This window comes from Pseudomonas sp. SC11, assembly GCF_047039205.1.
GTDB lineage: Bacteria > Pseudomonadota > Gammaproteobacteria > Pseudomonadales > Pseudomonadaceae > Aquipseudomonas > Aquipseudomonas boreofloridensis.
On the sequence record NZ_CP178183.1, the window covers coordinates 3643263 to 3699990 of the forward strand.

Below are 56728 nucleotides of genomic sequence, written 5' to 3' on the forward strand. Positions count from 1 at the left end.
GGTTGCAGCAGCGTATCCAAAGAAACCGAAGCTCGTCTGACTGCGACCGAAGACGCAGCTGCTCGCGCTCAAGCCCGTGCTGACGAAGCCTATCGTAAGGCTGACGACGCTCTGGCCGCCGCTCAGAAGGCTCAGCAGACCGCTGACGAAGCCAACGAGCGCGCTCTGCGTATGCTGGACAAAGCCAGCCGCAAGTAATAGTCCTCACGGATTATTGAGAAGCCGACCCATTCGTGGGTCGGCTTTTTTATGCGCGTCCATCCGCCGACACAGAAGCTCAGGATGAAGAAAGCCCGCCATGAGGCGGGCCTGGCTAGACATCGCTACGGCTACTGAATCTCGGGCGGAATTTCGGACACCATCGAGGTACCACCCTGGCCAGTGCCGGGTACAGCGATCTCGACAGGGATACCATCTTCGGCGGCGACCACGTCGCGCACCATGTCCCAGTTCATGCGCAGATTGTTGGCGAGATCTTCGCGCTTGAGCAATGCATTGATGACAGCCGTGTGCTTGTCCACGACCGAAGGATTGCCCTGCTCGTCCAAGGGCGTATGCGCCTCCAGGTACACCTTACCGCCGCTCACGCCGAACTTGTAGGGTTCGTTGATGATGCGCACCGGCGTGCCCACAGGGACCATCTCCGAGAGCGAGACCACATTGTTGTTGAGCATGCGGAAGCAGCCATGACTGGTGCGCATACCGATGCCGAACTTCTTGTTCGACCCATGAATCAGATAGCCCGGCAGGCCCAGGGTGAATTTGAAGGGCCCCAGTGGGTTGTCGGGGCCGGCCGGCACTACGGCGGGCAAGATATCCCCGTCAGCGGCGTGCTCGGCACGGATGGAGGCTGGCGGGGTCCAGGTAGGGTTGGGCGTCTTGGCGGTAATCTTGGTATTGGCCACTGGCGAGCCCCAGCCCTCACGACCGATACCCAGCGGGAAGGTGTACACCACATTCTGCCCTTTAGGGTAGTAATAAAGGCGGTACTCGGCCAGATTGATGACGATCCCCTCGCGCGGCCCCGGTGGCAAGATATAGCGCGTCGGCAGGATGATCTCTGTACCGGCACCCGGCAGCCAGGGATCGACACCGGGGTTGGCCGCGATCATTTCCAGGTAGCCCAGGTCGTTGGCGGTGCCGATGTCGGCGAAGGTATCCTCGTACTTGGCCTTGATCGTGCGCACCTGGCCGACGACATCTTCTCCGGGCGGTGGCAGTGGCAGCTCCAGCGCGACGGCGGGACCGGCCATCAGCAGGGCAGCCAGGGACAGGCAACGGGTGACGGCGGTAAAGCGCGGCAGCATCCGGTAAATCCTTCGACAGAGGGTTCAAGAGGTTCGATTGTACACTCGGCTGTTGCCGAGGGGGAGGCATCGGCCGGGTACGCAAGAATGACAAATGATGAAAGGCGTGCTCAGAGCTCGGGCCACACCGGCCGGGTGCCCCGCCGCTGGGCATCGAGGATTGCGCGGCACAAAGGGCAAAGGCGCTCATCGCGATAGACCGTACGCTGCACCGAAGACCAGCGCGGCTGCGCTGGCAGCAATCCGCCACACAAGGTGCGGTCGGCTGGAGCACCCAGTTCGAGTTGACGCGCGGCGAGATGAACACGCACCTCCTGACACGCGAACAGATCCAATTGCTCGTCGGGCTCGATCAGTTGATAGGCGTACAGGGACCAGGCGGGGCGGGGCATCGGGGGCACTCGAAACGGGGGGCGCAACATTAGCCGAAAGCGTTCCGCGTTGAAAGCGTCAGAGCATGGGTTTTATCGTCGGCCATGCATTGTCCAGCAGGCGCTGCTGGGCGCCTTCGGCCGGATGGATACCGTCGGCCTGCATCAACGTCGGGACGCCACCGACGCCCTCGAGGAAAAACGGCACCAAGGGCACCTTCTTGTCGCTAGCCAACTGCTCATAGACCTGAGCGAATGCAGAGGTATAGCGAACACCATAATTGGGTGGCAGACGCATGCCCAGCAATACCACCTTGGCACCCGCGGCCCGCGAGCGATCGATCATTGATGCAAGATTTTGTTGCAATTGCTGCGGCGGCTGTCCCCGCAGCCCATCGTTACCGCCCAACTCGAGCACCACCAGATCCGGCTTGTGCGCCGCAAGCAGCGCCGGTAGCCGCGCCTGCCCCCCGGCACTGGTGTCACCACTGATCGACGCGTTGACCACTTGATCAGCGAATCCCTCGTCATGCAGGCGCTGCTGCAGCAGCGTGACCCAGCCCTGGCGGGTATCCAGGCCAAAACCTGCGCTGATACTATCGCCGACAATCAGCACCGTCCCCGCCGTCGCGCCTTGAGCCAGACCGCACAGGGCCAGACCGGCGCTCAACCACCACATTCGCATTGGATTCTCCATGAGCCCCAGCATTCTCGTTGCGCAGAACCTTAGCAAAGTGGTCTCGAGCGCGGAAGGCGACCTTACCATCCTCCACCCCCTGTCACTGGATCTCAGCCAAGGGGACAGCCTGGCGATCGTTGGCGCGTCCGGCTCCGGCAAGTCGACCCTGCTCGGACTGCTCGCCGGTCTTGATCGGCCCAGCGGGGGCAATGTACTGCTGGCCGGCCACGACCTCGGCGCACTGGACGAGGACCAGTGCGCCCAGGTGCGCGCTGAGCATGTCGGCTTCGTGTTCCAGTCATTTCAGCTTCTGGACAGCCTCAACGCCCTGGAAAACGTGATGCTACCCCTGGAGCTCGACGGTCGCCGCGACGCACGGGAACAAGCGCGCGCCCTGCTCGATCGGGTCGGCCTGGGCCATCGAATGAGTCACACACCTCGGCAACTGTCCGGCGGCGAACAACAACGGGTGGCGATTGCACGGGCTTTTGCTGCACATCCGGCGGTACTGTTCGCTGACGAGCCCACCGGAAACCTCGATAGCCAGACCGGCGAGCGCATCAGTGATCTGCTGTTCGAGCTGAACCGCGAGCGTGGTACCACCCTGGTCCTGGTGACCCATGACGAGCGCCTGGCCAAGCGGTGCCGCCGCCTGATCCACCTCGAGGCCGGTCGCCTCGTCGTGCCGCAGGCGCCTCAATGACCCGCCTGTCGGTCAAGCACTTGTGCACGCTGGCCCTGCGCCAACTGCTGCGCGATGCGCGCGCGAGCGAAGTGCGAGTGCTGTTCTTGGCGGTGCTGGTGGCAGTAGCAGCCAGCACCGCCATCGCTTACTTCGGCGCTCGCCTCAACAGCGCCATGCAACTGCGGGCCAGCGAATTCCTCGCAGCCGACCTGGTGCTGCAAGGCTCCTCCCCCATCCGAATCGAGCAACTCGACGCGGGTACATCACGCGGTCTTCAGCACGCCCGCGTGGTTGAGTTCAGCAGTGTGGTGGCCGCCGACGCAGGCATCCAGCTCTCCAGCATCAAGGCTGTCGACTCGGCCTACCCCTTGCGCGGCGAGCTGCGCAGCGCAGCCACGCCCTACGGCAGCGAAAGCCCAGGAGGTAGCCCTGCGCCGGGTGAGGCGTGGGTAGAAGCGCGCCTGTTGACGGCGCTCGGGCTGTCACTCGGCGATAGCATCGACGTGGGCATGAAACCCCTGCGCATGACCCGTGTGCTCACGTACGAGCCGGATCGTGCCGGCAATTTCTACAGCCTTACCCCGCGCGTGCTGATGAACATGGCCGATCTGGAGGCCACTGGAGTGATCCAACCGGGCAGCCGGGTTACCTATCGCGACCTGTGGCGCGGCGAGCCCCAAGTGCTGGAAAGCTATCGCCAGGCAATCGAGCAGCAGTTAGCCGCCAACCAGCGATTGCTCGATACCCGTGATGGCAATCGTCAGATCGGTGGCGCTCTTGGTCGCGCCGAGCGTTACTTGAACATGGCCAGCCTGGTGGCGGTGTTGTTGGCCGGCGTGGCAGTGGCGCTGTCAGCCAGCCGCTACGCCGCTCGCCGTCTCGATGCCAGCGCCCTGCTTCGCTGCCTGGGCTTGTCACGCCACCAGGCACTGGGCCTTTTTTCACTGCAGTTGACCGTGTTGGGCCTGGTCGCATCGCTGAGCGGTGCATGGGTAGGCTGGCTGGCACAACTTGGGCTGTTCGCGTTGCTGCAAGGGCTACTGCCCAGTGCGGTCCCTTCCGGCAATCTTGCGCCGGCGCTGGCCGGCATCGGCACCGGACTGGTCGCGCTGGCCGGCTTCGCTCTGCCACCTTTGGCCGCGCTGGGACGGGTCCCGCCTCTGCGCGTCCTTCGCCGCGACCTGCTACCCACCCCGCCCAGCAGTTGGCTGGTGTACGGCGCCGCACTGTTTGCTCTGGGGCTGATCATGTGGCGGCTGAGCCTCGACCTGATCCTGACATTCGCCCTGCTCGGCGGCGGGATCGTGGCCGCAGCCCTGCTCGCCGGCCTTTTGCTGCTGGCCCTGCGCAGCCTGAGGCGAATGCTGTCCGCCGCCCCGCTTGCCTGGCGACTGGGCCTGGGTCAACTGCTGCGTCACCCGCTGGCCGCCGCCGGACAGGCACTCGCCTTCGGCCTGATACTGCTGGCCATGGCGCTGATCGCACTGCTGCGCGCGGAGCTCCTCGACAACTGGCAGGCCCAGTTGCCCGAAGACGCGCCCAATCACTTCGCCCTCAACATTCTGCCGGACGACCGCGAGCCGTTTACTCAGCGGTTACGCGAACTCAACGCCACATCCGCCCCGTTGTATCCCGTCATGCCAGGCCGGCTCACGCAGATCAACGGGCAATCGGTCCAGCAACGGGTGAGCAAGGACTCTGCTGGGGAGCGGGCCGTACAGCGTGATCTGAGCTTGACTTGGGCCGCCAATCTGCCCCAGGGCAATGCCATAGTCGACGGCACTTGGTGGCAATCATCACCCCCCGATAACAGGCCTCCCGGCGTGTCGGTCGAAGCCGATCTGGCTGCCAGCCTGGGCCTGGAACTTAACGACCTGTTGACCTTCGATATCGGGGGCGAGCAGCGTCAGGCACAGGTCACCAGCCTGCGGACCGTACATTGGGACAGCTTCCAGCCCAATTTCTACATGATCTTCCAGCCGGGTACGCTGCAAGGACTGCCAGCCACCTACCTGACCAGCTTCTACCTCGCGCCAGGCCACGATGCTGAAGTGGTCGCACTGTCACGCGCCTTCCCGGCCGTGACCCTGCTGCAGGTCGATGCACTGCTGGGGCAACTGCGCAGCATCCTGGCCCAGGTCACCCTGGCTGTAGAGTACGTTCTGCTGTTCGTATTGGCGGCGGGTGTGACGGTACTGCTCGCTGGATTACAGGCCACTCTGGACGAGCGCATTCGCCAAGGCGCCCTGCTGCGCGCACTCGGCGCCGGACGCGCCCTGCTGGTCAGGGCCCGGCGCATCGAGTTCGGCCTGCTCGGCGCGGCCAGCGGTGTATTGGCAGCACTGGGCTGCGAGTTGATCAGTTGGGGGCTGTACCGCTACGCCTTCAATCTGCAATGGGCACCGCATCCGTGGCTGCTGGCGCTGCCACTGATCGGCGCACTGCTGGTGGGCGCCGCCGGCGTCTTCGGCACCCGGCGTGCGCTCAATGCATCACCCTTGAGCGTGTTGCGAGACACCTGACCACCATCCGCCATGGCGTGCTCAGGTCGCGCCATAGTGGATGCGATTGATGTACCAGGTCGCATCACCGGTTGGGGTATGCACTCGGACCTCGTCGCCCTCCTCCTTTTTAAGCAAAGCACGGGCCATGGGCGAATCAATGGAAATATAGTCGTTGCGGCCATGGATCTCGTCGTAGCCGACGATACGAAACGCCAGGGTCTGCCCCTCGTCATTCTCGATCTCGACCCAGGCGCCAAAGAACACGCGCCCCTCCTGTTGTGGCGAATAACTCACCACCTTGACGTCCTCGAGACGTTTGCGCAGATAGCGGACCCGACGATCGATCTCGCGCAGCAGCTTCTTGTTGTACTGATAATCAGCGTTCTCGCTGCGATCGCCCAAAGACGCCGCCCACGTCACCTTCTGCGTGATCTCCGGACGGTAGACGCGCCACAAATGATCCAGCTCCTTCTTGAGCGCCTCATGGCCTTCGATGGTGATGATATTGGTGCTCAAACCGCTCGCTCTCCTCACGACTACCTGCGCAGGCGACATCGGCCTGGCGGGGCTGGGAGCTTAACGAAAAAACACAGCGCACGACATCTGCCAGAGAATCAGCCGCGCGTAATCAATCCCTGGCGAGCAATGCGGGTAAGGTGACCGATGATTTCGCCAGCGTGTTCGCCCGTCGGTGCCTGGATGACTGCCAGATCGAAGCGGTCACTGGCGTACCGGGCAAGGTCGCAAGCGTTTTCGGCGAACTGGATGAGGAAGGCGCGGGCTTGACCCTTGCGGCGGGAAAATCCATCGAGATTGCGCAGCAGTGTGGGTTGGTGCTGACCACCTAAAAGGATGCGAGGCGTGCGTGCGGCCTGATCGGCTGGCAGTGGAGTCAAGCAGACGCTGGTACGTGGGCAACTCATGGAGTATCTCTCCGCCTCGCAGATCCCGCTGGGCAGCGGTGGGAGGCGTCACCGAACCAGCGCTTTAGCGGTATTTCGGATGGCCTTGCAGACCTTTCCTGCGCCCCGCAAGTAGCTGTTTAAATCGGCGCAAGCGTTATCCTAGAGCGTCTGATGGCAAGCTGCAAGTGGCTGCTCACTTGCAGTTTGCCGTCAACGGGTTGCAGGCTTATGTCAGCGGGCTATCAGGCGATCCAACGACACCCGACCGGCGCCTTCTAAGAGAATGGCGAGGGTGCCGGCCATCAACGCAAGCGCGAACTCATAGCCATTGTTGGCCATAAACAAGCCGTTGCTAATGTGCACAGTGAAAATTGCCACCACCAACGTTGCACTCAGCACCAGCGCCGCGGGACGCGCCAGCAGCCCGAGCAGTACAGCCAGTCCGCCAAAGAACTCGGCACTGCCGGAAAGCACGGCCATCAGATAGCCAGGTGCCAGTCCAATGCTCTCCATCCACTGGCCGGTCCCCTCGAGGCCGTAGCCGCCGAACCAACCGAAGAGCTTTTGTGCGCCGTGCGCCATGAATATGAAACCAATCAGAACACGCAACAAGCTGACGCCAAAACCGGCGCGGGTGGAAAGGAGGGCTTTGATGGTAGGGCTCATCTTGCAGTTTCCTTGAACGGATGTGGGGAATGAGCGCCATATTAATCGATTTTAAAGATACGAAAACCGCAAATAACCGAACCAACCTATCGATTAATTAGAACTTGTTGCCGCCCTATCCCCTGTTCAAGCCCTGATCGCTCACGGTTGAATGCCAGGAAGTACTTGTTGACGCTGTTGACGAAGTTGACTGTTCCCATCCCCACTTGCTCCATCGCGATTCGCTCAGTCTGAAAGAACCACTGATTGGCGTTCAGCCCGCGCCGACGCGCCTGCGCCCGCATGGCCTGAACCCGCTCGGGACCAAGGTTATAAGCCGCGAGTACAAAGGCCATGCGCTCACGCTCATTGAGTTGGGGGCTGGAAAAGAACTTGCGACGAATCATGGCCAGATAGCGCGCGCTAGCCTGAACATTGCCATCGACCGTCGAGGTATCGCTCACGCCCACTCGCTGAGCCGCAGAGGGAGTGATTTGCATCAGGCCGTGAGCCCCACCCACGCCACGCGCCTTGGGGTCAAGGCTCGACTCCTTGAAGGCCAGGGCGGCCAGATTGAGCCAATCGATCTGTTGCTCGGCCGCATGCTTCTGCAATACCGCACGCACTGATGCCAAGCGCCGGCGATCTTGCCGAGCCAGTGGATCATGGACGCGGTACTGACGTCGATAAATTCGCTCAAACGCGGCATCCTGGTTATCTGGGGCACGATAGCTCGCCAGAAAGCGGTCGATGCTGCTGAGCAACTGCGTGGCATCCTTGCGCACATACCAACGCATGGCCTGTGGCTGGCCAAGGTGCAAGCGCGTGTCCAGCCGCAGTTTGGACATCACACGCGCCCAACGTTGGGCAATGGGACGCTCTACCACGGTCAGGTGATAGATGCCGGCCTGAACCATTTCCAGCACATCCTCCACCGCCAGGGTCGGGTCTACCCACTCGATCCTCACCGGCGCACGCTTGCGCAGCGCCAGTTGCTGATTGATCTGCTCGATCACCGGTCCCGCCGCACTGGCCGTGGTCAACGCAATCGTACGTCCAGACAACTGTTCGATCCGACTGAAAGACCGATCACCTTTGCGCCCGACCAGCACGAGTGCTACCTGATCGACCACGGGTGCACTCACGCCCACTTCATGCACCAGCGCCGCATCGAGCAACTCACCAGGCGCTGCCAAATCGCCTTCGCCGCGACGCAATGCGCCAATGAGCTGCTCCTTGGCTCTGGGAACGACCTTGAAGGTTATTCGCTGACCTTCATCCATCCGTGCGTTGAGTGCATGCTCCAGTGCTCGCAAGCGGTAGTACTCGACGCCGACCGGCTCACCCTTGACCTCACCTGAGCTGTTACGGCTCTGATTGACCAGCACCCTCAGCACCTTGCTGGCGCGGATCTGCGGTAGATCACGGACCTGAGAAGCTGGCGCGTGCTGCACCGGGCCGGTTTCACGCGCGAAGGCAGGCACCACGTTGATCAGGCCGAGCAACAGCAGAGTCGTCAGCAACAATCGCAGCATGGGAAGTGCATCCGGGAACCGTCAAGAGATGATGGCAAAAGACCACCAATCTTGTGCGAAGTTCTTGGTTTTCCCGCGAAATGGCGGACTTTGCTATCGTGGCCGTCCCGCAGCATGAGACAGCACCATGCAACTGATCGATATCGGCGTCAATCTGACCAACAGCAGCTTCCATCAGCATGAAGCGGCAATCATCGAACGCGCCCGTGAGGCCGGCGTGGCGCAGATGGTGGTTACCGGCACCAACCTGGACGTGAGCGAGCAAGCACTTGAGCTGTGTCAGCAACTCGATGCGCAGGGTCAGTGCCTATTCGCCACGGCCGGCGTCCACCCCCATGAGGCCAGCACCTGGAGTGGAGAAAGCGAGCGCCGTCTGCGCGAACTGCTGAAAGCGCCACGCGTGCGAGCGGTGGGTGAATGCGGCTTGGATTTCAACCGCGACTTCTCTCCTCGTCCCCTGCAGGAAAGTGCCCTGCACGCGCAGTTAGCGCTGGCAGTTGAACTGCAGTTGCCGGTGTTTCTGCACGAACGTGACGCCAGTCAACGTCTGCTGGCCATTCTCAAGGACTACCGCGACCATCTCAGCGCTGCAGTGGTGCACTGCTTTACCGGAGAACGCGACGCCTTGTTCGCCTATCTGGACATGGACCTGCACATCGGCATCACAGGTTGGATCTGCGACGAACGCCGTGGTACGCATTTGCATCCGCTGGTCGGCGACATTGCCCAGGGCCGACTGATGCTGGAAACCGACGCGCCCTATCTTCTCCCACGCAGCCTGCGCCCCAAGCCCAAAAGTGGACGCAACGAACCCGCCTACCTACCCTACGTACTGCGCGAGGTCGCCATGCACCGTGACGAGAGCGTCGAGCAGTGCGCTGAACACACGACGGCGACGGCGAAGGCTTTCTTCAAACTCCCTTGATGCACATCATGACAGTCGACTCATCGAGCGCGCACAATGATGGCACCTTGCCAATAATGTTTCCGCTCAACTCAGAGAAGACCTTCCATGGGTGCCTGGCTTAGCAATATTTCCCTGAAGTACAAGTTTTGGGCCGTCAATGCGGTGGCCTTTGTCACGACCTTGCTGCTGGTACTTTACGCCGTCAATCTCGAGCAACAGGCTCGTGCCGAGGCGGCACACGCGCAGGCCCTGGCTCAAGCTGAGGTGCTGGCCAGATGGCCCGCCAACCAGCCCCTTCCTCCCCTGGCTCAGATCATCACTTGGCAAACCGGCCAAACCCCTACGTTCGCAGGGCAGTCCCTTGAGTCACTGCGCGAGGCGCAAGGCTGGGTCGATCTACCGGCAGCCTGGTTGCTCGGCACCGATCCCCTGCGCGGCGCCCAGGTACTACGCCTGGGCGACCAGCACATTGCCGTGCTGGCGCAGTCACCCAGCCTGCGCCAGGTATTTTTTGACCGCTTCACCCAATATGCGCTGTGCGTGCTGATCCTCATGCTGGCGATGCTCTGCGCCTCGCAATTGCTCATCCGCTTTCTGCTGAGCCAACTCAACATGCTCAAGGACGTGATGCTGCATGTCGAACGTACCGGCGACCTGTCGGCCCGGGTGCCGCTGGCCTGCGGCGACGAGGTGGGCCAGATGGCTGGTGCCTTCAATGCCATGCAGACCACTTACCACCGCGTGGTGAGCACCGTGGCGCGAACGGCCGCACAGCTCGACGCAGGTGCCGCACGCTTGGCGACCAGCATGAACGAAGTGCGCCACGGCATGATCGGCCAACAGAGCGAGACCGACCAGGCTGCCACCGCCATCAACGAGATGTCCGCCACGGTCCACCACATTGCCCAGCATGCAGGCGCTACTCGCGATCTATCGCAGAGCGCCGATACCCTTGCCGGCAGTGGACAGGCAGTGGTGACCCGCGTCCAGGACTCCATCTCTGGCCTGTCCAGCGGCGTACAGCAGACTGCCGAGATGATTCGCCAACTGGCCGACGACAGCCAGAAGATCAACAGTGTGGTCAGCGTGATCCACAGCATTGCCGAACAGACCAACCTGCTGGCACTCAACGCGGCTATCGAAGCAGCGCGGGCGGGCGACTTGGGTCGGGGCTTCGCGGTGGTCGCCGATGAGGTGCGCAACCTGGCCAAGCGGGTACAAAGTTCCACAGACGAGATCACCGCCATGGTCTCGGCACTGCAGGATGGGACCCGCGATGCAGTGGACTTCATGCAGGAAAGTTCCTTCAAAGCCGACGATTGCGTGCAGCAGGCACGTGAAGCGGGTGACGCCCTCGCCGAGATCACCCAGGCAGTGGCTCAAATGCGCGAAAGCAACACCCAAATCGCGGTGGCCGCAGAGCAGCAGAGTCAAGTGGCCGAAGAGATGAACCGGGCGGTGGTCAGCATCCGCGACGTCACCGAGCAAACCGTACAGCAGACCGTGGGTTCGGCTACCACCAGCAACGAGCTGGCAACGCTGGCCGGCGAGCTGAACAAAGCCATCGGCCAGCTCAAGCTATAGCCCCCATAAAGGGCATCGATTGGCCCCGATCCAGGGGCCGCACTAAGCTTTGGACATGACCGAGAGGAGATGTCCATGAGCAAGCGTCTACCCAACCTGCCCGCCTGGCAATGGCGCGGCTATCATCATCACCACCGCCATCCGGCCAATCTGGTGCTGCACCTGATCGCCGTCCCTTTGTTCATCCTGGCGTTTCTACTGCTGCTTTCGGGCCTGTTCGCGATGGACCTCACTCAATTGGCGGTGGGCGCTCTTGCGCTGATCGCAGCGCTTGGCATGCAACGTCAGGGTCATCGACTGGAGGCTGAGCAGCCCGAACCGTTCAGCGATCGAAGCGATGCTTTCAGACGTCTGCTGACCGAACAGTTCGTGACCTTTCCGCGCTTTGTGCTTTCCGGTGGATGGTTGCGCGCCTGGCGTGAGCGCCACAGACACCGGCGCTGACGTGGCCCGTTCAGGCGAAGACGGTCACCGTTTGACGACTCAGTGCAAGTAACCTGCCGTCAGCCGAGGATAACCTGGCGGCAGCGTGGCCATAGCCGTCTTTGGCATGCTCAGTCTCGACTCGGTACTGGCACCAATCCGTAGTGCTGACCTCGGGTATGGGCTGAACGAATTCAATCGTCCATGACAACGTGCTACCGGCAGCCGGCTTGCTCAGTATCGGCAGCACGCTGGGCGGCCAGGCGTCTACCAGCGCCAACAGGTGTCCGACGCTCAGAGGCGCCTTTGCCACCTCGCGCAAGCGCACCCAGCCGCCCATTTCTCGTGAGTCATTGCCGCTGAATGGCAGACCACCCAGTGCCCAACGCAACGAAACGTGGCGCATGAACGCCGGAGTGACGCCAGCGATGTAGGGTAACTCTGGCGTCGCTTCTGCGAGAGGCTTGATAGGCGCCGCCGGGCCGGCCCCCACCTGCACCTCAGACGCCCGGCTTTCACCGAAACTGCCTTGCACTAACGTCACCACCTGACCCGCCTGAACGGCCCTGCCCAGGACGGTGGTCACGGCCTTGCCCTCTCGCAGCACCTCGGCGTCGAAGCGAATCGGCATCTCGGCCACCGCAGGGCCCACGAACGTGATGGCCAGCGATCGCACCGGTCTGTCACCGCCGACTTTCAAACACATCGTTTCATGCACCAGAGCCGCCATCAGACCACCAAAACACGCGCGGCCTTGGCCCCAACTGGCTGGAATGCTCAGGTTCTCGGGGTGGTTACGCACGGCAACCAGCAGTTCATCTAGATTCATGGCGCTCACACCCCTGTTCGTTCGTAGTGCAACCAGGCTGCAGAGTATCCAGCGCACAGATCGGTGACAGCCTACATATCGGTCATTTACAGGGACTATCGGTGTGACAGCGCCTTGCGCAGCGACTTGAGCGTGACATCGCAATGACGCTCGGCTTGCTGCAACTGCAGCTCCCACATTTCGGCGCAGGGCGCCAGATCGGCATGCTCACGTACCTGCAGCAGCCACTGGAGACGATCATGCCAGTCGCCAAGATCCGCCTGTGCCTGCTTGAGCAGGCGCTGCAGCGGCTTCTTCGCATGGCGCAACTGCGGATAAGCCTCATCGCCGTAGCGCACCCGCTTGATCAACAGACGCAGGCGATGACGGTCGTGCGCCGGGTCGTCAATGCCGGCCTGGAGTTTGCGCCATTGCTTGCCTAGCCGCTTATCGACCCGGGTACGCAGTTCGTGCGCCAAACCTTCGCGATCGGCGGCGCGCAGGAACAGCGGGAATGTATCGAGAATGGCCAGGACACGCCTTAATTGTGCGCTGGCAGCAACGCTGGCAAAGGTGGCCGCCCTGCCCTGCAGTCGTCGCTGGCCAGCCTCGGGGTGTCCACTGGCGATCAACTGCGCAGCAAGCACTTCGCGGTCTCGCAAGGGCGTGGTCAACGTGCCCAGGGACCGTGCCGCTTCTTCGAGCTGCTCGATCCCAGGCAGGCCACGCAGGGGCCGCAGCAGGCTGCGCAGGCGTCGCAGACTGGTGCGCAGGTCATGCAGTGCCTCGCTGTCGGTATCAGCAGCCAGGCGCTCACGACAAGCGAGCAGACGGACGTGCAGGGCCAGCACCTGGGCAACCACATGATCCATCATCGCGGACATTTCCACTCTCCTCGGTCATCGACCGGCACGGGACTCACGGATGTAGAAGCGCGCACGCTCGGCTTTGGTGCTGCACCCTTCGAACGCTTCGAACTGCTGCTGGGTTTTGGCTCCAGTCAGAAGGGACAGCGCCTTGGAGTAGCTGACGGTTCCGGCGAACCCCTCGGCCTTGGCTAGATCGAGCTCTTTCCAGGCGGCATCGAGTTGCGTCGCGCAACTGTCGCGGTAAGCCGTTTTGCCTACACAACCGGCTACCGCCAGCGCCATCAAGGGAACGAAGATCCACGCTTTCATCGGGTGATACCTCAAGAAGGGACAACAGTCGCTGTTTCGACGGTCGGCACGGTGAAAAGTGCCCGTCGACCCTGACACAGCGCACAGCGCCATTGAAGCCTGACCGCCAAAGCGTGCATTGTGGCGATCATCGCCGACTCTCGTGGGGAAAACTATGAGCAAACGTGTCGCACTGGTACTTGGCTCGGGCGGCGCCCGAGGGTACGCGCACATTGGTGTGATCGAGGAAATCGAACGCCGCGGCTATGAGATCGCCTGTATCGCCGGCTGCTCGATGGGCGCAGTGGTGGGCGGTATCTACGCTGCTGGCAAACTCGATGAGTATCGGCGCTGGATCGAGAGCCTCGACTATCTGGATGTGCTGCGCCTGGTCGACGTGAGCTTTCGCCTGGGGGCCATCCGCGGTGACAAGGTATTCGGACAAATCCGCAAGATCGTGGGGGAAATGAATATTGAGCAACTTCGTATCCCCTACACTGCTGTGGCAGCCGATCTGACAAACCAGCAGGAAATCTGGTTTCAGGAGGGATGCCTGCATCAGGCCATGCGTGCGTCCGCAGCGATCCCCAGCCTATTCACCCCAGTGATGCAGGGCAATCGCATGCTGGTCGATGGCGGCATCTTGAACCCACTGCCGATCGTGCCTGTGGTTTCCAGTCACTGCGACCTGATCATCGCGGTCAACCTCAACGCTACCAATCAGAAACAGTATCAGTTGCCGGTCGTCGAACGCCCGGCGGCTTTTCGGATGCGTTTCGAATCAGTGATCAGTTCCCTGGGTTCGCGCATGCCATTCAGGCGCAAGCCTGCGGAGCAGTTGATGCGCATCGAGCAGGAAATCGTCGCCGAGCGCATGAGCCAGAGCAACCCATGGTTGAGCGACCCGATCGACCAACAGGGGCAGCCGGCCGCAGCGCCAGAGCGTGAAGGGGCGCCCAAATCGGCGACCGGGTCGTTCATCATCGACAACGTCGGACCTGCTTCCCTACTCGATCTGATCAACCAAAGCTTCGAGGTCATGCAAACCTCATTAGCCCAGTACAAGATTGCAGGTTATCCACCAGACGTGCTGATCAACGTGCCCAAGCGGGTATGCCGTTTTTTCGAGTTCTACAAGGCGCCCGAACTCATCGCGCTGGGGCGGGAAATCGCGCGCGATACGCTCGATGGGCACGAAGCACAGAAACGCTGAACGAGCGTTGCTCAACGGCCCGCACAATGGCTGATCTGCCGGTAGGGCGCTGCGAACACGTGTGCGTATTGAAATGAAACAGGCCGCTAAAGCGGCCTGTTTCAATAGCAAGGCGTCCCTCAGTAGCGAGTGATGTCTGCCGTGTCTTCCAGGTGTTTCAGATAAGCCGCGAAGTCTGCCTGCCCCGTGCGCGAGGCCAGGTATTGACGAATTTGCTGCTTCTCCAGTTCGGACGCTGCTGCACCCTCGTTGACGCCCTTGAGTTGCAACACCGCAAGGCTGCCATCCTTGAGCACCACGCTGGCGTAGACGGACTTGTCCTTGGACTCAGGCTTGGCCATGCGGAAGGCCGCCTGCAACTCGGTAGGATCTACGCCTTCCTGGTCGCGAGTCACCGCCTCGAGCACCTTCCATTGCTGACCCTCCTGCGCGGTGCCCGGCACGATGGAGCCGTCGCGCAGCCCGGCGATCAGCTTGTCGGCCTTGACCTTGAGCTCTGCAGTGGCTTTCTCCTTGGCCAGATGCTCACGGATGGTGGACGACACCGCTTCCAAGGCCAGTTGTTCAGGTTTGCGGTGCTCTTTGACCCGTACGACCACCACGGTTTCCGGATCGAGCTCCAAGCCATTGCTATTGGCGCCTTCATTCAGCACTTCTTCGCTGAAGGCTGCCTGGATGACCGCGCGATTGGCAGTGATACCTTCCCCACCCTCACGACCGAACGGCGCCGAGGTATGCACTTTCAGGCCCAGTTCCTGCGCAGGCTGGGCGAGGTCCGAGGCTTCGAAGGCAGAGTCCTCCAACTGCTTGGTGACTTCGACGAACTTCTGCTCCACCTGCTGAGTTTTCAGCTCGTGGGTCAGCTTGTCCTTGAGGCTGGCAAAGGTCGGAACCTGAGGCGCCTCAATGCCGAGCAGCTTGATCAGGTGATAGCCGTATTCGGTACGAACCGGAGCGGATACCTGATCTTTGTTCAGCTTGTACAGCGCCGCTTCGAATGCTGGGTCATACACACCGGGGCCGGCCAGCCCCAGATCGCCACCATTGGCAGCAGACCCTGGATCCTGAGAGAACTCCTTGGCTAGCTTGGCGAAATCTTCACCTTTAGCCAGGCGTTGTTGGATCTCTTCGATTCGAGCCTTGGCCTGAGCGTCGTCAGTCTTATCGTTGACTTCGATCAGAATATGCGCAGCATCGCGCTGCTCGGCAAGATTAGCGATTTCCTTCTGGTATTCAGCCTGGAGTTGATCGTCGCTGACCGATACCTGGTCGAAGAAGGCCGCCTTCTTCAGCTCGATGTAATCGATGACCACCTGATCGGGCGTCATGAATTCCTTTGCGTGCTGATCATAGTGAGCCTTGATCTCTGCATCGCTCACCTGCACCGCTGCCGGGTTGGCCTTGAAGGTCATGGTGGCGATGTCGCGGGTCTGATTTTCCAGACGAGCGAAGGCATCGACCTGCTGATCTGTCACGAAGCTGCTACCGCCGATGCCGTTACGCAGTTGATTGATCAGCATGTCCTGGCTGAGCGCCTCGCGGAACTGCATCCGGTTATAGCCCAACTGACGAATTTCGCCGTCGAAACGCTCGGCACTGAAGGCGCCAGCCACCTGGAACTGTGGCATCTGCAGGATAAGCTGATCCAGCGCGGTTTCCGGGAAGGCGAACTTGGCATCCTCGGCACCCTGCAGCAACAGCTTGCGGTCTATCAGCTGCTTCAGTGCAGCCTCGCGCAGCACTTTTTCGTCCAGCCTTGCCGGGTCGAAGTCCTTGCCCATCCGTTGCATGATTTGACGGCGGCCCATGTCCACTGCCTGGCTCAGTTCGGCCTGACTGATGGTTTGACCGTTGATCTTGGCAGCGTCCTGGCTATGACTGGCAGCCTGGAAGATGGCCTCAAAACCGGTAAGTGCCATAAGCACAACGATGAGACCGATGATGGTCTTGGCAATCCAACCCTGTGAATTGTCCCTGATATTCTGCAGCATGCGTCCCCCAAAAACGGTCGTACCACTGCATCGACAACCGCGGAGAGTGGGTAGAATCCTGATAAAAGAAAGGCGCATCCGAGGATGCGCCTTTTCTTAGCAAACGTGGCGGCGGGAACGTTTGCGGCCCCCGCCGCGACGTGCTCGGAACCGACTTGGCCGGATCCGGCTGAAGAGACGACTTAGTTGACGGCGTCTTTCAGGCCTTTGCCAGCTTTGAAGCCTGGCGTCTTGGCAGCTGCGATCTTGATCGGCTTACCGGTTTGCGGGTTGCGGCCAGTGCGCTCGGCGCGCTCTTTGACAGCGAAGGTGCCGAAGCCAACCAGGACCACACTGTCACCTTCTTTCAGAGCATTGGTCACGGACTCGATTACTGCGTCCAGAGCACGGCCAGCAACAGCTTTCGGGATATCAGCAGAAGCAGCAACAGCGTCAATCAGTTCCGACTTGTTCACTCTAAGTCCCCTTATCTCTCTAATGAGTATGTTTCTAAGTATGTAATAAACCGCATGAAACGATCATTGGGTGGCTCGGTGACACTGGCGCTGCGCTTCAGCGCGAGGCGACGAAAGCGTGTCGATCAACCCCCCAATGAGATACGAACTAGTGCGTGCTCATTCTTTCCTTGGCATCGCTGTCGCGCTTCTCTTCTTTCGCGACAATCTCCGGAGCCACATCTGGCAAGGGTTCCGGGGCGTATTGCAGCGCAATTTGCAGGACCTCGTCAATCCATTTAACCGGTTTGATCTGCAGATCCTGTTTGATATTTTCCGGAATCTCCTTGAGATCGCGCACATTCTCTTCGGGAATGATCACGGTCTTGATCCCGCCGCGATGCGCCGCCAGCAGTTTTTCCTTCAATCCACCGATGGCCAGCACCTGCCCACGCAAGGTGATCTCGCCAGTCATGGCGACATCGGCACGCACTGGAATCTGGGTCAGCGCCGAAACCAACGCGGTGCACATGCCGATACCGGCACTAGGACCGTCCTTGGGCGTAGCGCCCTCGGGCATGTGAATGTGCACATCGTGCTTCTCGTGAAAATCGGCAGCGATGCCGAGGCTGCGTGCACGGCTGCGAACCACGGTCTGCGCGGCGGTGATCGACTCGACCATGACATCGCCAAGCGAGCCGGTCTTGATCAGTTGGCCTTTGCCCGGAATGACCACAGCCTCGATGGTCAGCAACTCGCCACCGACCTGAGTCCAGGCAAGGCCGGTGACCTGGCCGATCTGATCCTGGGTTTCGGCCAGGCCGTAGCGGAACTTGCGCACACCGAGCAGATGCTCCAGTTGATCGCCTGTGACCTTGACTTTCACCTGCTTCTGGCCAGTGTGCTCCTTGACCACCTTGCGGCACACCTTGGCGATTTGACGCTCCAGCCCGCGCACTCCGGCTTCGCGGGTGTAGTAGCGGATAATGTCGCGAATCGCCGAAACATCGACCTCAAGTTCGTCCTTCTTCAAACCATTGGCCTTGACCTGCTTGGGCACCAGGTACTTGACCGCGATGTTGATCTTCTCGTCCTCGGTGTAGCCGGGCAGACGGATGATTTCCATCCGGTCGAGCAGCGCCGGCGGGATGTTCATTGAGTTCGAGGTGCACAGGAACATCACATCCGAGAGATCGTAATCGACTTCCAGATAGTGATCGTTGAAATTGTGGTTCTGCTCGGGGTCGAGCACTTCGAGCAGCGCGGAAGCAGGATCGCCGCGCATGTCGCTGCCCATTTTGTCGATTTCGTCGAGCAGGAACAGTGGGTTGCGCACGCCCACCTTGGTCATTTTCTGAATCAGACGACCCGGCATCGAGCCAATGTAGGTGCGGCGGTGTCCGCGAATCTCAGCTTCGTCACGTACGCCACCCAGCGCCATGCGCACGAACTTGCGGTTGGTGGCAGCGGCGATCGACTCAGCCAGCGAGGTTTTGCCCACCCCAGGCGGGCCGACCAGGCACAGCACCGGTCCGCGAATTTTTTTCACCCGCTTCTGCACAGCGAGGTATTCGAGAATGCGCTCCTTGACCTCTTCCAGGCCGTAATGGTCGGCGTCCAGAATCTCTTCGGCCTTGGTCAGGTCCAGCCGCACTTTGCTCTGGGCTTTCCACGGCACCTGGACCAGCCAGTCGAGGTATGAGCGCACAACGGTGGCCTCGGCAGACATCGGCGACATCTGCTTGAGCTTGTTCAGCTCGGCTTGAGCCTTGGTGAATGCATCTTTGGGAAGACCCGCAGCATCGATGCGCTTCTTCAGCTCCTCGATTTCATTGTGACCTTCATCGCCGTCGCCGAGCTCCTTCTGAATGGCTTTCATCTGCTCATTCAAGTAATACTCGCGCTGACTGCGCTCCATCTGTTTTTTGACCCGGCCGCGAATACGCTTTTCGACCTGCAACAGGTCGATTTCGGCATCCAGCAGCGCCAGTACATGCTCGACACGCGCCGACAACTCGATGATCTCGAGGATTTCCTGCTTCTGCTCGATCTTCAGTGCCATGTGGGCCGCCATGGTATCGACCAGGCGTCCAGGCTCTTCGATGCTGTTGAGCGACGACAACACTTCTGCCGGCACTTTCTTGCCCAATTGCACGTACTGCTCGAACTGCGATAGCAGCGTACGTACGAAGACTTCAGACTCACGCTCCGCCGTCTCGACTTCGTCGATCAGGCTGACCTCGGCACGAATATGCCCATCGACCTCGCTGAAGCGTTCGACCGCACCCCGCTGCTCACCCTCGACCAGCACCTTGACGGTGCCATCGGGCAGTTTGAGCAATTGCAAAACAGTAGCAACCGTGCCGACACGGTACAGGGCATCTTCACCCGGGTCGTCATCGCCTGGGTTTTTCTGGGCGAGCAGGAGAATCTGCTTTTCACCCATCATCGCAGCCTCAAGTGCTTCGATGGACTTCTCGCGTCCCACGAACAGCGGGATAACCATATGCGGATAAACGACGACATCGCGCAATGGCAAAAGAGGCAAGTCGAGAGTGGTCTTCATGATTTCGCCTCTACAGCGGCCTGTCGGCCGGAAACCGGTGGAAATAGTGCTTGGGGCTAATGTGGGGGTAGGTAGGTAAAAATACAAGCGCTGGCGCCAGAAAAGCAGAAAGGGCCCGTAGGCCCCTTCAGACTTCACTCACGCCGCGTCCGACTCAGGCGTCAGGTGCGGCTTTGGCTTGCGGCTCACTGTTCTCGTAGATGAGCAGCGGCTGCGAGGTACCTTCGATGACGCTCTCGTCGATGACCACCTTGCTGACTTCCTTCTGCGAAGGAATCTCGTACATGGTGTCGAGCAGAACGCCTTCGAGGATCGAACGTAGACCGCGCGCACCAGTCTTGCGCTCCAGCGCCTTGCGAGCAACGGCCTTGAGCGCGTCGCTGCGGAACTCCAGATCCACGCTTTCCATCTCGAACAGCTTGGCGTACTGCTTGGTCAAGGCGTTCTTCGGCTCGGTGAGGATCTGCATCAGTGCAGCCTCATCCAGTTCGTCGAGCGTCGCCAATACCGGCAGACGCCCCACGAACTCAGGGATCAGGCCGAACTTGACCAAATCGTCCGGCTCGACCTCGCGCAGCGACTCACCCACCTTCTTGCCTTCCTGCTGGCTGCGCACTTGTGCGCTAAAGCCGATGCCGCCCTTGGTGGAGCGATTCTGGATGACCTTCTCCAAGCCCGAGAATGCCCCGCCGCAAATGAACAGGATGTTGCGGGTATCGACCTGCAGGAACTCCTGCTGCGGGTGCTTGCGACCGCCCTGCGGCGGTACGGAGGCGACGGTGCCTTCGATCAGCTTCAAAAGCGCCTGCTGCACGCCCTCGCCCGAAACGTCACGGGTGATGGACGGGTTGTCCGACTTGCGCGAAATCTTGTCGATCTCGTCGATGTAGACGATACCCATCTGGGCCTTGTCCACATCGTAGTCGCACTTCTGCAGCAGTTTCTGAATGATGTTCTCGACGTCCTCACCCACATAACCGGCTTCGGTCAGGGTGGTGGCGTCAGCGATGGTGAAGGGTACGTTCAGCAGGCGAGCGAGGGTTTCGGCGAGCAGGGTCTTACCCGAGCCAGTCGGCCCGATCAGCAGGATGTTGCTCTTGCCCAGCTCGACTTCGTCGCCTTTCTTGTCACGCTGATTGAGGCGCTTGTAGTGGTTGTACACCGCTACGGCAAGCACCTTCTTGGCACGTTCCTGACCAATCACATACTGGTCAAGAATGCCGCTGATTTCTTTCGGCGAAGGCAATTTGTGCGCGCTGCTTTCGGCCTGGGCTTCCTGCACCTCCTCGCGGATGATGTCATTGCACAGGTCGACGCACTCGTCGCAGATAAATACCGAGGGCCCGGCAATCAATTTGCGCACTTCGTGCTGGCTTTTGCCGCAGAAGGAGCAATAGAGCAATTTGCCGTTGTCCTCGCCGTTACGGGTGTCAGTCATTCGATCGATCCAATCCGGTAGGCTTGCAACACAAGATGAAGGCAATTGCGGGCTTTTTCAAGTCCGCAGGCAGGCGCCTTGGGCGCCCGCCCGCTCTGGCGCCTGGGCTCAGGACACCAGTTGCCGCTTGTCGTAGACCGAGTCGACCAAACCATACTCGGCCGCGCGCGAGGCGCTCATGAAGTTGTCGCGCTCGGTATCGCGCTTGATGGTTTCCAGATCCTGGCCGGTGTGGAAAGCCAACAGCTCGTTCAAGCGGGCTTTGATGCTGAGGATTTCCTGGGCATGGATCTCGATATCGGTCGCCTGGCCCTGGAAGCCGCCCAGCGGCTGGTGAATCATCACTCGCGAGTTGGGCAGGCAATGACGCTTGCCCGCGGCACCTGCAGCCAGCAGGAACGCACCCATGCTGCAGGCCTGGCCGATGCAGATGGTGGAAACGTCGGGCTTGATGAACTGCATGGTGTCGTAGATCGACATGCCAGCGGTCACCGAACCGCCCGGCGAGTTGATGTAGAGATGGATATCCTTGTCGGGGTTTTCCGCCTCAAGGAACAGCAGCTGCGCCACGACCAGGTTGGCCATGTAGTCTTCTACAGGCCCGACCAGGAAGATCACACGCTCCTTCAACAGGCGCGAGTAGATGTCGTAGGCACGTTCGCCACGGGCGGACTGCTCGATAACCATCGGGACCAGACCGCCTGCGGCCTGGATGTCAGAGCTCTGCTGAATATAAGAATTGCGGGACATGTCCTGCACTCACTCCCAAATAGTCATGGCTTTAATAACGCACAAGCCAGCCCGAAGGCTGGCTTGTGGGGTTTCCTACAAAGTAGCAAATCACTCAGCTTCGGCAGGAGCCTGTGCTGGCTTGACAGCCTCTTCGTACGAGACCGACTTGTCGGTCACAGTCGCTTTCTGCAGGACAGTATCTACAACTTGCTCTTCCAGCACAACCGAACGCACTTCGTTCATTTGCTGGTCATTCTTGTAGTACCAAGCGATGACCTGTTCAGGCTCCTGGTAAGCGGACGCCATCTCCTCGATCATCTCGCGAACCTTGGCGTCGTCCGGCTTGAGGTCGAACTGCTTGACCACCTCGGCAACGATCAGGCCCAGCACCACGCGACGCTTGGCTTGCTCTTCGAACAGCTCGGCTGGCAGTTGATCAGGCTTGATATTGCCGCCGAACTGCTGAACAGCCTGGACGCGCAGACGATTGACTTCATTTTCCAGCAGCGCCTTCGGCACGTCGACCGGGTTGGCGGCCAGCAGACCATCCATGACCTGATTCTTGACCTTGGTCTTGATGGCCTGGCGCAGTTCGCGCTCCATGTTCTTGCGAACTTCGGTGCGGAAACCTTCCAGGGACGATTCCTTGATACCGAACTGGGCGAAGAACGCTTCGTTCAGCTCAGGCAGCACCGGCGCAGAAACGCTGTTCACGGTGATGGTGAACTCGGCAGCCTTGTTGGCCAGGTCCAGGTTCTGATAATCCTCTGGGAAGGTCACGTTGACCACGCGCTCTTCGCCAGCCTTGGCGCCGACCAGGCCGTCTTCGAAGCCCGGAATCATACGACCGGAGCCCAATACCAACGGGGTGTTCTGGGCCGAGCCGCCCGCGAAGGCTTCGCCATCGATCTTACCGACGAAGTCGATGTTGACCTGATCGTCTTTCTCGGCCGCGCGCTCGACGGCTTCGTAACGCACGTTTTGCTTGCGCAGCACTTCGAGCATGGTGTCCAGATCGGCATCCGCCACTTCGGCGTTCAGGCGCTCGACGTTGATCGATTCGAAACCGGCGACGGTGAACTCGGGGAAAACTTCGAAGATGGCAACGAACTCGAGATCCTTGCCTTTTTCGAACGACTTCGGCTCGACGGCCGGCGAACCCGCAGGGTTGAGCTTCTGCTCGACCACGGCTTCGTAGAAGGAGGCCTGCACCAGGTCACCGAAGGCTTCCTGACGGGCCGCGTCTTCGTAACGCTGACGGATAACGCTCATCGGAACCTTGCCTGGACGGAAGCCCGGGACCTTGGCACGACGGGCAGTCTGTTGCAGACGCTTGTTGACTTCGTTCTCGACGCGCTCGGCCGGAACGGCAATGGTCATGCGGCGCTCGAGAGCGGAAGTGTTTTCAACAGAAACTTGCATGGATATTCCTCGTTGCACAGACGTTAGCCGGCGATAGCCCGACTCCAGAATCAAGGGCGAATATTCTAGTGATTCAGACACCAGAAGTCACCCCACCCAGAATACCGAACGCTACGACGGTCGTTTTCCTTGATAAACCTATAACGAAACGCTTGAGGCCTCATTAATTGCGGCCTGGAGGGCGATCACCCAGAAACCCTGGAACTCACTCGCTCGACGCTGGCCGCAAAGTCGCTCAAGACGGCTCGATGTCATTGAAACCGCAGTATTCTTGCCACGACATACCCAGCGCATCTGCGACCTCGCGATGGGTCTCCAGGCGCATGGCCTGCAACTGCTCCGGCGTTTCTGCAATCAGTTGCAACGCCAACTCCCAGGGCTCGATACCCTGCTCCTGAGCCGCGTCCTCGAACGCCCATTCGATTTGCTGCGCCCGCTCGCGCGGCTCAAGCTCACGAATCTCTTCGAGCAGTTGCGGATGGCTTTGGCAGAAGCGCTGCAATGCCAAAGCCTGACGTGCTTCTTTTGCAATCATCGGTAAGCCCTCCACCGGCCACGACCCGCTTCTCAACCGGTTGAAATCTATCAGCTTCCAGGCTCGCGCCACCAGTAGACTCGCGCGAGCGGCAAAACAGACACACCTCACGCAGCGCAACAACCCGAGCAGAAACGACAAAGGCGCCCGATCGCAAGATCAAGGCGCCCTCGAATGAATATGGGGTGGACGATGGGAATCGAACCCACGACAACTGGAATCACAATCCAGCGCTCTACCAACTGAGCTACGCCCACCAGAATGCAGTGTTACCGTACAACTTAGAGAAACATGGTGCGGACGAAGAGACTCGAACTCTTACAGCTTGCGCCGCTGGAACCTAAATCCAGTGTGTCTACCAATTTCACCACGTCCGCATGACGCTCAAGACAAAGGCGCCGGATTTACCATCAAGGCGCCTTCGCAAAATATGGGGTGGACGATGGGAATCGAACCCACGACAACTGGAATCACAATCCAGCGCTCTACCAACTGAGCTACGCCCACCATATCGCTTTACAGACCGACTTGCTTGCCCAAGCTGCCTAATGGCGCACCCGGCAGGACTCGAACCTGCGACCATCCGCTTAGAAGGCGGATGCTCTATCCAGCTGAGCTACGGGCGCAAGAGCTGATGCCGAACCGAACAAGCGATCAGAAAACCACCCATTCTGCCCGACTTCACCAACCAGTGCTAGGCTGTGCCCGACAAGTGCGGCGAATCTTAATAGGCACCTTGTATTAGCGTCAACACCTTTCTCAAAAAAATTTAAATTATTGAAGGGCTTAGAAGATTTGCCCGACCACGCGCCTTTGCCCTCGGCTGCGGTCGTGCGAGAATGCGCCCTCTTTATTGTTCCCTTCTCGATGGTTAATCACGCGTCTATGACTGCACACCTTATCGATGGCAAGGCGATCGCCGCCAACCTGCGCCAGCAGATCGCCCAACGTGTCGCGCAACGCCGCCAGCAGGGCCTGCGTACCCCGGGCCTGGCGGTGATCCTGGTCGGCACCGATCCAGCCTCCCAAGTCTACGTTTCGCACAAGCGCAAAGACTGTGAAGAAGTCGGTTTCATCTCCCAGGCGTTCGACCTGCCCAGCGATACCACGCAGCAAGCCCTATCCGATCTGATCGACCGCCTCAACGACGACCCAGCCGTCGACGGCATTCTGCTGCAACTGCCACTGCCTGCTCACCTGGACGCTTCGCTGCTGCTCGAGCGCATTCGTCCAGACAAGGATGTCGACGGTTTCCACCCCTATAACGTCGGCCGTCTGGCCCAGCGCATTCCACTGCTGCGCCCGTGCACACCGAAAGGCATCATGACCCTGCTGCACAGCACCGGTCAGGAGCTTTACGGCATGAACGCCGTGATCGTGGGTGCCTCGAACATCGTTGGCCGCCCCATGGCCATGGAATTGCTCCTGGCTGGCTGCACCGTGACCGTCTGCCACCGCTTCACGCAGGATCTGGCAGGCCACGTAGGCCGCGCCGATCTGGTCGTGGTAGCAGCGGGCAAGCCCGGCTTGGTGAAGGGGGAATGGATCAAGGAAGGCGCCATCGTCATCGACGTCGGCATCAATCGCCAGGACGACGGCAAGCTGGTCGGTGATGTCGTGTACGAAACCGCCCTGCCCCGCGCAGGGTGGATCACGCCAGTTCCGGGCGGCGTCGGCCCCATGACCCGCGCCTGTCTGCTGGAGAACACCCTCTACGCAGCAGAAGAGCTGCACGACTGAGGGCACCCTATAAAGAAAGGCACCTGAAAAGGTGCCTTTCTTCTAAGCCATCGCCCAACTGAACAGACGACTGCTCACTCAGTCCGAGGCGACCGCCGCCTGTACCGCACGCGCGAAGCGCTCGGCGACCTCATCGATCTGCTCGGCACTGATGATCAGTGGTGGCAGGAACCGCACCACCGCACCATGCCGACCGCCGAGCTCGAGAATCAGCCCGCGCCTCAGGCATTCGCGCTGCACCTTGGGCGCCAGCTCCGGCGAGGCGAGCGGATGACCGAGCGCATCCCGCGCACCCTGCGGATCGACCAACTCCACACCTAGCATCAAACCCCGCCCACGGATATCGCCCAACTGCGGATAATCACGCTGCAGGTGCTGCAAATGGCCGCGCAGCCGCTGCCCCATGGCATGCGCATGTTCGTCCAAGCGGTGTTCCACCAGATAGTCGATCACCGCAGAACCCGCCGCCATGGCCATCTGATTACCGCGGAAGGTGCCCGCGTGAGCGCCCGGGGCCCAGGTATCCAGCCAATCACGGTAGACCACCACGGCAAGCGGCAGGCTGCCACCAATGGCCTTGGACAGGGTGACCACGTCAGGCACGATGCCGGCATGTTCGAAGGCGAACATCCGCCCAGTACGGGCAAAGCCGCTCTGGATTTCGTCAACGATCAACGCCACTCCGGCCTTTTCGGTGATTCGGCGCACACCACGCAACCACTCGATGTCCGCTGGTATGACGCCACCCTCACCTTGCACCACCTCCAGGATGACCGCAGCAGGCAACTGCACACCCGCCTCGGGGTCGAGCAAGAGATTTTCCAGATAATGCAGATTGGCCCGCACGCCAGCCTCGCCGCCGAGGCCGAACGGGCATCGGTAATCATACGGATAAGGCATGAACTGCACGCCGCTGCTCAGTAGCGCCCCCAGTGCTTTCTTCGGCCCCAGACTGCCCATCAGGCTCAACGCGCCCTGAGTCATGCCATGGTAGCCACCCTGGAAAGCGAGCACAGTGCTGCGCCCGGTGGCCGTGCGCACCAGCTTCAATGCAGCTTCCACCGCGTCGGTGCCCGTTGGCCCGCAGAACTGGATCTTCGCATCCCGCCGCAAGGACTCCGGCAGCACGGCGAACAAGTCCTGAACGAATTGATCCTTGACCGGCGTAGTCAGGTCAAGGGTGTGTAGCGGTAACTCGTCAGCCAACACGCGCTGGATCGCCTCCACCACAACCGGATGGTTATGCCCCAATGCCAGGGTGCCCGCGCCAGCGAGGCAGTCGATGAACTGTCGCCCCTCGACGTCTTCCACATGAATGCCACGGGCGCGCTTGAGTACCAGCGGAATACGCCGCGGATAGCTGCGCGCATTGGACTCCTGCTGCTGTTGACGCAATAGCAGGGGTGACTCACGAAACGTATACAGGGTCTCTGGCACGCAGGCAGGCAGCGCCTGGGCGAGACGGGAAACGGTCGACATCGGCGAACCCTCGCAAGCAAGTAGAGACGCCCGTCACGCGCCTGTCAGCGCAGAGAGTGCCGGGAAGTCATTGCTTGTGAAACGCTTGAGCCAGGCGGGGATTTAGCCCGCTTCTTACTTCAAGTCAGCTCGCGCACCGGCACCTGCAGGCACACCCGCAGACCATCGCTGCGACTGTCGAATTTCAAGCTGCCGGCGCAACGCTGCACGATCGCCTGCACGATCGCCAAGCCCAGCCCGCTGCCCAGACTCTTGCTGTTGCGCCAGAACCGCTCGGTCAAATGCTCCAGATCTTCATCGGCGATACCCGGACCGTGGTCGCGCACCACGAACCCCACCTGCCCTTCGGCCATCTGCACCTCCAGCTCCACCGCCTCGCTGCCACCGTGGCGCAGCGCGTTATCCAGCAGATTGCGCAATGCCGCTACTGCCAGTGGCGCCGGCATGCCCAGGTAAACGCGCGCCGCTTCCTGCGGCAAATGCAGCGCGATGCGCCGGTTATCTCCACCACTGGCATCCTGCATCGCCAGGCGTGCGACCTGCTCGGCGCTGCACTGCACCCCATCGTCGAACGACAAGCTGCCCTCGACCCGCGCCAGCATCAGCAACTGCTCCAAGGTGCGGTGCATGCGATCGGTGCCTTGCTCGGCATGCTCCAGCGCCTGCTCGCGTACCTGGCCGTCGGTCATGCGCGCCACCTGCAGATGGGTCTTGATCGCGGTCAGGGGGCTGCGCAGCTCGTGCGCGGCATCGTCGGTCAGACGCCGCTCGCGCTCCAGGGTCTGAGCGATGCGCAGGAACAACTGGTTCTGGGTTTCCAGCAGCGGCTGCAACTCGCTGGGCATACCCGACACCTGCAGCGGCTCGACGCTGTCGGCGCGGCGCCGACGCAGGGCATCGCGCATGCGATTGAGCGGCTCCAGGCCCTTGCCCAGACCGATCCAGAGTAGCCCCAGGCTACCGAGCAGGGCCATCAACACCGGCGCCGAGGCCGCCAGCAGAATCGAGCGATTGAGCGCCTCACGCTCCTGATGCCTGTCGGCCGTGGTAATGCGCACGTCACCGTGGTTGTAGGTAAAGGTACGCCAGGCACTGCCATCGATGGTCTGATCGCGAAAGCCGCTGCGCTGGTCGTCCATGCTGCCGTCGTGCTTATGGTTGCTGGCCAGAATCTCACCCCGCAGGGAGCTGACCTGGCAGGCCATGCCGTCTGGAATGCTGAACTGGTCGGCGGCAAAGTGCGCTTCACGGTCCTTGCCGGTCAGCGGCTGAGGCAGTTGATCGACAAGTCCCGCCACCATGCGCGCGGAGGCCACCAGGCGCTGGTCGAGGGAAAACATCATTTGTTGGCGCAAATCGCGCAGCATCCAGGCCGCCGCCAGAATCCAGATCAGGATGAAGGCACTGCCGAGAATCAGTGACAGGCGCACGCGCAGGCTCATGGCGCGCGCTCCTCGTTGACCTGCGCTGGACCGAGACGGTAGCCCAGGCCACGCACGGTCTCGACGATGCTGTTGCCGAGCTTGCGCCGCAGGTGATGGATATGGACGTTGAGGGCGTTGCTTTCGACCTCGTCGCTGAAGCCGTATACGCAGTCCTTGAGCTGCTCGCCGGACAGCACCCGACCAGGATTCTGCAGAAACGCCTGGAGCAGCGCCTGTTCGCGCCGCGACAGATCCACGGGCCGCCCAGCCAGCGTCGCTTCGCAGCTGCTGGGGTTGTAGCACAAAGGGCCATGCTCGATGACATTGACCGCACGCCCGGCCACGCGCCGCAGCAGGGTGTGCAGACGCGCCGCGAGCTCGCGCAGGTCGAACGGTTTGAGCAGGTAATCATCGGCGCCCGCCTGAAGCCCCTCGACACGATCAGTGACGGCGTCGCGGGCCGTCAGCACCAGCACCGGCAGCAATTCGCCCTGCTGACGTAGACGACGCAGCAGTTTGAGACCGTCTTCGTCAGGCAGCCCCAGATCGAGAATCATCACATCGAACTGCGCTGCCTGCAGCAATGCCCGCGCCGCCGAGGCACTGGCCACCCGATCGATCGTCAGCCCCTGAGCCGCCAGTCCGGCGCAGATGCCGCTGGCGATCAGATCGTCATCCTCGCAGAGCAGAACATGCATTTAAGGGAATCTCCGGGTTTGGGACGCGCAGTGCAACAGGGTGCGATTAAGGGCCGATTATGGCGCGACAAGCGCCTGCCGTCGCCTCCCCCAAGCTGCTACTCCAACACCTCCACCGGCATGCCCACCTCGAGACGTCCGCGGCCATCGACGGCCAGGTTCTGCCCGAACAGCACATCGCCGTCGCGCTCGCGGAATGTCTTCAACGTGGTCAACGGCTCCCGATCGGCGCTGCGCTCGCCAGTGTCCGGGTCAAGGGTGGTCAGGATGCAGCGCACGCTCGGTTTGAGTACGCGAAAGGTCAGTTCACCGATACGGATACGCTTCCAACCATCCTCGGCAAAGGGCTCGGCGCCTTCGACCACCAAGTTAGGGCGAAAACGCAACATCTGCAGGGGACGACCGATGCGTCGATTGAGCTCATCGAGCGACGACTGACCGATCAGCAGAAAGGGAAAACCGTCGGGAAAGGCAGCCCGATCGGTGTCCAGCCCATAGCCGCTGGGCAAGTAGCGTGCACGCTGGCGTGGGCAATGCACCAGGCGCACGGGCTTGTCCAGCAGTTGGCTGAGCCACTGTGCGGCGGCCTCTCCAGCGTCGGGCACGCGCAAGGTGTCGCGCCACAGAGTGACCCCTCGCAGATTTTCGTCGGCTTCCGGCACCCGCACCTGCAACGGCGACTGCCCCGGCGCCTCCAGCAACAAAGCGCCGTCTTCACCGGGGCAGGCCTTGAGCCGCCCAAGCTGCGGCCAGGCGCGCTGGGTCAGAAACCGACCCGTGTCCTGCTCGACCACCATCCAGCGTCGGTCGCCGTCCAGGCCAAGAGCGTCGAGCGCCGATTCGGCCAGGCACTGCGCCTGGCCTGATTTCACCGGATACCGGTACAACGCACTCAGAAACATGCCAACCGCCTCACGCTCGTCAAAGCCCAAGCTTATACCCGCTGCACGTCGCGTGCAGGGCTCAGACCGCAGCGTGATCGAGCGACAGGCGCTCGCGCACCACTTCCACCAACCGGTCTGGCTGGAACTTGGACAGGAAGTTGTCGCAACCTACTTTCTTCACCATGGATTCGTTGAAACTACCCGACAATGAAGTGTGCAGTACGACGTACAGCCCACGCAGCCGAGGATCGTTGCGGATCTCGGTGGTCAGGCGATAACCATCCATCTCGGGCATCTCCGCATCGGTGAAGATCATCAGCAATTTCTCGCAGACATCCTCCCCAGCATCGGCCCAGCTTTTGAGCAGGCGCAGCGCCTTGAGACCGTCGCTGGCGACGTGCAGCTTCATCCCCAGTTGCGACAGGGTGTCGCGCAGTTGCGCCAGGGCCACGCTGGAGTCGTCGACCAGCAGCACTTCGCGACCACGAGCACGGGCCAGTACCGGATCTTCGAGTTTGTCGCGCGAGACCTTGGCGCTGTACGGCACGATCTCGGCCAGAACCTTTTCCACGTCGATGATCTCGACCAGCTTGTCATCGACCTTGGTGATGGCTGTCAGGTAATGCTGGCGGCCGGCGCTGGTGGGCGGCGGCATGATGGACTCCCAGTTCATGTTGACGATGCGGTCCACGCCGCCGACCAGAAACGCCTGCACCGAGCGGTTGTACTCGGTGACGATGATGGTGCTGTCAGGCCCCGGTTGCAGCGGACGCATGCCGATCGCCTGGGACAGGTCGATCACCGGTAGGGTCTGCCCACGCAGGTTGACCACGCCGCACACGAAGGTGTGGCGCTGCGGCATGAGCGTCAGCTTGGGCAGTTGCAGCACCTCCTGGACCTTGAACACGTTGATCGCGAACAACTGTCGACCAGCCAGGTGAAACATGAGGATTTCCAGGCGGTTCTCGCCCACCAATTGCGTGCGTTGATCTACCGTGTCGAGAATGCCAGCCATTGCACAACCCCCAGGCTTTGAAGCGAAAATATTGGATGCATCTGACCTGTATCGGCACAATTGGCCAGAGCTTGATGCACACGACAAAATCCCCGAACGGCGATTGATATCACTTTACCATCATGCTTAACTGCTGCCACCTACTTCAAAGCCCTAGCGCCGTCTCGCAAATACCTCATCAGGGAAACCCTTAGGTTCAATCGGGAGCAACCTGATATTCGCGATATCCTTTAGCCATTAATGTGACGCCATTCTCAGTGCATGGACGGAGTCAGGCTTTTGTCAGCGAACATCTGGATGTGGTTACCCCCTGCTTGCTCGTCGCGCAGCGGAGGCTGACGATGGAACGCGGGCCCTCTAACTCCGACGTGTTGCGGGAATTTCTGCCAGATGCGCAAGCCTTGCTCAAACGCGCCCAAGAGTGCTTGCAGCATCTGGCACTGATCGGCAACGACCCCGACGCCTGCCGCTGCCTGGACGAATGTCTGCACACGCTGGCCCAAGGCGCGAGCGCATCGGGGATGCGCGAAATATCCTGTTACTCAACCGTGCTGCGGCAGTTACTCCAGCCCAGTTGCGAGGGTTGTCGGTTACCGTCTGGCGCGCTTTCGGCCCTGGCGGAGTGTCTTGATCTGCTGGATTGGCAACTGGAGTTGGTCGATCCACACACAGGCCAACTGCATTTGGACGGCACGGAGCAGCAATTGCTCGTCGGCGCCTTGGCCAGTGCCCTTGACCAACCTTGCCCCTCCCCCGCGTCGGCAACGCGTTCCCTGAGTGAGTGAAAAGACCATTCCCACTAACGAGTCAAAGTGTTGCCCCATCAACACTCGATAACTTGTTAGATAGGTCAAGTTATGTCAGGGCCGTGATAGCGCATTAGCTTAGTTATTCAAGAAGTTTCTGATTCTGTAGAGATAATAGCGCATGGCCATTTTCTCCAGGGTTCACTTACACCTCTGCGCGCCCCGTATTAACTCGGCTCAGAGCAACTAAGCAGCCGCGACCAAATCGATTCGAAGTGATACCATGCGCACTAAACAACACCCACCACACGCGGGTTCCACACTAATCAGCGTGTTCATTGTTGATTGAATAAGCAGGTCATTCACAGCGCCAAGGCGTGTTTCGCGACCTGCGCCGGCAATTATCCAGTGGCTTTCCAATCTATGCTTTCACGCTTGAAGATTCCTCTGCATTGCCGCCCGCGCGTCACCTGGCTGCCTGCGGCGACTGCGGTGCTCTGTGCGGCCTCCTTGATCGCCAGCGTGGTCGCCTATGCCAGCGCTCAACGCTTGTCGACAGCGGCGCTCATCCTGCAATTGATCGCCCTGCTCGCCGTCGCGTGGCAACTGTGCCGCTGTAGGGGCGCGATTCATCTGCAGCCCGAGGAACTGGCAGAGCGCATGCTCGAAGTCCAGGAGGGCGAACGCCAGCGCCTGAGCCGCGAACTGCACGACGACATCGGACAGTCGCTCACCGCCGCGAAGCTCCAACTCGACTGGCTACGGCGTCGGATGCCGACCACGCTGCACCCGCACTGCGACATCCTGCGCGACACGCTCGACACCACCTTGGACAGCGTGCGCGATGTGTCCGCGCTGCTCAATCCGCGACAACTGAACAGTCAGGGCCTGGAGGCGAGCTTGCGGGCTCACCTACTGCGAGCGCTGGAAAACAGCGACGTGCATTGGAGCCTGGAATGCCAGCAGCGCCTGGGCGGTATCGGCGAAGCGGTGACCATGGCAGCTTTTCGCATCACCCAGGAGGCAGTCACCAACGTGCTGCGCCACGCCCGTGCACACAACCTGTTGATTCGCCTAAAGCGCATGCCGGAAGGGCTGCGCCTGTCCATCAAGGACGATGGCGTCGGCTTCGAACCGACCCACGTCGCAGGGCTGCGCGGCCATGGCGGCATGGCCGGCATGCAGGAGCGGATAGCCGCGCTGCAAGGCCGCCTGGAGGTGATCAGCCAGCCCGGTCAAGGTACCCGCATCGAAGTCTTGTTCCCTTGGCCTGCACGCCGCGAAGAACGAGCCAGCACGGCACATTGCGATGATTAGGCTGCTGCTGATCGATGATCATTCACTGATTCGAGCCGGCGTGCGCGCGCTGGTCACCGACCTCGTCGGGTATGAAGTGGTGGGCGAAGCCGATGACGGCCAGCACCTGATGGAGATGGTACAAAGCTTGAGCCCGGACATCGTCCTGCTGGACATTTCCATGCGCTCGACCAACGGCCTGGATGCCTTGACCCAACTGCGCGACAGCGGTTGCGCGTGCAAAGTACTGATCCTGTCGATGCACACCGAGCCGGACTTGATCATGCGCGCGCTGGAAAGCGGCGCACACGGCTATCTGCTGAAAGACACCAGCGCCAGCGAACTGGAGCACGCCCTAGGTGCCTTGTGCAGCGGCGAACGTTATCTGAGCCCAGCCATCGCCCACACGGTGATCAATCAAGCCCTGCTGCGTGCCCAGAGCAGCAGGCCGTCTTCCAGCGACCGGCACCACCTCACGGCCCGGCAATTGGAAATCCTGCGCTTGATCGTGCGCGGCAAATCCACCCGGGAGATCGCCAACGGCTTGGGATTATCGATAAAGACCGTCGAGACCCACCGCTCGCAGATCATGAAGCGCCTGCAGATCTACGATGTGGCGGGCCTGGTGCTGTTTGCCGTGCGCGAAGGCATCATCAGCCTGGATGACTGAGCAACGGTGAGTCGCTGGGCAGGTGCACGCGCAGTGCCCCCGGCACGGCCTCGAAGCGCAGACCGCCCTCTTTCAACGGTTCGCCGTCGAGATTCAGCGCCAGTCCTTCAGCCTGGCCGATCTCCACCCAAGGCAGCCGCGCCCGCACGAACAGTTCCTCACCGCTCAGCAAGTCGCGCAGTGCCCCAACCATGGCTTGAGGCGCGGGCAGAATGGCGACATCCAACAGCCCATCGTCAGCCAGGGCCTCAGGACACAGCACATGACCTCCGCCCGCCTGACGACCATTGCCAACAGCCAGTGCCAGCAACTCGCCCTGCCAGTGAAAGTCCGGGCCGTGCAAGGTGGCCGAAGCCACCTGCAGCTCGCTGAAACGTGACAAACCGGTGAACAGATAGGCCGCCCCGCCGAGCACTTTCTTCAGATCCTCGGAGGTGCTGGCCGTCACTTGACTGCCGAAGCCACCGGTAGCCATGTTCAGGAACATCTGCTCGCCGACGCGCCCAAGGTCCACTGCCCGCGCGGGCACCTGGAGCAATGCCAATGCAGCTGCCGGCTCCAGCGGAACCCCGGCCGCGCGGGCGAAATCGTTGGCGGTGCCAAGCGGTAGCAGCACCAGGCTGGCTTGACCATCGGATTGGGCAATGGCCTCGGCGATATCGCGCAAGGTGCCGTCCCCGCCTCCCGCCACGATTTGCGTGTAGCCGGCGCTCAACGCCTCCTCCACCAGTCGCCGGGCATCGCCCGCTTCCCAGGTCAAGCGCACGTCCAGATGCTGGCCACGTTCGCGCACGGCCCCTACCGCCTCGCGTACCTCTTCGTTCAGTGCCTGCTTGCCGTGCAGGATCAACATCGCCTTGTGCCCGTGCATCCGAAACTCTCCTGATAGACACCCATTGCAATCTCGACCACCGCAGATCGACGAATGCTGCACACCGTCGATCGAATCTGCGCGAATCCCTGCCGGATGGATTTAGTTGCTTGAGGTCGGACGCTAATCGAGCAATTCGCTGAAAGGGATGAAAGGGACACTGTCGCCCATGGCCACGGTGCGACCTTCGTGCACCTCGACCAGCCCTTGTGCCCAGACTGCACTGCGCAGCACGCCAGAGCTCTGGTTGGGATAAAGGCACACCTGGCCGTCCTCGATGCGTGCCCGTAGATACTCGCGGCGACTGCCAGGCTTTGGCCAGTCGAAGCCTGCCGGGACCGAGAAGCGCAGCGGTGCCACCTCGCTGACGCCAAGCCGACGCAGCAGGTAAGGTCGCGCCAGCAAGGCGAAGGTGACCAACGTCGAGGCCGGGTTGCCAGGCAGTCCGATCACCGGCACGCCCCGCCATTGCCCGCAAGTCAGCGGCTTACCGGGCTTGATTGCAAGCTTCCAGAGTGCCAACTCGCCCGCCTCGCGCAGCGCCATGCCCAAGTAGTCGGCCTCACCCACGGAAACCCCGCCGGTGGAGAGGATCAAATCGACTTCGCCCAGATGCTCCAGGCATTGGCGGGTCAGCGTCAGATCGTCGGCGAGGATTCCGGCGTCGATCACTTGGCAGCCCATGCGCTGCAACCAACTGACCAGCAGTCGACGATTGCTGTTGTAGATCTGTCCGGGCCCCAGGGGCAGTCCGGGCTCGACCAGTTCGTCGCCGGTCGACAACACCGCGACGCGCGGGCGTCGACGCACCTGAACCGTGGCATGCCCCAGTGTCGCAGCCAGACCCAGCTCGATCGGCCCCAAACGGGTGCCCGCGGCCATGATCTGTTCGCCGGCACGGGTTTCCTGACCTTGGGGCCGCACGTTCTGCTGGGCGGTAAGCGGGTGCAGGAAACGCACCCGGCCGTCTGCGAGCACCTCGGTGTTTTCCTGCATCTCTACGCAGTCGGCGCCTTCGGGCAGCGGTGCCCCGGTGAAGATCCGCGCACAGGTGCCCGCTTGCAAAGCCGCCGGCGCATGGCCGGCGAAGATGCGTTGGCTGACCGCCAGAGGCTGATCGTGCAGGTCCTCCAGGCGCACGGCGTAGCCGTCCATGGCGCTGTTCGGCCAAGGCGGCAAGTCGAGGGTGGCAACCAGCGCCTGGGCCAGCACGCGCCCCTCGGCATCGCCCAGGGCGACCTCCTCGACTTCCTCGATAGGCGCCGCCTCGGCCAGCGCCAGCAGGCGCTCCAAGGCCTGCTCCACCGGCATCAAGGGCCGGCTAGCAGCCGCCTCAGCCACGACTTTCACAGGCCGGTGCCTGCTTCAAGTGAGCGACGAAATTGCACGGACGATGACGGGCGTCGAGTTGCTCGGCGAGAATGCCGTCCCAACCCGTACGCACCGCGTTGGTCGAACCGGGCAGGCAGCACACCAGGGTACCGTTGGCCAAACCTGCCAGCGCACGGGACTGCACGGTGGACGTGCCGATATCCGGCACCGATATCTGGCGGAACAGCTCGCCGAAGCCATCGACCTGCTTGTCCAGCAGGCACGCGACGGCTTCCGGGGTACTGTCGCGACCGGTGAAGCCGGTTCCGCCGGTGATCAGTACGACCTGCACAAGGTCATCGGCAATCCAAGTGGCGACCTGGGCGCGAATCTTGTACAGGTCGTCCTTGAGCAGCACGCGCTCAGCCAGCCGGTGCCCGGCAGCGGTGAGCCGGTCGACGAACAGTTGGCCAGAAGTGTCGGTGTCGAACGCACGGGTATCGCTGACCGTCAGCACAGCGATGTTCAGCGGCACGAAGGGAGTATCTGCCTTGGCTTTCATGGTAATCCGTCATGCGGGAAGGAAAGCGCCCGTTATAGCACAAGGCCGCCTCCGTCCTGGATCGGTATCCACGCGATTGTCCTTGCACTGCACGCCACGAGGAACTTTGCATGCTCAGGTAGCGTCAGAGGCACATCATGCACCATCGAAATGGAGACACACGATGATCCAACGGACCCTCCCCGCCTTCCTGCTTGCCCTGGGCCTGGCTGCCGTCGCCGGTTGCGCATCGCCCACCGTCATCACGCTGAACGATGGCCGCGAGATTCAAGCCGTGGACAAACCTTCCTACGACGAAGACTCCGGCTTCTACGAATTCGAGCAGCTCGACGGCAAGCGTGCACGCATCAACAAAGACCAGGTGCGGACTGTCAAAGAGCTCTGATTCGCACCGTGTTTGAGGCAAAGGCCCTTTACACAACAAGGGCTTGCGTAAAAAAAGGCGATGCAGTAGGATTTTGCCCATCGGAGTGTAGCGCAGCCAGGTAGCGCGTCTCGTTCGGGACGAGAAGGCCGCAGGTTCGAATCCTGTCTCTCCGACCAAATCCTTCGAAAAGCCCGCCTCGTGCGGGTTTTTTGTTGCCTGTGGAAAGTATGAAACACCGCTTGTTCATCCTGTTGGAACTCTCGAAGGGTCAGCGCGATCGCATGCCGAGTGAGCACAGTGCCTATAGCTCATCGATCTAATTGGGGCACTGGAGCTTTCTCGTGCTTTCTGTTGGACTGTACGTGTCGTGATACCGAGGGAACTGTCACAGGTCAGTCACGGCGAGCGTTTAGTCTGAGCTTGCAACCTGAAGAGGAGACAGGAAATGAGCTTGCAACATAGCAGCGACACCGTTAAGAACGCCCAGCACACTCAACATCAGGTGTGCGGCTCGATCATCGATGCCCAAGGCCGCGAAATTCCGATCACCGAGCAGATGATCCAGAAGGCCTGCAAGGAGCTGGAGGAAAGCCGAGTGGAAAAGATCCGCCAGGCTTGAGCCTCACCGAATTGCTTACACCCGGCGCCCGCGCCGGGTTTTTCATTTCTGGCGGGCCGGAAACGCTCTCAGAACAATCGAGGACGTTTTTGTACACGAAATACCCCTAAAGCTTTGCCAGGTACGCGCCGAAACAGGGTAGATAGCCTGTGGCCAGTTTTACGGCGGGCCACGCCCTGCGTGTTTTCCCACGAATGGTTCGTCCCGATGAAGATAAAAAATAAGCTGGTGATTGCGTTCGTTCTGGTGGCATTTATCCCGGTGGCCTTGGTCGGCGCCATCTCCGTGCTGAACATTCGCACCGAGGCCGTCGATCAGTTCATCGATGGCAGCACCCGTGAGATTCGTCAGATCGACGGCAACATGCGCCAGTTCTTCGACGGGACCCTGCAGAACGTCGAGCAGATGGCGACCGACCCCTTCTACACCTCGGTCAGCACCCTGAAGGACTACACCGCGGCCGACGCCGCCAGCCGCCCACTCCCCGCCTCCGCTCAACAGGTCATCGACGCCTTCTCCCGCTACGGCACCACCCATCCGGCCGCCGCGATCCTCTCCATCGGCCTGGAAGACGGCACCTACGCCAAATGGCCAGACGACCCCAAGCTCGCCAGCTATGACCCACGTACCCGCCCCTGGTACAAGGCCGCCATGGCTGCACCGGGCAAGACCGTGCGCACGGCGGCGTACTACTACGACAAAGATGACGTCGCCCTGGTCGGCACGGCCCGCACCCTCAATGACGCTGCCGGCAAGCCCAAGGGCGTGTTCGTGGTCAGCGTGTCACTGAAGAATCTCACCGAGCTGATCAAGAGCATCAAGCTGGGCGACAGCGGCTATGTGATGCTGATCGAGAACGGTACGGTGCTGGTCGATCCGCGCGATGCCAGCCACGGTTTCAAGCAGCTCAAGGACCTCGGTGCGCCTTATGCGCAACTGGCGGCCACCGAACAGGGCTCGACCGAGGTGGTGATCGACGGCGTGCGCTACATGGCCAACGTCTGGACCTCGCCGGTGCTCGGCTGGCGCTTCGTCGGTCTGATCGAATATAGCGAAGTGATGGGCGCCGCCACCTCCATGACCTACCTCACGATCGTCATCGTGCTGGTATTGGCGCTGGTCTTCGCATTGATCGCCGCTGCGTTCTCGCGAGTCATCGTCAAACCCATCGGCCAAGTGAGTACCGGCCTGCAGCAAATAGCCCAAGGTGAGGGCGACCTGCGCCGCGACCTGGTGGTACAAGGCAAGGACGAAACCGCCGAGTTGGCCGGCTGGTTCAACAAGTTCCTCGCCGCGATCCGCCAGCTGATCCAGCACATCGGCGCCGCGTCCGGTAACTTGCATGAAGCCTCTCGCGCCAACAGCGAGCTGGCCGGCAGCATGAATGAAGCCGCCGGTCGCCAGCGCGAAGCCGTGGAACTGGTCTCCACCGCCTTCAACGAAATGGTCGCCACCGCCAACGAAGTGGCCCGCTCGTGCAGCAGTGCGGCGGGCGCTGCAGAGAACGGACATCGTCGGGTGGCCGAGGGCAAGCAGCAGATCGAACAGACCACCGACAACGTCAACCGCCTGGGCACGCGCCTGAGCGAATCGTCGCAGGCGATGGTCGAACTCGAAGAAGGCAGCCGCAACATCAACCAGATTCTCGGCACCATCCGCGCCATCGCCGAACAGACCAACCTGCTGGCGTTGAACGCAGCGATCGAGGCCGCCCGCGCTGGCGATCAGGGCCGTGGCTTCGCGGTGGTCGCCGACGAAGTGCGGGCACTGGCCAAACGCACCGCCGACTCCACGGGTGAAATCGATCAGTTGCTCAACGCGCTGGGCAACAAGACTCAAGAAGTGTCGCAGAAGATGGACAGTTGCCTGGACCTGTCGCGCGCCAGCGTGTCATCGATCGAAAGCGCGCGCGACAGCTTCGAGGGCATCCAATTGTCGGTCAACGAGATCCGCGACCAGAACCTGCAGATTTCCGCCGCAGCCGAGGAGCAGCACAGCGTGGCCGAGGAGATCAACCGGCATATCCAGCAGATCTACGACGAGGCGCGCCTGGTCGAGGGTCTGGCCAGCTCGGCGCAATCGGACTCCGGGCGGTTGTCGCAGTTGTCGGAAGAGCTCAACGGCCTGGTCGGACGCTTCAAGTCCTGACCCCGACTCAGTAGCCCACAGCGCGCTCTTCGACACACAGAGGAGCGCGCTGACCGTAGACGGCACCGGTCACGGCGCCCACAACGCCCATGATCAGGCAGAAGCCTACGCACACCCAGGGGCTCCACGGCATCAGGGCGATCAACGCCAAGGGCGTGGTACTGGCCCACAGCGCATAGGCCAGGTTGTAGGTGAAGGAGATCCCGGACACGCGGATCTGCGCCGGGAACAGCCCGACCATCACCGACGGCACCACGCCCACCACGCCGCAGCTCAGACCCGCCAGCGCATAGGCCAGCCAACTCCAGCCCCACTGCCCCATGAGGCTCGCATACAAGAGGCCAATGCCCAGCGGCAGGACCAGGCTGTAGAGCATCAGCGCGCGCCAAGCACCGATGCGGTCGACCAGCAGTCCGGCCAGCACGCAGCCGATATTGAGAAAGACGATCCCGACGCTGCTCAAGGCGAAAGTTCGCCCGGCATCGATGCCAAATCGCTGCTGCATCACGGTGGGGGTAATCACCACCAGCACCACCACCGCCGAGGTCAGCACGCAGGTCAGCAGCGCCGCTGGGATCAGCGAACGTCGGTGCTCGGTCAACACGCTGCGCAGCGGGAACGCCACGGGCGGCGTCTGGCGTTCGCGCAGGGCCAGGAAGACCGGCGTCTCGCTCAACCACCGGCGCAACCATACGCCGAGCACGCCGAACACGCCGCCAAGCACGAAGGGATAGCGCCAGGCAAATTCGAGGATTTCCTGCGGGCTATAGAGTCGGGCCAAGAGCGTGGCGACCAACGCCCCGAGCAGGTAGCCGAAGGTCAGGCCTGCCTGGAGAAAGCCCAATGCATAGCCACGTCGACCCGGTGGCGCATGCTCGGCGACGAAAGCCCAGGCGCTGGGCACCTCGCCACCGACGGCGGCGCCCTGCAGGATGCGCAGGGCCAGCAGTAGCAGCGGTGCGGCGTAGCCGATGTCGGCGTAGGTGGGCATCACGCCGATCAGCAGGCACGGCAGCGCCATCATCAGAATGCTCAGGCTGAAAACGCGCTTGCGGCCCAGGTGGTCGGCGAAATGGGCCATGAGAATGCCGCCCAACGGGCGCGCCAGATAACCGGTGACGAAGATCCCGAAGCTCTGCAATAGCCTTAGCCACTCGGGCATCTGCGGCGGGAAGAACAGTTGGCTCAGGGTCAGGGCGAAGAAAACGAAAATGATGAAATCGTAGATTTCCAGCGCCCCGCCGAGGGCTGCCAGGCCCAGGGTCTTGTGGTCCCTGCGGCTGAAACGGGGGGCTCTAGGGGGGGCGATGGGGGTCATTGGGATCTGCTGAGCTGGTGTTTGGGGGGCACAGGATAGCAAAAGCTGAAAAGCGGGGGTTTTTGGGGGCTGCTTGTCTTGGGGTGAATATCCATTGGCTTTGGTGAGGCTTAGTCACCTTTTCGCCTTTACGGCGACCCCCTTTTTTTCTTGGAAAAAAGGGGGGCAAAAACCGCTTGCTCCCGCATCCGGCCCCTTCGCTGCGCTGCGGGGTTCCCTCGCGCCGGTGGCACTCCGGGGGTACCGCGCTTAGGGGCCATCCATGGCCCCAAGCGCTTGACGGGCATCCATGCCCGTCAACCCCCTCCGTGCCACCTCTGCTCGGCCTCCTGAAGTCGCGATGGGCGGCGCCTGAACTGGCGCGCGATTAGAAGCAGGGCGGTGGGGCAGATGTTCTGGAGCGCTGCGCGATCAAATCGCCGTTGCCGTTGCCGTTGCCGTTGCCGTTGCCGTTGCCGTTGCCGTTGCCGTTGCCGTTGATCTTGATCTTAGTGCGCGGTAGTTCAAACACCGCCCATCGCGACCTCAGGAGGCCGAGCATAGGCGTTGCGCAGGGAGGTGACGGGCATGGATGCCCGTCAAGCGCTTGGGGCCAGGACGGCCCCTAAGCGCGGTCCTCCCGGAGCGACGCCGGCGCGAGGGAACCCCTGCGCGCAGCGCAGGGGCCGTATGCGGGAGCAGGCGGTTTTTGCCCCTCTTTTTTCCAAGGAAAAAAAGAGGGTCGCCGTAAGGGCGAAAAGGTGACTAAGCCCCACCAAAGCCAACGGATAAGCCCCCCGCCAGGGAAAATCACCGATCCCACCCCCGAATCCGCCCCCGACAATGCTTCATGGCATTAACGATATGCTTCTCGACCATCCCCTGCGATATCCCAAGCCGCGCCGCGATCTCCCCATGCGACAACCCCTCAAGCTTGCGCAGCAAAAAGCATTCCCGGCACGTCCCGCTCAGTTCATCCAGCGCCCGCCGCACCATCGCCAATCGCTGCTCAAGATGCAGTTGCTGCGAAGGCGCCGGACTGTGCCAGCGCTCATCGTCCTCCAGCACTTCCAGCGGCTCGACCTGCCGCACCAACTGCCGCCGATGCCTGTCGATGACCAAATTCAGCGCCGTACGATAGAGGAAGGGGCGAGGCCGTTCGATCGGCGGCTGACCGCTGCGCTCAAGCAACCGAACCCAGACATCGTGCGCCACATCCTCGGCCGCATGCCGACTGCCCAGCCGCGCGCAGAGAAAGCTCAACAGTTCGCGATAGTAATGTTCCACCACGGCCTTCGCTTCTCCTCCAGGCAACACCGATAAAGTTGAGAATGCGCATCGGTGATATCAGTGTGACATATTACAAATTACACCCATTCTCAGCAACGCAGCCCACCCGGTCCGCTAAATCCCGGTGCACAAGGTTCGTCTATCGGTGACGTTCGTATGTGCCTGCACGCCATGCCACGCCTCATACCTCCGCCTGGAAGTCTGCAATGAGACGCACCTCCCCGCTCCCCCGTCGACTGCTGCTCGGCGCCCTGAGCCTGCTGGCACTGGGTACTCTGCTGGCCTGGAAAACCCTGCCCCTCGGCGCACCATCGCTGAGCACCGTGCCCGTCACCCGCGCCGACATCGAAAGCAGCGTCACCGCACTGGGCACCCTGCAGCCGCGTCGCTACGTCGATGTCGGCGCCCAGGCCTCCGGGCAAATCCGCACGCTGCACGTCGAAGCCGGCGACCAGGTGAAAAAGGGCCAACTGCTAGTGGAAATCGACCCGTCCACCCAACAGGCGCGCCTGGATGCCGGACGCTATTCGATCGAGAACCTCAAGGCCCAGTTGGCCGAGCAGCGCGCACAGCACCTCTTGGCCCAACAACAGGTCAAGCGCCAGCAAGATCTGGCTCGCGCCGGTGCCACACGCGAAGAGGACGTGCAGCGCGCTCAGGCGGAATTGAAAGTGACCCAGGCCCGGATCGACATGTACCAGGCGCAGATCCTCCAGGCCCAGGCCAGCCTGCGCAGCGACGAAGCCGAGCTTGGCTACACACGCATCTACGCGCCGATGGACGGCACCGTGGTGGCGGTCGATGCCCGTGAAGGCCAGACGCTCAACGCCCAGCAGCAGACGCCGTTGATCCTGCGCATCGCTCGGCTGTCGCCGATGACCGTCTGGGCCCAGGTTTCGGAGGCGGATATCGGCCAGGTCAAACCGGGCATGACCGCCTACTTCACCACCCTGGCCGGTGGCAAGCGACGCTGGACCAGCACCGTGCGGCAAATCCTGCCGATCCCGCCCAAGCCACTCGACCAGAGCAGTCAGGGCGGTGGCAGCCCGACCAGCGCCAGCAGCGGCAGCACGGGCAGCAAAGTGGTGCAGTACACCGTTTTGCTTGATGTGGAGAATCCCGATGGCGCGCTCATGGCCGAGATGACCACCCAGGTGTTCTTCGTCGCCGGTCAAGCCCGCCAAGTGCTGACCGCGCCACTGGCAGCGCTGGACGATGCACCTGACGACAGCCTGCGCCTGGCCCAAGTGCTCAACCCGGACGGCAAGGTCGAACAGCGCCAGGTGCGCACCGGGCTCAGCGACCGCCTTCGGGTGCAGATTCTCGACGGACTGCGCGAAGGCGAGCACCTGGTCATCGGCGCGCCGCGCGCCAGTGGAGGCTGAATGAGTGCAGCGTTGATTGAGCTCGACGACATCCACAAAGTCTACGGCGGCATCGACTCCCCCGAGGTTCAGGTGCTGCGTGGCATCAGCCTGAGCATCCAACCCGGAGAATTCGTCGCCATCGTCGGCGCCTCTGGCTCGGGCAAGTCCACCCTGATGAACATCCTCGGCTGCCTCGATCGCCCGTCCAGCGGCCGTTATCGCTTCGCCGGACGCGATGTCGCCGAACTGGACAGCGACGAGCTGGCCTGGCTACGCCGCGAAGCCTTCGGCTTCGTGTTCCAGGGCTATCACCTGATTCCCTCAGGCTCAGCCCAGGAAAACGTCGAGATGCCGGCCATCTATGCCGGTGTGCCTGCCGACCAGCGCCATACCCGGGCTGCCGCCCTGCTCGAACGGCTGGGCCTGGCCAGCCGTACAGGCAACCGACCGCATCAGTTGTCCGGCGGCCAACAGCAACGGGTGTCGATTGCCCGCGCGCTGATGAACGGCGGCCATATCATCCTCGCCGACGAACCCACCGGAGCCCTCGACAGCCACAGTGGCGCCGAGGTGATGACCCTGCTCGACGAACTGGCGAGCCAGGGCCACGTGATCATTCTCATCACCCACGACCGAGAAGTGGCCGCGCGGGCGCGACGTATCATCGAGATTCGCGACGGCGAGATCGTCAGCGACTCGGCCAGCGCCGAGCCACCCACCGTGCCCGGCGTGCAGGCCGATGAGTTGCGCCGACGCCTAGACCGCGGTGCAAGCCTGCGCGGCGCTTGGAAAGGCGAGCTGATCGAGTCGCTGCAAGCGGCTTGGCGGGTGATGTGGATCAACCGCTTCCGCACCGCCTTGACCCTGCTCGGCATCGTCATCGGCGTGGCCTCGGTGGTGGTGATGCTGGCGGTCGGCGAAGGTAGCAAGCGCCAGGTGATGGCGCAGATGGCCGCCTTCGGCTCCAATATCCTCTACATCAGCGCCAAGCACGCCACCTCACGCGAAGCGGCCGGCCAGATCACCCTCGACGATGTCGCCGCCATCGGCGGCCTACCCCAGGTGCACCGCATCATGCCAGTGATCGGCGGCGAGCTGATGGTGCGCCACGGCAACAACAACCAGACGTTCTACGTGGGCGGCAACAACACCGAATTTCCACAGATCCTCAACTGGCCGGTCGTCCAGGGCAGCCTGTTCACCGAAGCCGATGAACAGCGCGGCGCGGCCGTGGCAGTGATTGGCCAGAAAGTCCGCGACAAGCTGCTGGCACCGGGCAGCGACCCGCTGGGCCAGTACCTGCTGATCGAAAATGTGCCATTCCAGGTGGTCGGCGTGCTCGCTGCCAAGGGCGCCAGCTCCGGCAATCAGGACAGCGACGAGCGCATCGTGGTGCCCTACTCGGCCGCTGCGACCCGCTTGTTCGGCTCGCGCGACCCCGAATACGTGATCATGACCGCCGCCGACTCGAGCCGGGTGTCGGAAACCGAGGCGGCCATCGACCAGTTGATGCGCAAGCGACGCCAAGGCAAGCGCGATTTCGACCTGACCAACGACGCTGCACTGATCCAGGCCGAGGCGCGCACCCAGAACAGCCTGTCGCTGATGCTCGGCGCGATTGCCGCCATCTCGCTGCTGGTCGGCGGCATCGGCGTGATGAACATCATGCTGATGACCGTGCGCGAACGCACCCGCGAGATCGGCATTCGTATGGCCACCGGTGCCCGTCAGCGTGACATCCTGCGCCAGTTCCTCACCGAAGCGGTGATGCTGTCGATGGTCGGCGGCGTCACTGGCATCGCCTTGGCCCTGGGTATCGGCGGCGCGCTGCTGCTGGCCGATATCGCCGTGGCCTTCGCCCTGCCCGCCATCCTCGGCGCCTTCGCCTGCGCCGTGATCACCGGTGTCGTGTTCGGCTTCATGCCAGCGCGCAAAGCCGCCCGACTCGACCCGGTCAAAGCCCTTACCAGCGTGTAGCCATGACATTGCCAAGCCGCATCAGCCTGCTGACCCTGAGCCTATGCCTCGCCGCCTGCGCCACTGCGCCTGCGCCGCAGACGCCGATAGAACTGCCGAGCACCTGGCAAGGGGCTGCCAATCCGACAGCCGCGCTGCCGGATCAAGCGTGGTGGCAAGCGTTCTCCAGCCAGGAACTGGACCGTTTGATCCTACGTGCCCGCGAAAACAGCCATGACCTGGCCGCCGCCGCTGCGCGCGTGCGCCAGGCCCAGGCCAGCACCGTGATCGCGGGAGCGCCGTTGTTGCCGGAGGTGCAATTCGGGGTGGACGGTAGCCGTCAGCGCCTGCTGCGTGGCGAAGGCAGCGATCGGCTCGATGCCTCGAGCAGCGAACGCACCAGCACCGCCTTCAGCACGCGCCTGAGCGCCAGCTACGAAATCGACTTCTGGGGCGGGCTGCGCGGCGTGCGTGACAGCGCCTTGAACACACTCCAGGCCAGCCGCTTCGACCGTCAGACCATCGAGCTGACCTTGACCAGTGCTGTCGCCGACAGCTACCTGCAAGGCCTGGCCCTTGAGGAGCAATTGCGCATCGCCCGCCTCAACCTGGCCAATGCCCGCGACGTATTGAACCTGGTCGAAGCACGCGAGCGTACCGGCGCGTCCACGCGCCTGGAACTGGCTCAGCAGCGCAGCCTGGTGGCGTCCCAGGAGCGGCAGGTGCCGCTGCTCGAGCAGCGCTGGAGGGACAACCGAGTGGCCCTGGCCATATTGCTCGGCGAGCCGGTACAGCGCCTGCGCACCGGCAGCGAATCGCTCGCCCAACTGAGCTGGCCGGTGATCGGCAGTGGCGTGCCCAGCGAGCTGCTCAGCCGTCGTCCCGACATCGCCGCTGCGGAAGCTCGCCTGGCAGCGGCCCGTGCTGACGTGCAAGTGGCCAGGGCGGCGCTGTTGCCGCGCGTGGTGCTCGGTGCCGAACTGGGCAGCGGCGCGCGAACCTTCGCCGACGTCCTCGACAGCCCGTTCTACACCCTGACCACCGCGCTCACCGCGCCGATCTTCGACCATGGGCGGCGCAGTGCCGAGCGCGACCGGGCCACGGCACGCCAGCAGGAGCTGCTGGAAACCTATCACCAACAGATCATCGCGGGCTTCGGCGACGTGGAGAAAGCACTGAACGCCATCGACGGCGTCGAGCGCCAACGCCAGTGGCAGGACCAAGAGGTGGAGCAGGCGCGCATCGCCTTCAGCCTGGCCGAGCAGCGCTACGCCGCCGGCGCCGAGACGCTGCTGACGGTACTGGAAACCCAGCGCACCCTGTACCAGGCCGAGGATCAGCAGGCCCAACTGCGCCTGGCTCGCCTGCAAGGCAGCGTGGCACTGTACAAGGCCTTGGGCGGCGGCTGGAGACTTTGAGGCAATGGACGCCGCCTGCAGGAGTGCGGGCGGCAAACACAGGGCGACACCCGCTGCTCAGGACAGGATGTTCCTCATCGACAGGTGCCGCGCATACCACGGCCGACGCGGCACACGGCGCAGCCACTGATCGAGCGAGTCCGGCTCGCCAAAGGTGATGCGCAGCGCCAGCTTCATCACCTCAGGGTCCATTTCGACGCTCTTGCCGGGACGAATACCTGGCAGTGTGCTGCAGCCATGGGTATCCGGGCCGAGCCAGGGATCGGCCACCTCGACCCAGGGCCCCGGCGCGAACCATTGCACGCCATTGACCTCCAGGCGGCGGACCTGGCCGGGATGGTGTCGCTCGTGGGCGCGATACCAGTCCTCGATGCGGTCGTCGATCCACCCATGAAAGCCCCAGAACACCGGGTGCACATGGGATGAAAACGGGTCGCCGAGAAAATCGTTCTCGCGCGCGAACCAGCGTCCGGCGAAGTCGTCCTGCTCACGCGCGAACGGCACCGGCACACCATTGGACGGATCGCGCGGCACCGACGCCCAGCACATGTGCAGCCAATCGTGCAGGTTCATTTCCAGCTCGGAACCGAAGGCGCCCAGGCTCAACTTGGACAGGTAAAGCGGGTCTTGGTACTGCGACTCCCACACCTGGAAGTTGCTGGTGAAGGTCTCGCCGGCCTTGATCGCCGACACCCACTGCCCATAGTCGTCGTCGCCTGGCGCTCGCCAGGGCGGCGGCACGCGGCAACCGTCGTGGTTGTCGAAGTAACGGGCAAAGCCTTGGCGATCGAACTCGACGCTGGGCTGCGGCAGCGGAAACTGCTGCCAGGACGGCAGGTCCTGCAACGCTCGGGCGGTGCCGAGCATGTGCCGGTGCATGAAGAGAAAGTCTACGCCCGAGCCATTACGGTGTTTGCGCGGCCCTCGGGCATCACGCTCGCGATCGCGCGGCCCCGGTTGCCAACCCAGGCCCCTGAGCGCGTTGCGTTTTTCGTCGGACATCTTGTGCCATTGGTCGCGACTGGCGTGCCAAAGCTGATGGAACAAGCGGTGCTCGGGACTGATCACCCAGGCTTGCATGGCCGTGTTGTAGGGCAGGCGTTCGCGGGCTTCGGGAAACAGGCGCTTGACGGCCACGAAGCGGCTGTCCGGCACGAGCAAGGTCAACGGGCGGTCCAGGCGCTGCAAGCGCCCGCTGAGCGTGCCACTGCCGGCGTTGGCGAATGCGCCCCAGACCTCGTCGAGGCTGGCCACGCACTCATAGCTCGGTCCGCCGCGCTGGCCGATGAGACGCCAGCGCACCTGGGCCGACGATGCGCCGACCAGGTCGCCCAACACCCGGTAGGCGGCAGGGCCTAGGCCACGCAGGCGCTCGCCGGTGTCGACGAAGCCGCGCAGGCCGCGCCCCTTGGTAGCGATGTCGAAAAACACCTCGACGCCCGCGCCCGGCAAACCCTCCAGGCCACCGTCGCGGCCCTCGAAACGAATGTCCCAGATCCCGCGCAGTTGGTCGGCCAGCCATTGCCCGGCCAGGTCGGCGAGCTCGACGCTGGCCTCGCCCGGGGTGACGACATCGTCCTGCGGATCGTGGGTCAGCACCTTGTGTGCATGATAGGCCGCGCCCCCCGCGGCCCCCGCCACTGCCAGGCCTGCGATGAATCCTCGTCGGGAAATGGTCATTGCGTCTCTGTCCGTTGCAGCCATGCTGCGGCCTCTATCCAAGCTAGAACGTACCCTGCGCCAGAAAATTTACCGGGGTCGGCAGGTGGTAATCGGCTACGGCCCGGCCGCTGACGCCGCCGCCTAGCATCGCAGCCTCATCCCCACAGGAGCAGTGCCGATGCCAGCCCCTCACCCCTCCCCGACCCTTGATTTCATCCATGCCCGCCTGCCTGCATGGATGCACAGCGCCACACCGGGGCAACGCGACCTGCTGCAACGGCGCGTGCAAGACAGCGTCAACGCTGCCCGGAGGGTGCGCGAGGTGCTCGCCCAGGTGCAGGATATCGACAGCTTCTGCCGCCCGTTGCTGATCGAGGCGCTCGCCAGTTGGTATCCAGACACACCGCTGCCTGCGCCTGAACAAGGCATCGTGCAACGCCGCGACCCCGTGCGTGAAAGCACGTGGCTGGAAGCGGCCCTGCAGAATTTCGATGCTAGCGAGCCGATCTCGCTGCATGTCTCGGCCCAAGACCTGCGTCCGCTGCCATTGGACAGCGCGCGGTTCGTCAAAGGCGTGCGCAACCTGGACCTGGGATGGCGCTACCAGAATCATCTGCGCGAGCATCTGGATAACGACGACTACCGTGGACGGCTGCTGCAGCAAGACCGAAGTGCATTCGCCGCCGAGCTACTGCTCGCCGTACTGGAGCAGCGCATCGACAGCCGCGGTCAGATGCTGGGCGACGCCGTGCTGTCTGGACAATTCGACTTGCCGATGGCCGATGGCCAAAGCAGACGGCTGCAGTGTGCGTATTTGAGCGTGTTCGGCATCCCGCTGCACGGCCCGCTGCTGATTCGCCTGGAACCTCGCGACGCGACCGAACCCTGCTTGCTCTATCTGCCGGGGGCGCCAGGCGAATCCCTGCACCAGTACCCGTCGATGCAGGCGCTGGGCAGCGCGCTGACCCGCAAGCTCTGGAAAGCGGACGTTCGTCGCTACTTCGCCGGCTTCGTCAGCCACAAGCAGTTCACGCTGTTCGCCACGCGCCTGCGCCAGGCGCTGTATCCGCTCTACCCCTATAGCACGGTGCGGCACGACCCGGTCCTGGAGAAGGGCCAGGCGATCAGTTGGCTGGAGCGTGCGTTTCCCTCGCCGCACAGTATCTGGCAGCCAACACTGGACAAGAATGCGCGATTGCCCTGGACCTGCGGGCTGTGGCCCGGCGACCCGTTCGCTGCGCGTGCCCGGCAGAACGTCGTCCGCGCGTTGACGGATGCAGCCACCCTGGCCGTCCCCGTTGCCGAGCGTAACGCCGCCGCTCAGCGCGAGCGCCTGGAGGGGTGGTTGCAGTTGGGTATCAATGTCGCCAGCCTGGCCGGGTTGTTCGTTCCGGCCCTGGGCACGGTGATGATGGTCGTCGGATCTGCACAGGTGGTGGACGAGTTCCTCGATGGCGTTCACGCGCTCAATGAAGGCGACAGCGATGCCGCCATCGCGCACCTGTTCGGCGTATTCGACAGTCTGATCACCTTCGCCGCTCTGGGCGCTGCGGCCCGCTACGTCGAGGTCGAAGGCCCGTTGCAGGATTGGCACTTGCTGGAACACCAGGGCAGGCAACGCCTGTGGAACGGCGACACGACATTGTTCGCGGCTAATCGCCCTTGGCCGTCAGGGACCAACGTCTCTGCCGATGGTTTGCTGCACTGGCAAGGCCGGCAATGGCTGGAGATCGACGCCAAGGCTTATGCGCTGGGCCGTGACACCGATGCGCGCTGGCGTTTGAACAATCCTGCCGGAACCCACACCGTCGCACCCGCGTTGAGAGGACATAGTGCGAGCGTGCCGGTATTCGAACACGAAAATCCCTTGGCCTGGGATCGACAGACCTTGCTCAGGCGTCTGACACCGATCAGCACGGGGCTCGACGACGCCAACCTGGAACGGGCGCTGCGTTGCAGCGGTTACAGCGAAGCCGAAGTAAGACAACGGGTGGTCGATCATCAGCCGCTGCCCGCCCTGCTTCTGGACAGCCTGCAAACCCAAGGCGCCAGCGGCTTGAGTGACGCCGTACCGCTCGGCCCTGAGGCCGAGGTGCTGGCCCGGCATTTTCCGTCGCTCAGCGAGCGGGTCCGCAGCGAGTTGCTGGCCAGCGCCCAGCACGACGACCTGGGCCAACTGCAACGCAGCCAGCGGCTGCCGCTGGCGATTGGCGAATCGGCTCGGCTGTACCTGCGCAATGCCCGCCTCAACCGCGCCTTGAGCGCCTTTCAACTCGATACGGGCGCGTACGCTGACCGCGACCTGATCGTCCTGCGCCAGTTGCAACGCTTACCAGGCTGGAGCGGGAACACCCGGGTAGAACTGCGCGAACAACGCCTCGCCGGTCGCCTGCTGGCGGCCGCCGGCCCGCAGGAAGGGGCCTGCAAAGTGATCGTGCGCGATGGCAGTCGCTACCGCCCCTTCGATGAAACCGGCCTCACCCTCGGCAACGACACCGACCTATTCCAGGCCTTGCTGCAGGCGCTGCCGGACGCCGAGCGCGTCACTCTGTCCATCGACATCCACCAGCCACAGCGCCTGAGCGATGTCCTATTCGACTTGGCCGCCAACGACCGCGAAGGCTGCGCCCAAGCGCTGGGCATGCAGCCCATCCGTCCTCTGCTGCGCCTGCCGATGCGTCAACCCGGCGATCTACGCCTGGGCTACCGCCTCAGCGGTCGCGGTCGAGGTTGGGTCGACCCCGATGCGCTGTTCGACGAGCTGTATCCCAGTACGCCTGAAGACGACCGCCAGGCCCTTCGTAACCACCTGCGCCAGCAGGCGGGCGCCGCGCCCCATGCCTTCTCGCGCCTGCTGCTGGAACTGCGCGAGGATTACCGGCGTCTGAACAGCGCATTGGAATTGTGGGTGGAGGAACCGCACACCCCGCCACTGGAAAACCCCGAGGCTCGGCGCACGGCGCGCATCGCTTTCGCCCAGAGCATACGCCAGGCCTGGCGGCGCGAAGCGCCCATGCATGGATTGGGCGGTTTCGACCGCTTGGTGCTGCATCTGAACGCCAGCCGCGTTGGCAGACTGCCGAACTTGCCAGGCCCTCTGACCCAGGTTCGATCATTGAGCCTGGTAAATCTGGACGGTGGCCAAACCTCGAACCTGGGTGGTTTTCTCGAGGCGTTCCGCGCCGTACGCCACCTAGACCTCTCATCCTGCCTGCTGGGTCGTCTGCCTGCGCAGCTCGGCAGGCTGAGGGCGTTGGAGAGTCTGGTGCTGGCGGAGAATCTCATCGATCTACAGATCGCGGAGAACGTCGAGGTCATTGCCCGGCTGACCCGGCTGCGCCAACTCAATCTGACGGACGCAATCTCCCACCTGCCGGTCACGGCCCTGCAACGCTGGGCGCAACTGCCGCGTCTGGAAGCGCTGCAAATCGAATCCAACAACCTCAATCTCGACGTGGCCCAACTGCAGGCGCTGGAACAGTGGCCGGCGCTGCGGGCGCTCAGCCTGCGAGACAACAGCATCCACCTGACCGTGCAGAGCCGCGATGCGCTGGCGCGACTCAACCGTCTCGAACAGCTCTATCTGAGCGACAACCCTCTGGAGCTGACACCCGTTTTCACCGGCTGGACACGCCTGGAATTGCTGGACCTGCAGGACACTTCGATCTTCGAATGGCCGGTGGGCCTCACGGCACTGCTCGACCAACGTCCCTTGCGCCTTCGCCAAATCGACCTGAGTGACAATCTGCTGACCGAAATCCCCCCCCTGGCGGGCACCCAGTTCGCCCAGGCCGTCGCCGCAGAGGAAGGGACGCTCTACAACTTCGACAGCAACCCGCTGGATGAGCAAAGCCTGCAACGCCTGACCGATGCCGGTCTGTCCGCTTCTCCGGACTACCCGATGCAAAATGGCTGGTATTTCGACTGGCCGATGGATCTGCTCGACCATATCTCCGACACCGCTGGGCACCCCCAGTGGCAACCGCTCTACGCGCTGTTCGCACGGATGCCCGACACCGCCGAGTACCAGCAGCATCCGGCACAGGTGATCCAGCGCATGCAGCAGGTGGTGCGCTTGCTCAGCGAGCCTGTCCAGCCGGGCGCCGAGGGTGGCTGGGGGCGGGCCGAGCTCTTGCAGCAGATCAGCGCACGCCTGGAAGATGCGGCACAGACCTGTGTCGACCAGGCCAGCCTGTTGTTTCAGCAGACAGAAACCGATGTATTGATGTGGCATATGTTCTCGCACGCCGGCCCGTCGGCGGACGATGCCCAGGCCTTGCTCGGCAGTGCGCTTGGGGTGTTGCGCCAGCACCTGCTGGATGAGCGTATCGCCCGCCTCTACGACGCTCGAGTCGCCCGTAGACGGGCCCTGGCCGAGGCTCGTGACACGGGGCGGGCCACTCAACCTCCGCCTCTGCATCCCGATGACGACCTGGACGACGCCAGTTTGGGGGCAGCCAATTTCCTGATCGATGAGATCGAAATCCAACTCGATGCCAGACGGCGCCTGCAGGCACGCCTGGGACTGCCGCCGCAGCCGCAGGCAATCGCATTCGGGTATCTGGCGCAGCTGAGCGAGGCGACCGTCGAGCGGCTGGGGGCTGCGATACTGGCGGAGGTCGATGCCCAGCGCTTCAGCGATTGGGCGGTGCAGCAGCCGCTGTGGCGCGACTGGATCCAGCGTCTGCATCAGCCTGCCTTTCAGGCCCAGGAGCAGGCCTGGGAGGGCGCCGTGGACTATCACTCCAGCCTTAGCGAGGCCACTGAGCAGGTGGGGGCCTATGAAGGCGCGGTGGTCGCCGAGCCCTACCTGGTCGCGCTCGAACAGCACCTGGGGGATATTCCGGGGTTGCGGTGGCGGGTGGATGGGGTGGTGCAGAGGGTTGATCTGGTGTCTGGGCGGTATGCCAATGAGGGGGAGGTGTATCGGCGGGCCAGTGAATTGTTAGTAAGTAGTCGGGCGATTGCGTTGGATGGGCTGGTTCGGGAGATTACCTGGGCTATGGTTGATAGGGGGTGATTTGGTTTGTTTGCTTTGGCGAGGGGGGTGGTTTCCGGGGCGAATATTCGGATTTTGGGGTGAATATTCGGACTCTGGAGTGAATATCCGGATTCTGGAGTGAATATCCGGATTCTGGGGTGAGGCTGAGTCACCTTTTCGCCTTTACGGCGACCCCCTTAATGAGATGGTCACCCCCGGCACCCTACGAGGCGTACGCTTTCGTAGGGTGTTTTTACTTCGGAGACCGTCATCATGAGCAACGTGACCCTGATCGGCATCGACATCGGCAAACATACCTTCCACCTACACGCCCAGGAAAAGTCCGGCAAAGAAGTGTTGCGCAAGAAATGTTCAAGGCCTCAGATGATGCGGTTTCTGGCCAATCATCCCCCTTGCACGGTAGTGATGGAGGCCTGTGCCGGCTCACACTGCCTGGCGCGAGAAATCAAAGCGATAGGGCATGAAGCAAAGCTGATTTCACCTCAGTTCGTTAAGCCTTTCGTCCAGGGCAACAAGAATGACTTTGTCGATGCGCAAGCCATCTGTGAAGCCGCTTCCCGACCTTCCATGCGCTTTGTGACGCCAAAATCGCCTGAGCAGCAGACGCTCTCTGTTTCTCATCGGATGCGTGAATCACTGATTCGCGACCGGACCAAAACGGTGAACCAGATGCATGGTTTCCTGCTCGAGTTCGGCGTCAGCCTGCCAACGGGACTGGCGGTGATCAAACGCCTCGCTTCAGTGCTTGAAGAGCACGACCTGCCTGTACGCCTCGTCGCACTGCTGCAGCGCCTGCATGATCACTTCGTCTACCTGACCGAGCAGATCAAGCTGCTGGATGAAGAGCTGGCAAGCCAGCTGGCTGACGATGATCTGGGTAGTCGCTTGCTGACTATTCCGTGTGTCGGGCCGATCACCGCCAGCCTGCTGGCCGTAGAAATGGGAGATGCTCGGCAGTACGGCAGCAGTCGTGATTTTGCAGCATCCGTAGGCTTGGTCCCCAGGCAATACAGCACCGGCGGCAAGCCGGCTTTGCTGGGAATCAGCAAACGTGGCGACAAGAACCTTCGGCATTTGCTGGTGCTCTGCGCCCGTGTCTACATGCTTCGTTTGAAGTACCAGAGTGGCCCATTGGCCGACTGGGTACGTACGCTATCAACACGACGCCACTCCAACGTGGTGGCCTGCGCGTTGGCCAACAAACTGGCACGCATCGCGTGGGCCATTGCCACTCGACACTCGCAATATGAAACGGAGCCAGGCGCGCTGAACGCCTGACCCCGTTGTGCTGCACCGAGTTTTACCATCAGGTTTTGCGATAGCTGAACAACGGATGAAATAAACGGCCGATCGGCCTGGCGATGATCCTGGAAGAAAAATTGGCTCTCAGAAGCCGCTTACTTTATTAGGATCGCCAGGTGCGAATACTCATCGTGGCGCGGGATACCAGCCCAATCGACGCCGGATAGATTTACGCAAGCCATCCATTTCACCCAATGATCAGTATTGCAAAAAAGGGGGTGACCATAGATTTTTTCTTGGAAAAAAGGGGGGCAAAAACCGCTTGCTCCCGCATCCGGCCCCTGCGCTATGCGCAGGGGTTCCCTCGCGCCGGCGTCGCTCCGGGAGGACCGCGCTTAGGGGCCGTCCTGGCCCCAAGCGCTTGACGGGCATCCATGCCCGTCACCTCCCTGCGCAACGCCTATGCTCGGCCTCCTGAGGTCGCGGTTGGCGGTGTTCGAGCTACCGCGCACCAAGATCAAGATCAACGGCAACGGCAACGGCAACGGCAACGGCAACGGCGATGACGATGGCGATGGCGATGGCGATGGCGATGGCGATGGCGATTCGATCGCGCAGCGCTCCAGAACATCTGCCCCCACCGCCGTGCTTCTAAGCGCACGCCAGTTCAGACGCCGCCCATCGCGACCTCAGGAGGCCGAGCAGAGGTGGCACGGAGGGGGTTGACGGGCATGGATGCCCGTCAAGCGCTTGGGGCCATGGATGGCCCCTAAGCGCGGTACCCCCGGAGTGCCACCGGCGCGAGGGAACCCCGCAGCGCAGCGAAGGGGCCGTATGCGGGAGCAGGCGGTTTTTGCCCCTCTTTTTTCCAAGAAAAAAAAGAGGGTCGCCGTAAGGGCGAAAAGGTGAATCAGCCTCACCCAAGCCAACGGATATTCACCCCAAAAGAACTAGCCCCCAAACAAGCCCCATCAAAAAATTCATCAGCCCACACCCCCGTACTAGAGCCCCACCCAAGAAACATCCCGCAACTGGTCAGACCGGTCAAACCAAAACCTCTTGCCACCCCCACCCACCAGCGCTTACATTCGACCCCGCACTGGACAAACCGGTAAGACCACAATAATTAAGTCCCGCGCTCTTTCGCCCGCACTCCCCTGGGGGCATCGAAGCAGGGACACCGAATCAGAGATCCCTCCCATGCTCAAATGGTGCTCGCGTTCGATCTTCCTCCAAGTTGTCCTGGGCCTGGCCCTCGGCATTGTCTGCGGTCTGAGCTTCCCTGACCTCTCCCTGCAACTCAAACCCCTCGGTGACGGCTTCATCAAGCTGATCAAGATGCTCATCGGCATCATCGTGTTCTGCGTGGTGGTGACGGGCATCTCAGGCGCAGGCGACCTGAAGAAGGTCGGCCGCATCGGCCTGAAGTCGGTGATCTATTTCGAGATCCTCACCACCATCGCCTTGGTCATCGGGCTGGTGCTGGCCTTCTCCACCGGCATCGGCCAAGGCGCCAACATCCACCTCGACCAGCTCTCCAGCGCCGATGCCGGAGCCCTCGCTGACCGCGGCGCACACCTGCATGGGGCCACAGCGTTCTTCATGGACCTGATCCCCACCTCAGTGATCGGCGCCTTCGCCGACAACAACATCCTCCAAGTCCTGCTGTTCGCCGTGCTGTTCGGCAGCGCCCTGAACCTGGTCGGTGAATCCGCCTCGGGCATTTCCCGACTGATCAACGAACTCAGCCACGTGATCTTCCGCATCATGGGCATGATCGTGCGCCTGGCGCCGATCGGCGTGTTCGGCGCCATCGCCTTCAC

At 62.2% G+C, this 56728-nt stretch carries 50 protein-coding genes and 5 tRNA genes (2 of these 55 only partly in view); 22 read left to right on the plus strand and 33 right to left on the minus strand.

All coding sequences use genetic code 11. The features are described 5' to 3' along the window. On the plus strand, positions 1–198 hold the 3' portion of the coding sequence (gene oprI, locus ACK2SD_RS16295; RefSeq protein ID WP_003259780.1) for an outer membrane lipoprotei OprI. Its footprint begins 54 nt before the window's first position; 198 of the gene's 252 nt are visible here — the last part of the coding sequence; the start codon falls outside the window, past its left edge; its stop codon occupies positions 196–198. Positions 199–329: 131 nt separating this feature from the next. On the opposite strand, the gene ACK2SD_RS16300 is transcribed toward oprI, so the two are convergent. The 3 genes from ACK2SD_RS16300 to ACK2SD_RS16310 all read right to left on the minus strand — a co-directional run bounded on the left by ACK2SD_RS16300 (position 330) and on the right by ACK2SD_RS16310 (position 2363). Beyond that, positions 330–1307, minus strand: coding sequence for a L,D-transpeptidase family protein (locus ACK2SD_RS16300; RefSeq protein ID WP_317871309.1), 978 nt, complete (start codon positions 1305–1307; stop codon positions 330–332). 110 nt (positions 1308–1417) lie between these two features. Continuing rightward, complete coding sequence (locus ACK2SD_RS16305) at positions 1418–1699, minus strand: hypothetical protein (protein ID WP_039576600.1); 282 nt, start codon at positions 1697–1699, stop codon at positions 1418–1420. A 58-nt stretch (positions 1700–1757) separates the two neighbouring features. Continuing rightward, entirely contained in the window at positions 1758–2363 is a 606-nt protein-coding gene (locus ACK2SD_RS16310) for an arylesterase (RefSeq protein ID WP_342649224.1), read from the minus strand. Between the two features lie 10 nt (positions 2364–2373). Between ACK2SD_RS16310 and ACK2SD_RS16315 the strand changes: the two genes are divergently transcribed. Together ACK2SD_RS16315 and ACK2SD_RS16320 are read left to right on the plus strand one after the other, a co-directional pair. Next, complete coding sequence (locus ACK2SD_RS16315) at positions 2374–3060, plus strand: ABC transporter ATP-binding protein (RefSeq protein WP_412460319.1); 687 nt, start codon at positions 2374–2376, stop codon at positions 3058–3060. Further along, a complete protein-coding gene (locus ACK2SD_RS16320) occupies positions 3057–5564 on the plus strand; it encodes an ABC transporter permease (protein ID WP_412460320.1) in 2508 nt (835 codons plus the stop codon). The genes ACK2SD_RS16315 and ACK2SD_RS16320 overlap by 4 nt, the downstream gene beginning before the upstream one ends. Positions 5565–5585: 21 nt before the next feature. On the opposite strand, the gene greB is transcribed toward ACK2SD_RS16320, so the two are convergent. From greB to ACK2SD_RS16340, 4 genes are all read right to left on the minus strand, one after another. Beyond that, positions 5586–6062: a transcription elongation factor GreB gene (gene greB / locus ACK2SD_RS16325; RefSeq protein WP_039576595.1), complete on the minus strand. Its 477-nt coding sequence runs from the start codon at positions 6060–6062 to the stop codon at positions 5586–5588. Between the two features lie 98 nt (positions 6063–6160). After that, positions 6161–6469: a hypothetical protein gene (locus ACK2SD_RS16330; protein ID WP_116887927.1), complete on the minus strand. Its 309-nt coding sequence runs from the start codon at positions 6467–6469 to the stop codon at positions 6161–6163. Positions 6470–6682: 213 nt separating this feature from the next. Beyond that, complete coding sequence (locus tag ACK2SD_RS16335) at positions 6683–7117, minus strand: DoxX family protein (RefSeq protein WP_412460321.1); 435 nt, start codon at positions 7115–7117, stop codon at positions 6683–6685. Positions 7118–7203: 86 nt separating this feature from the next. Further along, entirely contained in the window at positions 7204–8631 is a 1428-nt protein-coding gene (locus ACK2SD_RS16340) for a transglycosylase SLT domain-containing protein (protein WP_412460322.1), read from the minus strand. Positions 8632–8758: 127 nt separating this feature from the next. On the opposite strand from ACK2SD_RS16340, the gene ACK2SD_RS16345 reads away from it, so the two are divergent. From ACK2SD_RS16345 to ACK2SD_RS16355, 3 genes are all read left to right on the plus strand, one after another. Further along, a complete protein-coding gene (locus tag ACK2SD_RS16345; protein ID WP_412460323.1) occupies positions 8759–9556 on the plus strand; it encodes a TatD family hydrolase in 798 nt (265 codons plus the stop codon). 87 nt (positions 9557–9643) lie between these two features. Beyond that, entirely contained in the window at positions 9644–11122 is a 1479-nt protein-coding gene (locus ACK2SD_RS16350) for a methyl-accepting chemotaxis protein (protein ID WP_412460324.1), read from the plus strand. Between the two features lie 75 nt (positions 11123–11197). Continuing rightward, a complete protein-coding gene (locus tag ACK2SD_RS16355) occupies positions 11198–11566 on the plus strand; it encodes an Mpo1-like protein (protein ID WP_342649246.1) in 369 nt (122 codons plus the stop codon). A 10-nt stretch (positions 11567–11576) separates the two neighbouring features. On the opposite strand, the gene ACK2SD_RS16360 is transcribed toward ACK2SD_RS16355, so the two are convergent. The 3 genes from ACK2SD_RS16360 to ACK2SD_RS16370 form a co-directional block, all read right to left on the minus strand. Beyond that, entirely contained in the window at positions 11577–12374 is a 798-nt protein-coding gene (locus ACK2SD_RS16360) for an acyl-CoA thioesterase (protein ID WP_412460325.1), read from the minus strand. A gap of 95 nt (positions 12375–12469) precedes the next feature. Further along, on the minus strand, positions 12470–13237 hold the full coding sequence (locus tag ACK2SD_RS16365; protein ID WP_412460326.1) for a CHAD domain-containing protein: 768 nt from the start codon (positions 13235–13237) through the stop codon (positions 12470–12472). Between the two features lie 15 nt (positions 13238–13252). After that, entirely contained in the window at positions 13253–13531 is a 279-nt protein-coding gene (locus ACK2SD_RS16370; protein ID WP_412460327.1) for a hypothetical protein, read from the minus strand. A gap of 154 nt (positions 13532–13685) precedes the next feature. Here ACK2SD_RS16370 and ACK2SD_RS16375 point away from each other — a divergent pair, with 154 nt between their 5' ends. Next, positions 13686–14723 carry a patatin-like phospholipase family protein gene (locus tag ACK2SD_RS16375; protein ID WP_412460328.1) on the plus strand — a complete coding sequence of 346 codons (1038 nt, stop codon included), beginning with the start codon at positions 13686–13688 and terminating at the stop codon, positions 14721–14723. A gap of 119 nt (positions 14724–14842) precedes the next feature. Here ACK2SD_RS16375 and ACK2SD_RS16380 read toward each other — a convergent pair whose 3' ends face one another. From ACK2SD_RS16380 to ACK2SD_RS16430, 11 genes are all read right to left on the minus strand, one after another. Continuing rightward, on the minus strand, positions 14843–16714 hold the full coding sequence (locus ACK2SD_RS16380; RefSeq protein ID WP_039576578.1) for a SurA N-terminal domain-containing protein: 1872 nt from the start codon (positions 16712–16714) through the stop codon (positions 14843–14845). Between the two features lie 182 nt (positions 16715–16896). Further along, positions 16897–17169, minus strand: a complete 273-nt coding sequence (locus ACK2SD_RS16385; protein ID WP_029613532.1) for an HU family DNA-binding protein — start codon at positions 17167–17169, stop codon at positions 16897–16899. Positions 17170–17317: 148 nt separating this feature from the next. Further along, on the minus strand, positions 17318–19714 hold the full coding sequence (lon, locus tag ACK2SD_RS16390) for an endopeptidase La (protein WP_412462333.1): 2397 nt from the start codon (positions 19712–19714) through the stop codon (positions 17318–17320). A 154-nt stretch (positions 19715–19868) separates the two neighbouring features. After that, on the minus strand, positions 19869–21152 hold the full coding sequence (gene clpX / locus ACK2SD_RS16395; protein ID WP_029613530.1) for an ATP-dependent Clp protease ATP-binding subunit ClpX: 1284 nt from the start codon (positions 21150–21152) through the stop codon (positions 19869–19871). Positions 21153–21260: 108 nt separating this feature from the next. Then, a complete protein-coding gene (clpP, locus tag ACK2SD_RS16400) occupies positions 21261–21902 on the minus strand; it encodes an ATP-dependent Clp endopeptidase proteolytic subunit ClpP (protein ID WP_029613529.1) in 642 nt (213 codons plus the stop codon). A gap of 90 nt (positions 21903–21992) precedes the next feature. Then, positions 21993–23306: a trigger factor gene (gene tig / locus ACK2SD_RS16405; protein ID WP_412460329.1), complete on the minus strand. Its 1314-nt coding sequence runs from the start codon at positions 23304–23306 to the stop codon at positions 21993–21995. 235 nt (positions 23307–23541) lie between these two features. Further along, complete coding sequence (locus ACK2SD_RS16410) at positions 23542–23841, minus strand: DUF6388 family protein (protein ID WP_412460330.1); 300 nt, start codon at positions 23839–23841, stop codon at positions 23542–23544. A 181-nt stretch (positions 23842–24022) separates the two neighbouring features. Continuing rightward, a tRNA-His gene (locus ACK2SD_RS16415) sits at positions 24023–24098 on the minus strand. Between the two features lie 35 nt (positions 24099–24133). Continuing rightward, a tRNA-Leu gene (locus ACK2SD_RS16420) sits at positions 24134–24218 on the minus strand. A 54-nt stretch (positions 24219–24272) separates the two neighbouring features. Then, a tRNA-His gene (locus ACK2SD_RS16425) sits at positions 24273–24348 on the minus strand. 42 nt (positions 24349–24390) lie between these two features. Continuing rightward, positions 24391–24467, minus strand: a tRNA-Arg gene (locus ACK2SD_RS16430). A gap of 259 nt (positions 24468–24726) precedes the next feature. Between ACK2SD_RS16430 and folD the strand changes: the two genes are divergently transcribed. Further along, complete coding sequence (folD, locus tag ACK2SD_RS16435) at positions 24727–25581, plus strand: bifunctional methylenetetrahydrofolate dehydrogenase/methenyltetrahydrofolate cyclohydrolase FolD (protein ID WP_412460331.1); 855 nt, start codon at positions 24727–24729, stop codon at positions 25579–25581. Positions 25582–25659: 78 nt separating this feature from the next. Here folD and ACK2SD_RS16440 read toward each other — a convergent pair whose 3' ends face one another. The 5 genes from ACK2SD_RS16440 to ACK2SD_RS16460 all read right to left on the minus strand — a co-directional run bounded on the left by ACK2SD_RS16440 (position 25660) and on the right by ACK2SD_RS16460 (position 31081). Next, positions 25660–27060: an aspartate aminotransferase family protein gene (locus ACK2SD_RS16440; protein WP_412460332.1), complete on the minus strand. Its 1401-nt coding sequence runs from the start codon at positions 27058–27060 to the stop codon at positions 25660–25662. A 119-nt stretch (positions 27061–27179) separates the two neighbouring features. Continuing rightward, positions 27180–28502: an ATP-binding protein gene (locus ACK2SD_RS16445; RefSeq protein WP_412460333.1), complete on the minus strand. Its 1323-nt coding sequence runs from the start codon at positions 28500–28502 to the stop codon at positions 27180–27182. Continuing rightward, positions 28499–29182 (minus strand): response regulator transcription factor, encoded by a 684-nt coding sequence (locus ACK2SD_RS16450; RefSeq protein WP_039576556.1) that lies wholly within the window; start codon positions 29180–29182, stop codon positions 28499–28501. Before ACK2SD_RS16450 ends, ACK2SD_RS16445 begins: the two co-directional genes overlap by 4 nt. 98 nt (positions 29183–29280) lie before the next feature. Beyond that, positions 29281–30084, minus strand: a complete 804-nt coding sequence (locus tag ACK2SD_RS16455; RefSeq protein ID WP_342649253.1) for an MOSC domain-containing protein — start codon at positions 30082–30084, stop codon at positions 29281–29283. 61 nt (positions 30085–30145) lie between these two features. Continuing rightward, positions 30146–31081, minus strand: a complete 936-nt coding sequence (locus tag ACK2SD_RS16460; protein WP_029613525.1) for a chemotaxis protein CheV — start codon at positions 31079–31081, stop codon at positions 30146–30148. Between the two features lie 341 nt (positions 31082–31422). On the opposite strand from ACK2SD_RS16460, the gene ACK2SD_RS16465 reads away from it, so the two are divergent. From ACK2SD_RS16465 to ACK2SD_RS16475, 3 genes are all read left to right on the plus strand, one after another. Continuing rightward, entirely contained in the window at positions 31423–31866 is a 444-nt protein-coding gene (locus ACK2SD_RS16465) for a histidine kinase (RefSeq protein ID WP_412460334.1), read from the plus strand. A 384-nt stretch (positions 31867–32250) separates the two neighbouring features. Next, the gene (locus ACK2SD_RS16470) at positions 32251–33144 is read left to right on the plus strand and encodes a sensor histidine kinase (protein WP_295481425.1); all 894 of its coding nucleotides are present in this window, start codon (positions 32251–32253) and stop codon (positions 33142–33144) included. Beyond that, positions 33137–33793, plus strand: coding sequence for a response regulator (locus ACK2SD_RS16475; protein ID WP_412460335.1), 657 nt, complete (start codon positions 33137–33139; stop codon positions 33791–33793). The genes ACK2SD_RS16470 and ACK2SD_RS16475 overlap by 8 nt, the downstream gene beginning before the upstream one ends. Here ACK2SD_RS16475 and yegS read toward each other — a convergent pair. From yegS to moaB, 3 genes are all read right to left on the minus strand, one after another. After that, positions 33777–34664, minus strand: a complete 888-nt coding sequence (yegS, locus tag ACK2SD_RS16480) for a lipid kinase YegS (protein ID WP_412460336.1) — start codon at positions 34662–34664, stop codon at positions 33777–33779. The genes ACK2SD_RS16475 and yegS overlap by 17 nt on opposite strands. A gap of 123 nt (positions 34665–34787) precedes the next feature. After that, the gene (gene glp / locus ACK2SD_RS16485; protein WP_412460337.1) at positions 34788–36014 is read right to left on the minus strand and encodes a gephyrin-like molybdotransferase Glp; all 1227 of its coding nucleotides are present in this window, start codon (positions 36012–36014) and stop codon (positions 34788–34790) included. Further along, positions 35998–36537 carry a molybdenum cofactor biosynthesis protein B gene (moaB, locus tag ACK2SD_RS16490; protein WP_029613519.1) on the minus strand — a complete coding sequence of 180 codons (540 nt, stop codon included), beginning with the start codon at positions 36535–36537 and terminating at the stop codon, positions 35998–36000. Before moaB ends, glp begins: the two co-directional genes overlap by 17 nt. Before the next feature lie 163 nt (positions 36538–36700). Between moaB and ACK2SD_RS16495 the strand changes: the two genes are divergently transcribed. The 4 genes from ACK2SD_RS16495 to ACK2SD_RS16510 all read left to right on the plus strand — a co-directional run bounded on the left by ACK2SD_RS16495 (position 36701) and on the right by ACK2SD_RS16510 (position 39671). Beyond that, on the plus strand, positions 36701–36922 hold the full coding sequence (locus ACK2SD_RS16495) for a YgdI/YgdR family lipoprotein (RefSeq protein ID WP_029613518.1): 222 nt from the start codon (positions 36701–36703) through the stop codon (positions 36920–36922). An 81-nt stretch (positions 36923–37003) separates the two neighbouring features. Further along, positions 37004–37080, plus strand: a tRNA-Pro gene (locus ACK2SD_RS16500). A 269-nt stretch (positions 37081–37349) separates the two neighbouring features. Continuing rightward, the gene (locus ACK2SD_RS16505) at positions 37350–37523 is read left to right on the plus strand and encodes a PA1571 family protein (protein WP_162889501.1); all 174 of its coding nucleotides are present in this window, start codon (positions 37350–37352) and stop codon (positions 37521–37523) included. Between the two features lie 207 nt (positions 37524–37730). Further along, entirely contained in the window at positions 37731–39671 is a 1941-nt protein-coding gene (locus ACK2SD_RS16510; RefSeq protein ID WP_039576540.1) for a methyl-accepting chemotaxis protein, read from the plus strand. Between the two features lie 7 nt (positions 39672–39678). On the opposite strand, the gene ACK2SD_RS16515 is transcribed toward ACK2SD_RS16510, so the two are convergent. From ACK2SD_RS16515 to ACK2SD_RS16525, 3 genes are all read right to left on the minus strand, one after another. Next, positions 39679–40989, minus strand: coding sequence for an MFS transporter (locus ACK2SD_RS16515; protein ID WP_412460338.1), 1311 nt, complete (start codon positions 40987–40989; stop codon positions 39679–39681). A 367-nt stretch (positions 40990–41356) separates the two neighbouring features. Continuing rightward, positions 41357–41500 (minus strand): hypothetical protein, encoded by a 144-nt coding sequence (locus ACK2SD_RS16520; RefSeq protein ID WP_412460339.1) that lies wholly within the window; start codon positions 41498–41500, stop codon positions 41357–41359. A gap of 278 nt (positions 41501–41778) precedes the next feature. Continuing rightward, positions 41779–42255 carry a sigma-70 family RNA polymerase sigma factor gene (locus ACK2SD_RS16525; RefSeq protein WP_412462334.1) on the minus strand — a complete coding sequence of 159 codons (477 nt, stop codon included), beginning with the start codon at positions 42253–42255 and terminating at the stop codon, positions 41779–41781. Between the two features lie 209 nt (positions 42256–42464). Between ACK2SD_RS16525 and ACK2SD_RS16530 the strand changes: the two genes are divergently transcribed. From ACK2SD_RS16530 to ACK2SD_RS16540, 3 genes are read left to right on the plus strand one after another with little or no spacing between them, the layout of a single operon-like run. Further along, a complete protein-coding gene (locus tag ACK2SD_RS16530; RefSeq protein ID WP_039576538.1) occupies positions 42465–43643 on the plus strand; it encodes an efflux RND transporter periplasmic adaptor subunit in 1179 nt (392 codons plus the stop codon). Beyond that, a complete protein-coding gene (locus ACK2SD_RS16535) occupies positions 43644–45602 on the plus strand; it encodes a MacB family efflux pump subunit (protein ID WP_412460340.1) in 1959 nt (652 codons plus the stop codon). A 2-nt stretch (positions 45603–45604) separates the two neighbouring features. Further along, entirely contained in the window at positions 45605–46999 is a 1395-nt protein-coding gene (locus tag ACK2SD_RS16540; RefSeq protein WP_412460341.1) for an efflux transporter outer membrane subunit, read from the plus strand. A 57-nt stretch (positions 47000–47056) separates the two neighbouring features. On the opposite strand, the gene ACK2SD_RS16545 is transcribed toward ACK2SD_RS16540, so the two are convergent. Beyond that, positions 47057–48679: a twin-arginine translocation signal domain-containing protein gene (locus ACK2SD_RS16545; protein ID WP_412460342.1), complete on the minus strand. Its 1623-nt coding sequence runs from the start codon at positions 48677–48679 to the stop codon at positions 47057–47059. A gap of 160 nt (positions 48680–48839) precedes the next feature. Here ACK2SD_RS16545 and ACK2SD_RS16550 point away from each other — a divergent pair, with 160 nt between their 5' ends. The 4 genes from ACK2SD_RS16550 to ACK2SD_RS16565 form a co-directional block, all read left to right on the plus strand. Continuing rightward, entirely contained in the window at positions 48840–53681 is a 4842-nt protein-coding gene (locus ACK2SD_RS16550) for a dermonecrotic toxin domain-containing protein (protein WP_412460343.1), read from the plus strand. Between the two features lie 234 nt (positions 53682–53915). Beyond that, positions 53916–54941: an IS110 family transposase gene (locus ACK2SD_RS16555; RefSeq protein ID WP_412460344.1), complete on the plus strand. Its 1026-nt coding sequence runs from the start codon at positions 53916–53918 to the stop codon at positions 54939–54941. 426 nt (positions 54942–55367) lie between these two features. Beyond that, the gene (locus ACK2SD_RS16560) at positions 55368–55631 is read left to right on the plus strand and encodes a hypothetical protein (protein ID WP_412460345.1); all 264 of its coding nucleotides are present in this window, start codon (positions 55368–55370) and stop codon (positions 55629–55631) included. Between the two features lie 474 nt (positions 55632–56105). Continuing rightward, a protein-coding gene (locus tag ACK2SD_RS16565; RefSeq protein WP_029614702.1) for a C4-dicarboxylate transporter DctA crosses the window boundary here: on the plus strand, positions 56106–56728 show its 5' end (the start). Its footprint extends 688 nt past the window's final position; 623 of the gene's 1311 nt are visible here — the first part of the coding sequence; the start codon lies at positions 56106–56108; its stop codon lies off the right edge, out of view.

Coding starts and splice junctions, on each gene's coding strand:
- ACK2SD_RS16300 (WP_317871309.1), bottom strand. CDS start 1,307: ATGCTGCCGCGCTTTACCGCCGTCACCCGTTGCCTGTCCCTGGCTGCC.
- ACK2SD_RS16305 (WP_039576600.1), bottom strand. CDS start 1,699: ATGCCCCGCCCCGCCTGGTCCCTGTACGCCTATCAACTGATCGAGCCC.
- ACK2SD_RS16310 (WP_342649224.1), bottom strand. CDS start 2,363: ATGCGAATGTGGTGGTTGAGCGCCGGTCTGGCCCTGTGCGGTCTGGCT.
- ACK2SD_RS16315 (WP_412460319.1), top strand. CDS start 2,374: ATGAGCCCCAGCATTCTCGTTGCGCAGAACCTTAGCAAAGTGGTCTCG.
- ACK2SD_RS16320 (WP_412460320.1), top strand. CDS start 3,057: ATGACCCGCCTGTCGGTCAAGCACTTGTGCACGCTGGCCCTGCGCCAA.
- ACK2SD_RS16330 (WP_116887927.1), bottom strand. CDS start 6,469: ATGAGTTGCCCACGTACCAGCGTCTGCTTGACTCCACTGCCAGCCGAT.
- ACK2SD_RS16335 (WP_412460321.1), bottom strand. CDS start 7,117: ATGAGCCCTACCATCAAAGCCCTCCTTTCCACCCGCGCCGGTTTTGGC.
- ACK2SD_RS16340 (WP_412460322.1), bottom strand. CDS start 8,631: ATGCTGCGATTGTTGCTGACGACTCTGCTGTTGCTCGGCCTGATCAAC.
- ACK2SD_RS16345 (WP_412460323.1), top strand. CDS start 8,759: ATGCAACTGATCGATATCGGCGTCAATCTGACCAACAGCAGCTTCCAT.
- ACK2SD_RS16350 (WP_412460324.1), top strand. CDS start 9,644: ATGGGTGCCTGGCTTAGCAATATTTCCCTGAAGTACAAGTTTTGGGCC.
- ACK2SD_RS16355 (WP_342649246.1), top strand. CDS start 11,198: ATGAGCAAGCGTCTACCCAACCTGCCCGCCTGGCAATGGCGCGGCTAT.
- ACK2SD_RS16360 (WP_412460325.1), bottom strand. CDS start 12,374: ATGAATCTAGATGAACTGCTGGTTGCCGTGCGTAACCACCCCGAGAAC.
- ACK2SD_RS16365 (WP_412460326.1), bottom strand. CDS start 13,237: ATGTCCGCGATGATGGATCATGTGGTTGCCCAGGTGCTGGCCCTGCAC.
- ACK2SD_RS16370 (WP_412460327.1), bottom strand. CDS start 13,531: ATGAAAGCGTGGATCTTCGTTCCCTTGATGGCGCTGGCGGTAGCCGGT.
- ACK2SD_RS16375 (WP_412460328.1), top strand. CDS start 13,686: ATGAGCAAACGTGTCGCACTGGTACTTGGCTCGGGCGGCGCCCGAGGG.
- ACK2SD_RS16380 (WP_039576578.1), bottom strand. CDS start 16,714: ATGCTGCAGAATATCAGGGACAATTCACAGGGTTGGATTGCCAAGACC.
- lon (WP_412462333.1), bottom strand. CDS start 19,714: ATGAAGACCACTCTCGACTTGCCTCTTTTGCCATTGCGCGATGTCGTC.
- clpX (WP_029613530.1), bottom strand. CDS start 21,152: ATGACTGACACCCGTAACGGCGAGGACAACGGCAAATTGCTCTATTGC.
- clpP (WP_029613529.1), bottom strand. CDS start 21,902: ATGTCCCGCAATTCTTATATTCAGCAGAGCTCTGACATCCAGGCCGCA.
- tig (WP_412460329.1), bottom strand. CDS start 23,306: ATGCAAGTTTCTGTTGAAAACACTTCCGCTCTCGAGCGCCGCATGACC.
- ACK2SD_RS16410 (WP_412460330.1), bottom strand. CDS start 23,841: ATGATTGCAAAAGAAGCACGTCAGGCTTTGGCATTGCAGCGCTTCTGC.
- folD (WP_412460331.1), top strand. CDS start 24,727: ATGACTGCACACCTTATCGATGGCAAGGCGATCGCCGCCAACCTGCGC.
- ACK2SD_RS16440 (WP_412460332.1), bottom strand. CDS start 27,060: ATGTCGACCGTTTCCCGTCTCGCCCAGGCGCTGCCTGCCTGCGTGCCA.
- ACK2SD_RS16445 (WP_412460333.1), bottom strand. CDS start 28,502: ATGAGCCTGCGCGTGCGCCTGTCACTGATTCTCGGCAGTGCCTTCATC.
- ACK2SD_RS16450 (WP_039576556.1), bottom strand. CDS start 29,182: ATGCATGTTCTGCTCTGCGAGGATGACGATCTGATCGCCAGCGGCATC.
- ACK2SD_RS16455 (WP_342649253.1), bottom strand. CDS start 30,084: ATGTTTCTGAGTGCGTTGTACCGGTATCCGGTGAAATCAGGCCAGGCG.
- ACK2SD_RS16460 (WP_029613525.1), bottom strand. CDS start 31,081: ATGGCTGGCATTCTCGACACGGTAGATCAACGCACGCAATTGGTGGGC.
- ACK2SD_RS16465 (WP_412460334.1), top strand. CDS start 31,423: ATGGAACGCGGGCCCTCTAACTCCGACGTGTTGCGGGAATTTCTGCCA.
- ACK2SD_RS16470 (WP_295481425.1), top strand. CDS start 32,251: ATGCTTTCACGCTTGAAGATTCCTCTGCATTGCCGCCCGCGCGTCACC.
- ACK2SD_RS16475 (WP_412460335.1), top strand. CDS start 33,137: ATGATTAGGCTGCTGCTGATCGATGATCATTCACTGATTCGAGCCGGC.
- yegS (WP_412460336.1), bottom strand. CDS start 34,664: ATGCACGGGCACAAGGCGATGTTGATCCTGCACGGCAAGCAGGCACTG.
- moaB (WP_029613519.1), bottom strand. CDS start 36,537: ATGAAAGCCAAGGCAGATACTCCCTTCGTGCCGCTGAACATCGCTGTG.
- ACK2SD_RS16495 (WP_029613518.1), top strand. CDS start 36,701: ATGATCCAACGGACCCTCCCCGCCTTCCTGCTTGCCCTGGGCCTGGCT.
- ACK2SD_RS16505 (WP_162889501.1), top strand. CDS start 37,350: ATGAGCTTGCAACATAGCAGCGACACCGTTAAGAACGCCCAGCACACT.
- ACK2SD_RS16510 (WP_039576540.1), top strand. CDS start 37,731: ATGAAGATAAAAAATAAGCTGGTGATTGCGTTCGTTCTGGTGGCATTT.
- ACK2SD_RS16515 (WP_412460338.1), bottom strand. CDS start 40,989: ATGACCCCCATCGCCCCCCCTAGAGCCCCCCGTTTCAGCCGCAGGGAC.
- ACK2SD_RS16530 (WP_039576538.1), top strand. CDS start 42,465: ATGAGACGCACCTCCCCGCTCCCCCGTCGACTGCTGCTCGGCGCCCTG.
- ACK2SD_RS16535 (WP_412460340.1), top strand. CDS start 43,644: ATGAGTGCAGCGTTGATTGAGCTCGACGACATCCACAAAGTCTACGGC.
- ACK2SD_RS16540 (WP_412460341.1), top strand. CDS start 45,605: ATGACATTGCCAAGCCGCATCAGCCTGCTGACCCTGAGCCTATGCCTC.
- ACK2SD_RS16545 (WP_412460342.1), bottom strand. CDS start 48,679: ATGACCATTTCCCGACGAGGATTCATCGCAGGCCTGGCAGTGGCGGGG.
- ACK2SD_RS16550 (WP_412460343.1), top strand. CDS start 48,840: ATGCCAGCCCCTCACCCCTCCCCGACCCTTGATTTCATCCATGCCCGC.
- ACK2SD_RS16555 (WP_412460344.1), top strand. CDS start 53,916: ATGAGCAACGTGACCCTGATCGGCATCGACATCGGCAAACATACCTTC.
- ACK2SD_RS16560 (WP_412460345.1), top strand. CDS start 55,368: ATGCTCGGCCTCCTGAGGTCGCGGTTGGCGGTGTTCGAGCTACCGCGC.